General features: G+C 48.8%; 53 protein-coding genes and 2 tRNA genes (1 of these 55 only partly in view). 30 read left to right on the plus strand and 25 right to left on the minus strand.

Annotated elements, in window-relative coordinates:
* Window positions 1-110 precede the first annotated feature (110 nt).
* The 12 genes from GK091_RS05675 (at window position 111) to GK091_RS05725 (ending at window position 11374) form a co-directional block, all read left to right on the plus strand.
* Window positions 111-2102 carry an alpha-amylase family protein gene (locus GK091_RS05675; RefSeq protein WP_164035631.1) on the plus strand — a complete coding sequence of 664 codons (1992 nt, stop codon included), beginning with the start codon at window positions 111-113 and terminating at the stop codon, window positions 2100-2102.
* 215 nt (window positions 2103-2317) lie between these two features.
* Entirely contained in the window at window positions 2318-2509 is a 192-nt protein-coding gene (locus tag GK091_RS29790) for an element excision factor XisH family protein (RefSeq protein WP_262889174.1), read from the plus strand.
* Window positions 2484-2750, plus strand: a complete 267-nt coding sequence (locus GK091_RS30020) for an element excision factor XisH family protein (protein WP_394351858.1) — start codon at window positions 2484-2486, stop codon at window positions 2748-2750. The genes GK091_RS29790 and GK091_RS30020 overlap by 26 nt, the downstream gene beginning before the upstream one ends.
* The gene (locus GK091_RS05685) at window positions 2735-3082 is read left to right on the plus strand and encodes a XisI protein (RefSeq protein WP_164035632.1); all 348 of its coding nucleotides are present in this window, start codon (window positions 2735-2737) and stop codon (window positions 3080-3082) included. Before GK091_RS30020 ends, GK091_RS05685 begins: the two co-directional genes overlap by 16 nt.
* Window positions 3083-3096: 14 nt before the next feature.
* Window positions 3097-4119 carry an SPASM domain-containing protein gene (locus GK091_RS05690; RefSeq protein ID WP_164035633.1) on the plus strand — a complete coding sequence of 341 codons (1023 nt, stop codon included), beginning with the start codon at window positions 3097-3099 and terminating at the stop codon, window positions 4117-4119.
* A gap of 170 nt (window positions 4120-4289) precedes the next feature.
* Entirely contained in the window at window positions 4290-5072 is a 783-nt protein-coding gene (locus tag GK091_RS05695; protein WP_164035634.1) for a ParA family protein, read from the plus strand.
* Between the two features lie 60 nt (window positions 5073-5132).
* On the plus strand, window positions 5133-6047 hold the full coding sequence (locus tag GK091_RS05700) for a ParB/RepB/Spo0J family partition protein (protein ID WP_164035635.1): 915 nt from the start codon (window positions 5133-5135) through the stop codon (window positions 6045-6047).
* 150 nt (window positions 6048-6197) lie between these two features.
* A complete protein-coding gene (locus GK091_RS05705) occupies window positions 6198-6782 on the plus strand; it encodes a hypothetical protein (RefSeq protein ID WP_164035636.1) in 585 nt (194 codons plus the stop codon).
* A gap of 539 nt (window positions 6783-7321) precedes the next feature.
* Complete coding sequence (locus GK091_RS05710; RefSeq protein WP_164035637.1) at window positions 7322-8068, plus strand: DUF5683 domain-containing protein; 747 nt, start codon at window positions 7322-7324, stop codon at window positions 8066-8068.
* Window positions 8069-8179: 111 nt separating this feature from the next.
* Complete coding sequence (gene dapB, locus GK091_RS05715; protein WP_164035638.1) at window positions 8180-8941, plus strand: 4-hydroxy-tetrahydrodipicolinate reductase; 762 nt, start codon at window positions 8180-8182, stop codon at window positions 8939-8941.
* A 118-nt stretch (window positions 8942-9059) separates the two neighbouring features.
* Window positions 9060-10232, plus strand: a complete 1173-nt coding sequence (lepB, locus tag GK091_RS05720) for a signal peptidase I (protein WP_164035639.1) — start codon at window positions 9060-9062, stop codon at window positions 10230-10232.
* A 416-nt stretch (window positions 10233-10648) separates the two neighbouring features.
* Entirely contained in the window at window positions 10649-11374 is a 726-nt protein-coding gene (locus GK091_RS05725; RefSeq protein WP_164035640.1) for an N-acetylmuramoyl-L-alanine amidase family protein, read from the plus strand.
* A gap of 70 nt (window positions 11375-11444) precedes the next feature.
* Here GK091_RS05725 and ung read toward each other — a convergent pair whose 3' ends face one another.
* Window positions 11445-12110: a uracil-DNA glycosylase gene (gene ung / locus GK091_RS05730; RefSeq protein WP_164035641.1), complete on the minus strand. Its 666-nt coding sequence runs from the start codon at window positions 12108-12110 to the stop codon at window positions 11445-11447.
* Between the two features lie 143 nt (window positions 12111-12253).
* On the opposite strand from ung, the gene apaG reads away from it, so the two are divergent.
* The 3 genes from apaG (at window position 12254) to GK091_RS05745 (ending at window position 14955) form a co-directional block, all read left to right on the plus strand.
* Window positions 12254-12640, plus strand: coding sequence for a Co2+/Mg2+ efflux protein ApaG (gene apaG, locus GK091_RS05735; RefSeq protein ID WP_164035642.1), 387 nt, complete (start codon window positions 12254-12256; stop codon window positions 12638-12640).
* Between the two features lie 69 nt (window positions 12641-12709).
* Complete coding sequence (locus GK091_RS05740) at window positions 12710-13489, plus strand: O-methyltransferase (protein ID WP_164035643.1); 780 nt, start codon at window positions 12710-12712, stop codon at window positions 13487-13489.
* Window positions 13490-13593: 104 nt separating this feature from the next.
* Window positions 13594-14955, plus strand: coding sequence for a monooxygenase (locus GK091_RS05745; RefSeq protein ID WP_164035644.1), 1362 nt, complete (start codon window positions 13594-13596; stop codon window positions 14953-14955).
* Window positions 14956-15056: 101 nt separating this feature from the next.
* Here the strand turns inward: GK091_RS05745 and GK091_RS05750 are convergent, their stop codons facing one another.
* On the minus strand, window positions 15057-15392 hold the full coding sequence (locus tag GK091_RS05750; protein WP_164035645.1) for a hypothetical protein: 336 nt from the start codon (window positions 15390-15392) through the stop codon (window positions 15057-15059).
* A gap of 263 nt (window positions 15393-15655) precedes the next feature.
* Here GK091_RS05750 and GK091_RS05755 point away from each other — a divergent pair, with 263 nt between their 5' ends.
* Window positions 15656-17143 (plus strand): helix-turn-helix domain-containing protein, encoded by a 1488-nt coding sequence (locus tag GK091_RS05755; RefSeq protein ID WP_164035646.1) that lies wholly within the window; start codon window positions 15656-15658, stop codon window positions 17141-17143.
* A gap of 109 nt (window positions 17144-17252) precedes the next feature.
* On the opposite strand, the gene GK091_RS05760 is transcribed toward GK091_RS05755, so the two are convergent.
* The gene (locus GK091_RS05760) at window positions 17253-19535 is read right to left on the minus strand and encodes an aconitate hydratase (RefSeq protein ID WP_164035647.1); all 2283 of its coding nucleotides are present in this window, start codon (window positions 19533-19535) and stop codon (window positions 17253-17255) included.
* Window positions 19536-19831: 296 nt separating this feature from the next.
* Between GK091_RS05760 and GK091_RS05765 the strand changes: the two genes are divergently transcribed.
* Window positions 19832-20305, plus strand: a complete 474-nt coding sequence (locus GK091_RS05765) for a CHRD domain-containing protein (protein ID WP_170312627.1) — start codon at window positions 19832-19834, stop codon at window positions 20303-20305.
* A 105-nt stretch (window positions 20306-20410) separates the two neighbouring features.
* Here GK091_RS05765 and GK091_RS05770 read toward each other — a convergent pair whose 3' ends face one another.
* Window positions 20411-20896 (minus strand): GNAT family N-acetyltransferase, encoded by a 486-nt coding sequence (locus GK091_RS05770; RefSeq protein WP_164035648.1) that lies wholly within the window; start codon window positions 20894-20896, stop codon window positions 20411-20413.
* Between the two features lie 628 nt (window positions 20897-21524).
* On the opposite strand from GK091_RS05770, the gene GK091_RS05775 reads away from it, so the two are divergent.
* The 4 genes from GK091_RS05775 (at window position 21525) to GK091_RS05790 (ending at window position 28814) form a co-directional block, all read left to right on the plus strand.
* Window positions 21525-24566 (plus strand): SusC/RagA family TonB-linked outer membrane protein, encoded by a 3042-nt coding sequence (locus GK091_RS05775; protein ID WP_164035649.1) that lies wholly within the window; start codon window positions 21525-21527, stop codon window positions 24564-24566.
* 12 nt (window positions 24567-24578) lie between these two features.
* Window positions 24579-26264 (plus strand): RagB/SusD family nutrient uptake outer membrane protein, encoded by a 1686-nt coding sequence (locus GK091_RS05780; RefSeq protein WP_164035650.1) that lies wholly within the window; start codon window positions 24579-24581, stop codon window positions 26262-26264.
* A gap of 509 nt (window positions 26265-26773) precedes the next feature.
* Entirely contained in the window at window positions 26774-27604 is an 831-nt protein-coding gene (kduI, locus tag GK091_RS05785) for a 5-dehydro-4-deoxy-D-glucuronate isomerase (protein ID WP_164035651.1), read from the plus strand.
* A gap of 28 nt (window positions 27605-27632) precedes the next feature.
* Complete coding sequence (locus GK091_RS05790) at window positions 27633-28814, plus strand: glycoside hydrolase family 88 protein (protein ID WP_164035652.1); 1182 nt, start codon at window positions 27633-27635, stop codon at window positions 28812-28814.
* 114 nt (window positions 28815-28928) lie between these two features.
* Here the strand turns inward: GK091_RS05790 and GK091_RS05795 are convergent, their stop codons facing one another.
* On the minus strand, window positions 28929-29387 hold the full coding sequence (locus tag GK091_RS05795) for an OsmC family protein (RefSeq protein WP_164035653.1): 459 nt from the start codon (window positions 29385-29387) through the stop codon (window positions 28929-28931).
* Between the two features lie 76 nt (window positions 29388-29463).
* Here GK091_RS05795 and GK091_RS05800 point away from each other — a divergent pair, with 76 nt between their 5' ends.
* From GK091_RS05800 to GK091_RS05810, 3 genes are all read left to right on the plus strand, one after another.
* Window positions 29464-29817: a hypothetical protein gene (locus GK091_RS05800; RefSeq protein ID WP_164035654.1), complete on the plus strand. Its 354-nt coding sequence runs from the start codon at window positions 29464-29466 to the stop codon at window positions 29815-29817.
* Between the two features lie 437 nt (window positions 29818-30254).
* On the plus strand, window positions 30255-31391 hold the full coding sequence (hemW, locus tag GK091_RS05805; protein WP_164035655.1) for a radical SAM family heme chaperone HemW: 1137 nt from the start codon (window positions 30255-30257) through the stop codon (window positions 31389-31391).
* A gap of 93 nt (window positions 31392-31484) precedes the next feature.
* Window positions 31485-32438: a DUF2279 domain-containing protein gene (locus tag GK091_RS05810; protein ID WP_164035656.1), complete on the plus strand. Its 954-nt coding sequence runs from the start codon at window positions 31485-31487 to the stop codon at window positions 32436-32438.
* Between the two features lie 95 nt (window positions 32439-32533).
* On the opposite strand, the gene GK091_RS05815 is transcribed toward GK091_RS05810, so the two are convergent.
* On the minus strand, window positions 32534-33121 hold the full coding sequence (locus GK091_RS05815) for a hypothetical protein (RefSeq protein ID WP_164035657.1): 588 nt from the start codon (window positions 33119-33121) through the stop codon (window positions 32534-32536).
* A 1075-nt stretch (window positions 33122-34196) separates the two neighbouring features.
* Between GK091_RS05815 and GK091_RS05820 the strand changes: the two genes are divergently transcribed.
* Entirely contained in the window at window positions 34197-34604 is a 408-nt protein-coding gene (locus GK091_RS05820; RefSeq protein ID WP_164035658.1) for a DUF4332 domain-containing protein, read from the plus strand.
* An 87-nt stretch (window positions 34605-34691) separates the two neighbouring features.
* On the opposite strand, the gene cdaA is transcribed toward GK091_RS05820, so the two are convergent.
* The 7 genes from cdaA to GK091_RS05855 all read right to left on the minus strand — a co-directional run bounded on the left by cdaA (window position 34692) and on the right by GK091_RS05855 (window position 41195).
* Complete coding sequence (gene cdaA, locus GK091_RS05825) at window positions 34692-35510, minus strand: diadenylate cyclase CdaA (RefSeq protein ID WP_164035659.1); 819 nt, start codon at window positions 35508-35510, stop codon at window positions 34692-34694.
* Between the two features lie 156 nt (window positions 35511-35666).
* The gene (locus GK091_RS05830) at window positions 35667-36692 is read right to left on the minus strand and encodes a ribonuclease Z (protein WP_164035660.1); all 1026 of its coding nucleotides are present in this window, start codon (window positions 36690-36692) and stop codon (window positions 35667-35669) included.
* Complete coding sequence (locus tag GK091_RS05835) at window positions 36649-37065, minus strand: STAS domain-containing protein (RefSeq protein WP_164035661.1); 417 nt, start codon at window positions 37063-37065, stop codon at window positions 36649-36651. Before GK091_RS05835 ends, GK091_RS05830 begins: the two co-directional genes overlap by 44 nt.
* Before the next feature lie 156 nt (window positions 37066-37221).
* Window positions 37222-38160 carry a phosphoribosylaminoimidazolesuccinocarboxamide synthase gene (locus GK091_RS05840; RefSeq protein WP_164035662.1) on the minus strand — a complete coding sequence of 313 codons (939 nt, stop codon included), beginning with the start codon at window positions 38158-38160 and terminating at the stop codon, window positions 37222-37224.
* 76 nt (window positions 38161-38236) lie between these two features.
* Window positions 38237-39412 (minus strand): acetyl-CoA C-acyltransferase, encoded by a 1176-nt coding sequence (locus GK091_RS05845; protein WP_164035663.1) that lies wholly within the window; start codon window positions 39410-39412, stop codon window positions 38237-38239.
* 73 nt (window positions 39413-39485) lie between these two features.
* Window positions 39486-40181, minus strand: coding sequence for a tetratricopeptide repeat protein (locus GK091_RS05850; protein WP_164035664.1), 696 nt, complete (start codon window positions 40179-40181; stop codon window positions 39486-39488).
* 51 nt (window positions 40182-40232) lie between these two features.
* Complete coding sequence (locus tag GK091_RS05855; protein WP_164035665.1) at window positions 40233-41195, minus strand: vWA domain-containing protein; 963 nt, start codon at window positions 41193-41195, stop codon at window positions 40233-40235.
* 179 nt (window positions 41196-41374) lie between these two features.
* Here GK091_RS05855 and GK091_RS05860 point away from each other — a divergent pair.
* The 3 genes from GK091_RS05860 to GK091_RS05870 all read left to right on the plus strand — a co-directional run bounded on the left by GK091_RS05860 (window position 41375) and on the right by GK091_RS05870 (window position 42930).
* Window positions 41375-41461, plus strand: a tRNA-Ser gene (locus tag GK091_RS05860).
* A 61-nt stretch (window positions 41462-41522) separates the two neighbouring features.
* Window positions 41523-41596 (plus strand) — tRNA-Pro (locus GK091_RS05865).
* Window positions 41597-42069: 473 nt separating this feature from the next.
* Window positions 42070-42930, plus strand: a complete 861-nt coding sequence (locus GK091_RS05870; RefSeq protein ID WP_164035666.1) for a glycosyltransferase family 2 protein — start codon at window positions 42070-42072, stop codon at window positions 42928-42930.
* Window positions 42931-43105: 175 nt separating this feature from the next.
* On the opposite strand, the gene GK091_RS05875 is transcribed toward GK091_RS05870, so the two are convergent.
* From GK091_RS05875 to GK091_RS05900, 6 genes are all read right to left on the minus strand, one after another.
* The gene (locus tag GK091_RS05875; RefSeq protein ID WP_317166274.1) at window positions 43106-43576 is read right to left on the minus strand and encodes a hypothetical protein; all 471 of its coding nucleotides are present in this window, start codon (window positions 43574-43576) and stop codon (window positions 43106-43108) included.
* 303 nt (window positions 43577-43879) lie between these two features.
* The gene (locus GK091_RS05880) at window positions 43880-45082 is read right to left on the minus strand and encodes a DUF6371 domain-containing protein (protein WP_164035668.1); all 1203 of its coding nucleotides are present in this window, start codon (window positions 45080-45082) and stop codon (window positions 43880-43882) included.
* A gap of 125 nt (window positions 45083-45207) precedes the next feature.
* Window positions 45208-46416: a glycosyltransferase family 4 protein gene (locus tag GK091_RS05885; RefSeq protein ID WP_164035669.1), complete on the minus strand. Its 1209-nt coding sequence runs from the start codon at window positions 46414-46416 to the stop codon at window positions 45208-45210.
* 191 nt (window positions 46417-46607) lie between these two features.
* Complete coding sequence (locus tag GK091_RS05890) at window positions 46608-47390, minus strand: glycosyltransferase family 2 protein (protein ID WP_164035670.1); 783 nt, start codon at window positions 47388-47390, stop codon at window positions 46608-46610.
* Window positions 47387-47980 (minus strand): WcaF family extracellular polysaccharide biosynthesis acetyltransferase, encoded by a 594-nt coding sequence (locus GK091_RS05895; protein ID WP_164035671.1) that lies wholly within the window; start codon window positions 47978-47980, stop codon window positions 47387-47389. Before GK091_RS05895 ends, GK091_RS05890 begins: the two co-directional genes overlap by 4 nt.
* On the minus strand, window positions 47946-48863 hold the full coding sequence (locus tag GK091_RS05900) for a glycosyltransferase family 2 protein (RefSeq protein ID WP_164035672.1): 918 nt from the start codon (window positions 48861-48863) through the stop codon (window positions 47946-47948). Before GK091_RS05900 ends, GK091_RS05895 begins: the two co-directional genes overlap by 35 nt.
* Before the next feature lie 275 nt (window positions 48864-49138).
* Between GK091_RS05900 and GK091_RS05905 the strand changes: the two genes are divergently transcribed.
* Both GK091_RS05905 and GK091_RS05910 read left to right on the plus strand, forming a co-directional pair.
* Entirely contained in the window at window positions 49139-49903 is a 765-nt protein-coding gene (locus GK091_RS05905; protein WP_164035673.1) for a methionyl-tRNA formyltransferase, read from the plus strand.
* 92 nt (window positions 49904-49995) lie between these two features.
* Window positions 49996-50844 carry a polysaccharide deacetylase family protein gene (locus GK091_RS05910; RefSeq protein ID WP_164035674.1) on the plus strand — a complete coding sequence of 283 codons (849 nt, stop codon included), beginning with the start codon at window positions 49996-49998 and terminating at the stop codon, window positions 50842-50844.
* Window positions 50845-50925: 81 nt separating this feature from the next.
* Here GK091_RS05910 and GK091_RS05915 read toward each other — a convergent pair whose 3' ends face one another.
* The 6 genes from GK091_RS05915 to GK091_RS05940 form a co-directional block, all read right to left on the minus strand.
* Complete coding sequence (locus GK091_RS05915) at window positions 50926-52074, minus strand: glycosyltransferase (RefSeq protein ID WP_164035675.1); 1149 nt, start codon at window positions 52072-52074, stop codon at window positions 50926-50928.
* A 21-nt stretch (window positions 52075-52095) separates the two neighbouring features.
* Entirely contained in the window at window positions 52096-53262 is a 1167-nt protein-coding gene (locus GK091_RS05920) for a glycosyltransferase family 4 protein (RefSeq protein WP_164035676.1), read from the minus strand.
* Window positions 53262-54641, minus strand: a complete 1380-nt coding sequence (locus GK091_RS05925; protein ID WP_164035677.1) for a hypothetical protein — start codon at window positions 54639-54641, stop codon at window positions 53262-53264. Before GK091_RS05925 ends, GK091_RS05920 begins: the two co-directional genes overlap by 1 nt.
* 73 nt (window positions 54642-54714) lie before the next feature.
* Entirely contained in the window at window positions 54715-55608 is an 894-nt protein-coding gene (locus tag GK091_RS05930; protein ID WP_164035678.1) for a glycosyltransferase family 2 protein, read from the minus strand.
* Between the two features lie 4 nt (window positions 55609-55612).
* Window positions 55613-56716 (minus strand): glycosyltransferase family 4 protein, encoded by a 1104-nt coding sequence (locus tag GK091_RS05935; protein ID WP_164035679.1) that lies wholly within the window; start codon window positions 56714-56716, stop codon window positions 55613-55615.
* Between the two features lie 104 nt (window positions 56717-56820).
* On the minus strand, window positions 56821-57671 hold the 3' portion of the coding sequence (locus tag GK091_RS05940; protein ID WP_164035680.1) for a hypothetical protein. The gene runs 166 nt beyond the window's last position; 851 of the gene's 1017 nt are visible here — the last part of the coding sequence; the start codon falls outside the window, past its right edge; its stop codon occupies window positions 56821-56823.

Raw genomic sequence — 57671 nt, forward strand, 5'->3', positions numbered from 1 at the left:
TCCGGGGCTGTAGTTCCTGGTTCAGGGTGTTTTGTTTAAATTATCTCTATGATTTAGTAGACAATAATCACGACTGTTTGGTTTTACAAAAACCGTTTTACATTTGCTCCATGTCTATTGTGTCCAACGATCTGAAAGCCGATTGGCAGCTCAACCATCTGCTTTACACGGAAGCCTATCAATCTGGGCGTTCGTCGTTCATTCATAACCTGTTACCGCAGCTGGCGCTCCAGTTTTCGGTCTACCAGACGCTGGAAATCCTGCACAAGCGCTTAGGGAACGACGTACTTCGTCGGGCATTGGACCCGCTTGACACCATTCCGAGTCCGGTGAAAGGGCAGCCGGATGGCGAGTGGATCAAACAGAGTAACATGGTTGGGATCAATGTGCGCACGATCGGCTCTTTCTGGCAGGTTGTCAACTATGCCCTCACCCTTCCGGCCAGCCACGACAGTATCCATTTGCTTCCCATTTGGGAGCCGGGTATTGTCGGTAGTCTCTACGGCATGGTAAGCTGGCAGATCAATCCGGAATTCTTCGATGTTGAGCTGGCGCGGTATGTACCGGCACTGGACACCGTCGAAAAGCAGTTGAAAGTAGTGATGAATCTGCTTCATGCCATGGGTCGTACCGTGGGTATGGATGTAATTCCGCACACCGACCGTTTTTCGGAGATGGTGCTGGCCTGCCCGTCGCTGTTTGAGTGGGTGCAGCGCGATGGCGACAAAATTGCCGATCAGTCCAGTCTGGTGTATAAATACGTAGAGGAAGCCATCTGGCAGTACCTGAAATACGTTGGTGCGGCTGACGGATCGCCGATAACGTTCGCGAAAGATGTTTTTTTCTCAACCGATCTGGCTATTCTCACCGACGATCAGCGGTTACGTATTCTGTTTGGGCTACCGAACGACTACGGCGGGCGGTTGCAGCGCCGAATCAATCTGATCCGGCACCTGACGGCCCAGGGCCTTGAAACGCTGCCCATGACTATGGCCCCGCCTTATCGCGGCATCCACATCGACCCCACTGATTTTGTGGTGGACGACTACGATCAGACCTGGTATCAATACGCATTCGATGAGCCGCAGCCAATGTCGAGGGTATTTGGTCCGCTGGCCCGCTACAGTTTCTACGAGTCGAAGGACAATAACCAGAACTGGGAGCTTGATTTTGACCGGCCCAATTACCCGGCCTGGGCGTATATCAGTCAGAAAGTGTACGACTGCCAGCAAACGTACAACTTCGATTTTATGCGGGGTGATATGGCCCATGTACAGATGCGGCCAACCGGTGTGCCGGAGATGGTCGGCCATTATTACGATCCGCTGCGGGCTATAAAACGGTACATCCGGGGCAACGGAATACCTCACTTCGCCTTCTTCGCCGAAACGTTTCTGGCCCCGCCCGATGTCATGGGGTACGGCGATGAACTGGACCATCTGGAAGCCATCGAAGCCGAATCGACACTGGGCGATTTACAGTCGCTGGTGGTGGGGTCGCCTGAGTTTAAACGGCAGTTTGCTGCCTATGCCGACTACCTGAACACCCGTCGGTTCTCGCCTAACTTTACCGTTATGACGGCGGATAAGGATGACCCACGCTTCGATTTGTTTTATCGGACGGGTAATCTGTTTCGCTATTTCACCGCGTTGTTTCTGACCGACATGCCGAGCTACATTGGCCTGGGGTTCGAGTTACGCAATCGGCACGAAGAGCGCGGTGCGAACGAAGAGTACTCAAAACTTTACGTGTTCCAGATTGGCGATGACCGCCAGACCGACAAAGTAACGCACGGGCCATATCAATGGGGGCAAAACACCGACCAGTTTAGACGTATTCTCCGCATCAGGACTTTTGCGGAACAGATCTGGCCGGTCATTGCTGAGAAAGAGACCCGGTGGCTTATTGCGCCCGACGAACGGAACGACAACGACTTCATTGCCTGGACGCACGCAGAACCGACTGGTTATCTGTTTGCTGCATCTTATTCCGGCGTACTACCTGATTCGATCCCCGGACTGGAGCTACCCGCATCGGCTGAACTAGTTTTTGACGAAAGCGGTTGCCGAGTCTGGCGCACCGTTGAACCACTGGAGGAGTAATGGTTCGGTATCTTGCCGAACAAGTAATGAATCTATTTTCTGTCCTAAGAATCTCGCGACTCGGCAACGGAGTGCGTCATTGACTTACAAAAAGGTAGTTCGGTAGCAAGTTGAGCCTTACTTTTATGCTATGAATCGTAACATACTCGACGGCCTTAATTTTGCGTCTAAACTGACCCCAAAGCGTGTGGCTATGACTGCCTACTGATCCGAAAATGGCACGCGATTTATTTCATCAACTCGTTCGAGAAGCGCTAGAAGCAGACTCTTGGACGATTACCCACGATCCGTTCGTACTAAAGTCAGGTAGTTTGCGAATGGAGATCGATCTAGCCGCTGAGCAAGTATTCGCGGCTGAACGGGGTACAGAACGGATTGTTATTGAACCGGGGCGCCGGAGCGATTAAAAGCTTCATTGGTAAATCAAAGCTGAATGATTTCTATGAGGCAAAAGGGCAGTACGACGTGTATCGGAGAGGGTTGAAAAGAGAAGGTATTCAACAAAAACTGTACCTGACAGTTGACGTTGATGTATTTGAGTCATTTTTTCAAAAAGCATTGATAGCTGAAACGCTGGAAGAGGAGATGGTATCGTTAATCGTTTATGATATACCAACTAAACGGATAGTACAATGGATAACCCGATAGCTGCGTACCGCAATATTGTCATTGAGTTGTTAGAATCATATGCTAGGATTCCGTCCGTAAGCGCGGATAGTAATGAACTTGAAGAACAGCTTATTTTGGATACCCAGCGAGATCATTATCAGATACTGGCGATCGGTTGGGAAAATGGTCGGCGCGTCTATTATCCTGTTTTCCATGTTGATATTCGAGACAATAAAATCTGGGTGCAGGAAGACGCTACCGATTTTGATCTGGTTGGTGAGTTAGAACGACGTGGGGTGGCCAAGAGTGACATTGTATTAGCGTTTCAGTCACCTTACAAGCGGCCATATTCGGGCTATGCTGTTGCCTGAAAAACCAAAATTTCATGAATCGTAACGTACTCGACGGCCTTAATTTTGCATCTAAACTGACCCCAAAGCGTGTGGCTAATGCGCTTAAGGTGTTATACAGTTATTATGATTCACGGCAACGTGGCAAGGCCATTCAGCGGGGGTTGCCCATGTCAGTGTCGTTCGAGCCAACCACATCCTGCAATCTGCGCTGTCCCGAATGTCCCAGTGGGTTACGATCGTTTACGCGCCCGACCGGCATGCTTGGCGAAGAACTTTACAAGCGCACCATCGACGAACTTCACGAAACGCTGCTCTATCTGATCTTTTATTTTCAGGGTGAACCCTATCTGCATCCGCAGTTCCTCGACCTTGTGCGTTATGCTACGGATCGTAATATCTATACCGCCACCAGTACGAACGCTCACTACCTGACCGATGCCAACGCGCGCAAAACAGTGGAGTCAGGACTGGATCGACTCATTATTTCCATTGATGGCACGACGCAGGAAGTATACCAGCAGTATCGGGTAGGGGGGAAGCTCGAAAAGGTACTCGAAGGCACGAAGAATATCATTCGCTGGAAAAAGGAATTGAAATCAAGGACGCCCCATGTTGTGTTTCAGTTTCTGGTTGTCAAACCCAACCAGCATCAGATTGCCGAAGTGAAAAAATTGGCTCGTGAGTTGGGCGTGGATGAAGTCGGGCTGAAAACGGCTCAGATTTATGAGTATGAACATGGCTCAGACCTGATTCCGACGCTGGACCAATACAGCCGCTACGCTGCCCAATCGGACGGGACCTACGCTATCAAAAATGGTTTTGGCGACCATTGCTGGAAAATGTGGCACTCCTGCGTAATCACCTGGGACGGTCTGGTCGTGCCGTGCTGCTTCGACAAAGACGCTCACCATCGGCTTGGCGACCTCCAGCAGCAGTCCTTCACCGATCTTTGGCATGGATCGGCTTATCAGGAATTTCGTCAGACATTACTCCGTTCGCGTTCCGAAATCGAGATGTGCCGCAACTGCACCGAGGGGACAAAGGTGTGGGCCTGAGTCAATTGGTGACTGAGTGAAAGAGTGATTAATGATCAATTGAGGTAGCTTTTCTTTGCTCAATTACTCATTCGCTTGATCACCAATTGATTTTTGTGGAACATTCCGTGGAACAGTGCTTGGATTCGTGGAAACTATCCGGCATATTTGGGACTGCAACGCACAGACCCATGGGTAAAGTCATTGCTATCGCCAACCAAAAAGGTGGCGTCGGTAAAACTACGACAACAATCAATTTGGCCGCCAGCTTGGCCGCCCTCGAATTTCAAACGCTTATTGTGGATGCAGATCCGCAGGCAAACTCAACCTCCGGGCTGGGGTACAATCCAAAAGAAATCGAGAACAGCATTTACGAGTGCATGGTCGAAGGAGTTCGTCCGCAGGATGCTATTATTCAGACGGATTTCCCGAACCTGAACTTACTTCCTTCGCACATTGACCTCGTTGGTGCTGAGATCGAGATGATTAACCTCCAGAACCGGGAGGATAAGATGAAAAACGCACTCGACAGCATCCGCGACGATTACGATTTCATCATTATCGACTGCTCGCCATCGCTGGGATTGATCACCATTAACAGTCTGACTGCTGCCGATTCCGTTATTATTCCGGTTCAATGCGAGTATTTTGCGCTCGAAGGATTGGGTAAACTGCTGAATACGATCAAGATCATTCAGTCGCGGTTGAACACGCAACTGGCCATCGAAGGCATTCTGCTGACCATGTATGATCTGCGCGTTCGACTCTCGAATCAGGTAGTGGGTGAGGTAACGAGCCATTTCCAGCAGATGGTGTTCAGCACGATCATTCCGCGAAACATTCGGTTGAGTGAATCGCCCAGTTTTGGTGTTCCGGCCCTGGCGCAGGATGCTGACAGCAAAGGAGCCGTCAGTTATCTGAATCTGGCCCGCGAAATTCTGGCTAAGAATGGCCTGATGCCGCATGAAGTGTAAGGCGGGTAAGAACCCGCTGGTAGTGCAGAGAAAATGCGGGTTTCTACCCGCGCTACAGGTATGGACAACACCAAAGCACCGAATAAGAAGATGATAGGATTGGGCCGAGGCTTGGGTGCCCTGTTGCACGACAGTGAAGCAGTCAACCGGCAGTCGAAACCGTCGCCGTTTGAGTCCATCAGCACAATGACCGAAATTGCGTTGTCGCTGATTGAAACGAATCCCTTCCAGCCCCGAACCCGCTTCGACGAAGAAGCGTTGCAGGAACTTGCCGAATCGATCCGGATTCAGGGAATTATCCAGCCCATCACGGTTCGGCAGCTGGGTAAAGACCGCTACCAGTTAATCTCAGGGGAACGTCGCCTTCAGGCAACCAAACTGATCGGGATGACTCATATTCCGGCGTATGTTCGGACAGCCAATGACCAGCAGATGCTGGAAATGGCCCTGATCGAGAACATTCAGCGGGAAAATCTAAACTCCATAGAAATTGCCCTTAGCTACCAGCGTCTGATTACCGAGTGTAGCCTGAAGCAGGAAGAACTGGGCGAACGCGTTGGTAAAAACCGCACGACGGTCAACAACTACATCCGGTTGCTGAGGCTCCCTCCCGTAATTCAGGCGGCTCTGCGTGATAACAAGATTTCGATGGGTCACGCGCGGGCGATCATCAACATTGAAAATCCGGATGCACAGATTCGGCTGTTCAACAGAACCGTCGATGAAGAGTGGTCGGTTCGTAAGGTTGAAGAGGCCGTCCGGAACCTGTCCGACGATGGTGAAGACCCCATTGCTACCCGCCGGGTAACCTTGCCTAAGCAGGAAATGCGCAGTCTACAGTTCAAGCTATCGTCGTTGTTCGGAACGAAGGTGTCGATCAAAGCGGACGAGAAACACAAGGGTGAAATTAAAATCCCGTTCACCTCGCAGGAGGAACTGACTAAAATTCTTGAGGTACTGAACTCGCAGACTTAACCGTTCTAAATTACCTTGATAAGAAAAGCCCTAGATTAGCGTCTGGGGCTTTTCTTATGAAAATAGGGTCAACTTTAGCAGGCATACCGTATACTAAATACGGATTTTAGGTAACCATTAATATAGTTTCTTCGCCAGAAATTGTATTCTATGAAAAAACTATTACTGATTCTATCGATTGTTGGTGTATTGGCTGGTTGCAGTAAGAGCGAAAAAGGTGATCCAGGACCGAAGGGTGACACAGGTGCTACCGGGGCAACGGGTGCCACTGGTCCGGCAGGATCCACTGGCGCGACTGGTCCAACGGGTGCTGCTGGAGCAGCCGGACCAGCGGGGCCACAGGGACCGCAAGGTCCGGCAGGAACATCGGCAACGCCAGCCGTTTACGATTTCACGGAAGATTTATCGAAAACACCTTCATGGGATTTCCCTAAAGCATTGGGTGATTACGATGTTGTGTTAACATACATAATGAGAAATAAAGGAATTGGCTATGCACCCTTACCTTTCAGCGGATATGCCTACACCTCCGATCAGAAAGATTTTATCAAACTAAACATCAGCGTAACCCAGTATACATATTTTCTTTCGTTTAGTAATGATACTTCCGTTCCGCCTGGTGCTACATTCTGGATGAGAGCCGTTGTTCTTAAAGGAGCCAAAGGGGGCAGATTGGATTTAGCCCGTTACCAGGATTACGAGAATCTGAAGAAGGATTTTAATTTGAAGGATTGATAACAACGATGCATTCGAAAGCAAAATTGCACGATTCTTTAAGATGACACAGTAAAAGAATTAGAAGCTATGGAGTATAATCAGAACTTGTTTGGCTGTACTTCATAGACTGAATGGTGTACCTAGTTCTGTTTGGAGGTGAACCACAATTCTGGCAATCTGTGATTAAAAAGTAGACTGATAGTCACTCAAAGTAAACGAAGAAGCTCAATCATGAGGATTGAGCTTCTTCGTTTATTCCTTTGGCTTCTCCGTTGGCTATAATTGATCATGAGGAAACCGGATTTCAGCATTTGCCTTGGCAGCATGGTCCAGACAAAAGTAAGTTTGACCTTAGGGACAACAAGTAGGATCAAGGCGATTGACGTTCGAAAACGCAGATTTGGAGACAAACAACACAATGGGATTTAACTACGGCTTAACTCGCTTCAATCGGGTTTTTCAATGAATTGTCTTTACTTTTGCATGTGCGTAACTTAAATTACCTTAAAAGGGTGAATATCTGGTCGGAAACGGGTGGCTTTGATCGTTGTTTCTCTATGAAACAACATTCGGCTATACTCGTCCTGTTCCTGCTGGTTGCGCTGCCTGCCTTTGCACAGCGTCCGGCTATTGTTCCCGCGCCAACACCGGCACCGACAGACTCGACCCGGCAGCTACAGTCGGCCACGGATACGATTCCGGCCGCTGTTCAGCGTAATGGCATTCGGGTTGGTAGTTCGGTCTTGACACCCGAGGGCGACTCGGCTAGCCTCGCTACGGATACGACGGAGGTTACCGCCAGTCAGGAAGCCAAAATCCGAAAGATCATCCCCCGCAAGGCAACGATGCGTTCGCTGATTTTGCCGGGTCTGGGGCAGGCATATAATCGCCAATATTACAAGATTCCGTTCATTTACGCTGGTTTTGGCGTGATGGGTTATCTGTTTCTTAGATATCGGAATCTGGCAAATCAGGCCGAAGAAGGATATCGGTTGCTAAAATATGGCCGACCGAATGGTACGAATACTCCAGATCCGGTAACATCGGTTGTTATTGGATCGCAAATTATTACGACACAAACGGGGGCTAAATCAGGATATGATCTGTACCGGAGTTATCGAGACCTGAACATCTTGCTATCACTTGCGCTCTGGGGCGTTAACATTGTGGAGGCCAATGTGGCCGCTCACCTCAAGACCTTTGATCTGTCCGACGATATTTCCATGCGCATCGAACCCAGAGCCCTGCCTATGCCGGGTGCTGGACTTGTGCCGGGCGTTCGGATCGCTTTTACGTTTAAATAATGACACTGGACGTTGGATTTTAGATGGGAGTTTTAGATAAGCAGCATCGTTGATAAAAGCCTATCTGAGCATTATTACTATCTAGCAGCCAACGTACTGCACCTGAAAAACATGAATATTCTCCTCCTTGGCTACGGCAAAATGGGTAAGACAATCGAGACGATTGCGCTCGATCGTGGCCACCAGATTGCCGCACGCGTTGACCGTGGGGATGCCCCCGGCTATAACCATACGGACTTAGAAGCCATACCGACTGATGCCGTTGATGTGGCGATCGAATTTAGTTCGCCCGAAGCGGCTGTCGATAATATTAACTACTGTTTGACGCGCGGCTGGCCGATCGTTTGTGGTACAACGGGTTGGCTGGGCCATCGGGCTGACATTGAGCAGCTATGCCAGGAGAAGAACGGTGCATTCTTCTACGCATCGAACTATAGCATTGGCGTCAACCTGTTTTTCCGGTTGAACAAGACGCTGGCGCGGTTCATGCGGAATTATCCGTCCTATCACGTGTCGATGACGGAAATCCACCACACCGAAAAGAAAGATGCGCCCAGCGGAACCGCCATCACGTTGGCAGAGGGCGTTATGGAAAACCTGCCCGGCAAACATCGTTGGGTAAACAAAGAAGCCGCTGGCGATGAATCATTGATTGACTCGACCGACGCCGTCGAGATCGAATCCCTGCGTGAAGGAGTTGTTCCCGGAACGCATACCGTTCGATACGATTCGGATGTGGACCAGATCGAGATTACGCACACCGCCCATAGTCGGCAGGGTTTTGCACTTGGTGCCGTAGTGGCCGCGGAGTGGATTATTGGTCGCGAAGGGATATTCGGGATGGATGATTTACTCGGAAATGATGGATTCTAAGGGTTGACTAACAAACGATCGATCAAAAACCAGTATCTATTTGTAATTTCGTTCGTAATTCGTTCATAGTCCGGCGGCCCGGTACGTACTAGTATTCATACATTCTTATTCTGTTAACGTGTCAATAACCAAAACACAGGCCGAAACAAGGCCGGTTAAACCCCAAAAGTCGGCCATTCGGGAGTGGTTCGATTCCGTTCTGTTCGCTGTTGTAGCGGCTACGCTTATCCGGTGGCTGTTTATGGAGGCCTTCACGATTCCGACACCATCCATGGAAAATAGCCTGATGGTTGGCGATTTTCTATTCGTAAGCAAACTGCATTATGGTACCCGGACGCCCCGGACGCCTTTACAGGTTCCACTGACCCATCAGAAAATATGGGGAACGGATATTCCGTCCTATAGTACGGCCATCCAATTACCATCGTATCGGTTACCCGGTTTCACGCACGTTAAAAATGGCGATGTGGTCGTGTTCAACGTGCCACCGAAGTACCTCAACGACAATATCGATTACCCCGTTGATCTGAAAACGAACTACATCAAACGGTGTATTGGTATTCCGGGCGATGTATTGGAGGTTCGCCAGCGCGACGTGTTTATTAATGGCAAACCGTTTGCGAAACCACCCCGTGCCGAACAGAAATATTTTGTAAAAACAACGGAGGTGCTGGATGCCAGCTTCTTCCGGAAGTACGAAATCGTTAACGACTACCGCGACCCCAGCCAGCCAACTGAAAACTGGAAACCGCTGGAGCAATACAACGATTCGACCAAGGCAACGGCTATGGTCGGGTATATGGTCAATACGACGGAGGACGTAATTAACAAATTCAAGGATTTCGATTGGGTGAAAGGCATTGAACCGATGAGCGATAAGCCCGGCGAAATGTCACCCGGTATCTACGGAACGCCAACGTTCAAATGGAATCACGATAATTTCGGACCGATAACGATCCCGAAAAAAGGCGCTACGATTCCGATCAATGCCCAAACGATTGCTCTGTACGCTCCCGTGATCGAACTGTATGAAGGCAACGAAAAAGTGGAAGTGACGCCGGCCAGCATCAAAATTGGTGGTCAGCCGATTACGTCCTACACGTTTAAACAGGATTACTACTTTATGATGGGCGATAACCGCGACAATTCGCTCGATTCCCGGTTCTGGGGTTTTGTTCCTGAAGATCACATTGTTGGTAAAGCGGTTTTTGTCTGGATGTCACTTGACCCGAATCCGGCCAATGTCTGGAATAAAATTCGCTGGAACCGCCTATTCAGAACGATCGACTAACGGAGTAATTTGCTCTAATACCTTAAGGAAAGGCCCCGAATTCATACGTGAGTTCGGGGCCTTTCGCTAAAATACTCTCGTTTAATCAGCGGGTTGTATCCAATTAACTCAACAATAGCTTTACTTTGTCCGTAGATAGCAACCTGAAGCAAGTGCCGAAATTGACCAAATCCAGCAATCACCCTTTCTTATTTTTTCTACTGACCTTTCTTCTCTTTGTTGGGCAAAGCGTCTGTGAAGATACGCTCGCAAAGTCGAGTGTAAGCCACGCTGTAAAAACCCGCCCTGGTACTAGGAAAAAAGTAGTAGCAAAAATACATCGACGGGCTACTGCCAAAGCAGGTAACGTCCGGCGCAATGTAACTACCGCGAAGCCGTCAGAATCTACGGGAGCAAAAGCCGCGTCATCGTCGACTATGGCGCTATTCGGCCCCCGATATGCCCAGGTAGCTGTTAAGGATAATTCGTTGCGGGGAGCTGTGTATTATCTGGCATCAGGTCATGGTGGCCCCGATCCGGGGGCATTAGGGCATTTGGGAAAGCACATTTTGCCGGAAGATGAATACGCGTATGACGTAACTATCCGGCTGGCCCGCGCCTTGATCGAACACGGGGCAACGGTCTATATGATTATCCGAGACCGGAACGACGGTATTCGCGATGACAAAATTCTGAAACTGGACCACGACGAAGTTACCTATCCCAATCAGACCATTCCATTGAGTCAGGTGACCCGGCTGCGTCAGTGTACCGATGCCGTTAACAGGCTGAACCAAAAGCACAAAGGAGCTTATCAGCGGCTGGTAACTATCCATGTCGATAGCCGGAGTGAGGGGCAGACCATCGACGTATTTTTTTACCACCACGAAAACAGCGCCGTGGGAAAGCGGCTGGCCAAGAATATTCATCGGAGCTTCAGCGCGGGTTACAAACGCCACCAGCCTAATCGAAGCTATCTGGGTAATGTGTCGGACCGAAGCACCCTGTATGTGGTCCGGAACAGCCATCCGCCAACTGTCTTTATTGAGCTGGGCAACATTCGCAACGAGAAAGACCAGCGACGCTTTCTGCTGGCTGGTAACCGGCAGGTGCTGGCTAACTGGATATACGATGGTATGCGGGCTGATTATAGAGCGAGGTGAGCGTTGGGGACCGATATAGGCCGTATCTTGGAGATACGGCCTATATCGTCCCCCAATGCTCACCGGCAAACTACCAGTCGATCGTAGGTAGTCCTTTGCTTTCCAGATACGTGTTCGCCTGGCTGAAATGTTTCGTTCCAAACCAGCCGCCCCATTGTGCAGCCATTGGCGATGGGTGTTTTGCTTTCAGGATCAGGTGTTTTTTGCTGTCAATAACAGCTCCTTTCTTCTGCGCGTAAGCACCCCAGAGCATAAAGACGACATCTTTCTTTTCGTCGGAGATCAGCTTGATTACCGTATCCGTAAATGTCTCCCAGCCTTTGCCCTGGTGCGATCCCGCCTGCCCTGCCCGAACCGTAAGTGTTGAGTTCAGAAGCATCACACCCTGATTTGCCCAGCGTTCGAGATTGCCCGATTTAGGAACAGGTTTACCCAGATCGTCCTGAATTTCCTTAAAGATATTGACCAGCGACGGCGGTTTGGTAATGCCATCGGCTACGGAGAACGCAAGCCCATTGGCCTGTCCTTCGCCGTGGTAAGGGTCCTGACCAAGAATGACAACACGGGTATCATCGAAACTGCACGCATTAAATGCGTTGAACATCAGCTTACCAGGCGGATAAATGCGCTGAGTACTATATTCCTGTCGTAAAAAATTGGCTAGTTCGACAAAATAAGGTTTATCAAATTCGGGCTGTAAATGCTTTTGCCACGATTCTGCAATAGATACGTTCATGGATGGAACTGATAAGGGTAATTCGGCATTATAGGCCTAAAAACGCCGGAGACCACTCTTTGAAAATTTTTTCAAGACTGTTCTTGCGTATCAAAACTAATCAACTTAATTTTCGTTCTAAGGTTGCAAACGACACTAACTTTATGGTATCGTCAGTCACAGAAGGTGTAAAGGTAAGCGTAAAGACAGAGTACCAGTCAGACTACTCTAGTCCACTGCAGGCACACTATGTGTTTACCTACCGAATTACGATCGAAAATGCCAGCGACTATACCATCCAGTTGCTTCGTCGTCACTGGACCATTTTTGATTCCAACGGGACCATTCGCGAGGTAGAAGGCGAGGGCGTAGTGGGCTTGCAACCTGTGCTGGAGCCCGGTGAGGTCCACCAGTATGTGTCTGGATGTAACCTGCGCTCAAGTATGGGTAAAATGGCTGGAACCTACCTTGTTGAACGGATTATCGACGGTAAACAGGTTCGCGTGGCGATCCCGGAATTCACGATGATCGTGCCCTACAAATTAAATTAAGTCATACCAAGCCACGTCGATCAGACCATATCGTCGAATCGTTGCCCGGCCTATTCAGTTTCCTGTTTTTTGATTCGCGCTTATTTACGTTACCTCGCTCGCGCCCGCGACGAACATTCGCTTCACTCACCCTTTCTGTTTGCGCTTTACACGCGTGTGATTCGGACGGATAACCGGGCTGACGCTGCCTTCAAACCTATCAGATCGCTGCAGCGAACGCTTCGGAAAAACCAGCAGATAATCGCCATTACCGATTTCGGGGCGGGCTCCAAGGTAAATTCGTCCCGCCAACGTACCATTGGCGACATTGCCCGTAATTCGCAGAAACCAGCTCGTTTCGGACGGTTGTTGTTTCGACTTATTCGCCGATTCGACGCAAAACGCATTATTGATCTGGGTACGTCGCTCGGTATAACAACGGCTTATCTGGCCCAGGCAACGAATCCTCAACAGGGCCGTGTGCTGACGTTTGAAGGCTGTCCGCAGACGGCGGCTGTGGCCCGTCAGAATTTTGATGCGCTAGGCATTCGCAACGTAGATATCGTTGTTGGTAATATTGATGATACGCTGGCCGTTGAAGTAGCTAAGTCGTCTCCGGTTGACCTTGTCTTTTTTGATGCCAATCACCGCTACGAACCTACCGTTCGTTATTTTGAAACCTGCCTCACTGCGATTCACAACGATACGGTGTTTGTTCTCGATGACATACATTGGTCCGACGAGATGGAGCAGGCATGGGCATACATCAAAGCGCATCCATCAGTTACGGTAACTATCGACCTGTTTTGGGTAGGGTTGGTGTTTTTTAGGCAGGAGCAGCCCCGGCAGGATTTTGTACTTCGCTTCTAATCAGTATCTTCCTGCGGTTTTAATTTCGTGCTGTCGATAACGTACATGCGGAAAGATGCTAGACTATAGTTAACTTTCACTTTGTTTTTGCTGACTATTCCGGTATGAATCCTTCAAGCTTTGTTCGAGTAAGCGTTTGTATGGTTAGTGTTGGTTTGCTGGTACACGTTGTTTCCTGTACTAAACCCGCTACGGAAGCGAGCGATCCAGCGATTACTGCATCATTTGACCTGATTCAGCAACAGATTCTGACACCTTCCTGTGCTACGTCGGGTTGCCACGCTTCCGAAAGAGATGCTGATTTTGTGCAGCATGGGCTGGTACTGGCGGAAGGAGTAGCCTATCAGAATCTCGTTGGGGTTGATCCGAAAAATGTGCAGGCTAAAGCCGACGGGCTAAAACGGGTCAAGGCGTTTGCGTCACTGGAAAGCTTACTGTACCATAAACTTACCGTTTCAGCCAGTCACCATACGGGCAAACAATACGGCAATCCGATGCCGCTTGGTGGGCAATTGCTTCCAGTTGGTCAGGTTGAGTTTATCCGGCGATGGATTGACGCTGGCGCACCCAAAACTGGTAGCGTAGTAGACGCCACATTACTGGACGATAAGACCGTGTCTGTTGCTGCCTACGAACCATTGGCCGTACCGGCAGTCGGCACCGGTTTTCAACTGGCCATTCCAGCCTTCGATATTCAATCTAATTTCGAGCGTGAGCTGTTTACCCGCCGGTCGGTTGGCAACACGCAGGACATTTACGTGAACCGGTACGAGACGAAGATGCGGAATGGTAGTCATCATTTCGTCGCCTACAGTTTCCGCGATACTGGTTTTCTGCCCGGCATGAACGATATTCGGGATTTACGAAATGCGGATAACTCGTTGAACCTGTCTACCGCGCTGTCGATGTCGAATCACGTGTACCTGGCCGGATCGCAGGCACAGTATCAGGACTATACCTTTCCGGCAGGAGCCGCTTTGCTTATTCCGGCCGGTACCACGCTGGACCTGAATTCACACTTTGTTAATAAAACCACATCCGTGATGAAAGGCGAAGCGCAGATCAATCTGTACACCATCGACAAATCGAAGGTAACGCAGCTTATCCAGACGCTGGATTTGGGAAACACAAACCTGACCATTCCGGCCAATGGGCGGGTGACGCTGACCAGGTCGTTTACGTTCGATAAACCGCGTAAGGTGCTGACGCTGACCTCGCACATGCACAAGCTTGGTGAGAAGTTCGTCATCAAAATCAAGGGGGGCAGCCGGGATGGAGAAGTCGTTTATACGTCTACCGATTGGGAGCACCCCGACATTATTACGTACAATACGCCAATTTCGCTCCAGAAAGGAGAGGGGCTAACGTCAGAGATCACCTATAACAATACGACGAGCAAAGTAGTCCGTTTCGGCCTGACCAGTGAGGACGAAATGGGTATAATCTTCGGCTATTATTACGAGTAGCGTCGAGCTACATTGGCAGAAATGACAAACCCCGGTAATCCTGATGGTGCCGGGGTTTATTTATGGTAACGATACGCTATGACGTTAGCGATGTGATGAGCCTAATCAACGATATACTTTTTCTTGCCCGGTTTTCTGCGGGCTGGTGAAGCAAGCACAGGGTAAAGATCCCGCCCAATTTGTACGCCGATTTCGTTCAGATAATAACTATTGCTTGTATCCTGCTTCGTTCGCTGGTGCGCCGAAAAGGTGTTGTCAACCAAACAGTATGCCTCTTCGTACGTGTCCTTCTGCGTACCGGCCATGCTACTCCACTGCTTGTGTAAAGTCGAAAGAATATCGACAACAATGTCGTTGATTGTGTCCAGATCCTGGGTACCCGTGGCGGCAGATTTTAATTCTTCGTATTTCGTTCGGATGATATCCTGAGGATTCATAGCCGGGTTTGGTTGGGTTGTTACCTTCTGACTCTAGGGTTAAATAAAAGTCACGATAAGTTTTACCTTATTTTTTGCCAGTAAGCAAAAGTGACATGTACCAGTAATAATTACACATATGATGGTCTGCTATATAATTATCGGTATCTTGAGTGAGCAAGGTACATTCGCCACAGTTTTGTAGATTTACCGATTCGTTCGCTCTATAATCGTTAGCGCGTTCCACCGTACGTTTTATCCGTTCATCCATACTCACGTATCCGTTGAATCTACCCGCTGATCATATCCGACTGTTATTTGGCCTGAAAATGCGTCAAATGCGAATCGACAAGGGCATGTCGGTCAGTGAACTGGCTCAACAGTCCGGTTTGTCGGTATCGTACGTTACCGAGATCGAGAAAGGCCGGAAATATCCGAAAGCGGATAAGATTTCTGCCCTGGCCAATGCTATGCAGGTCGATTATGATTCGCTCGTCTCGCTGAAGCTGAGCAAAAAGCTCGAGCCCATATCGGATCTGCTCCGCTCCAAATTTCTCACGGAAATCCCACTCGAACTGTTCGGAATCGACCCGTCTGACCTGCTCGAACTGCTAGCCGAAGCACCCGCGAAAGTGAGTGCCATGATTCGTACGTTCATGGACATCGCGCTCAGTTACAATATGAGCGTCGAGCGGCTCTACCTGACTATGTTGCGGTCTTATCAGGAAATGCATGACAACCACTTTCCTGAGATCGAGGCCGAAGCTGAACGTTTCCTGAGCGAATTTGTCCAATCAAACCAGTCCGTAGGTGAAACGCTGCTGATAAACCTGCTCAAAACGCGCTACAACGTTCACATCGAACACTTCGATCCGCTCACGAATCCTGAACTGGTATCGTTACGATCCGTTTTCAGACCTGAACATCGGCGGTTGTATCTCAACGCGGCACTAACGGCCGAACAACGATCATTCATTCTGGCGCGGGAGGTTGGGTTTCAATACCTGAATCTGAAAAACCGACCCTATACGTATTCATGGGTAGAAGCGGATTCGTTCGAGCAGATTCTGAACAATTACAAAGCGTCCTATTTTGCCGGCGCTATTCTTATTCGACGTGATGCGCTCGTGGCCAGACTAACCGATCTGTTCGCCCGCAGCACGTGGAGCAACGATGCCTTTCTACAACTCATCGCTGACTTTGGTGCCACGCCGGAGCGGTTTTTCTACCGGCTCAGTAACGTCTTGCCCAGCCATTTCGGGATCGATCAGTTGTTCTTTTACCGCTTTAACCATACCGCCGGACAGACTACGTTCCAGCTAACCAAAGAGATGCACCTGTCGCGGCAACAAGGGGGGCCGCGTGGGATCATTGATGAGCATTTCTGTCGCCGGTGGATTGCCTGGACAATTTTGCAGGAGCTTCAGTTTCTACAACAGAACAAAGGATTCGATGGGGCGCTCTGCCGGACTCAGGTATCGGAGTATGCGGATTCGGGGCTCCAGTACCTTATTATTTCGGTAGCCCACCCGTTTCAGTCACAAACACAGCAGAACATGAGTGTTTCCATGTGCTTTGCGGTCAATGATGCGCTGAAAAGTAAGATGAAATTCATGAATACCCCGTCGGACGATATACCGTTCCGGATCGTCAATGAAGCCTGCGAACGCTGTGGTATTTTCGACTGCCGCGAACGGGTTGCCGCTCCGACTGTTTTGCAGAAGAAACGCCAATTCGCCGGGATGAAAAAAGCGATGGAGAAATTACGCTAAGCAAGCGGGCTAGTACGAGCGTCTACTAAAAAAATAAACCCGGTCAATCGCCTGTGCAAGGCAATCGACCGGGTTTATTATGGTAACCCAGAGAAGGTATTCGCGTTGGTTACGCGTTTTGCTTCATCCGGATGATGTTCAGAGCGGCACCCGCCTTGAACCACTCGATCTGACCCTGGTTATAGGTATGATTGACCAGGAACTCATCGGTAGTGCCATCGGCATGGTGAAGAACGATTTCCAGCGGACGACCTGGCGCGAATTCCGTCAGACCTTCGATGTCGATGGTATCGTCTTCCTGAATCTTGTCGTAATCGGCAGGGTTCGCGAAGGTCAAGCCCAACATACCCTGTTTTTTCAGGTTCGTTTCGTGGATTCGGGCGAATGAACGCACCAGAATGGCCCGAACGCCAAGGAAGCGAGGTTCCATGGCCGCGTGCTCACGGGATGAACCCTCACCATAGTTCTCGTCACCAACCACAATTGAGCCAATACCCGCTGCTTTGTAGGCCCGTTGTACAGCGGGTACTTCGCCATATTCGCCGGTGAGTTGATTTTTAACGGTGTTGGTCTTCTCGTTGTAGAAGTTGACCGCGCCGATCAGCATGTTGTTGGAGATATTGTCCAGGTGGCCACGGTATTTCAACCACGGACCCGCCATCGAAATATGGTCGGTCGTACACTTGCCTTTCGCTTTGATCAGCAGTTTCAAACCCATCAGGTCAGTACCTTCCCAGGGGGTGAACGGAGCCAGTAATTGCAGACGATCTGAGGTTGGGCTAACGATAACCTGCACCGACGAACCATCTTCTGCCGGAGCCTGATACCCAGCGTCGTCAACAGCATAGCCATTGATTGGCTGCTCGATTCCCTGTGGTTCATCAAGCATGACCTGCTCACCTGCTTCGTTGGTAAGCGTGTCAGTCATCGGGTTGAACGTCAGGTCACCCGCGATGGCCAGCGCCGTTACGATTTCGGGCGAGGCTACAAAAGCGTGTGTGCTGGCGTTACCATCATTCCGTTTGGCGAAGTTCCGGTTGAACGAGGTAATGATAGAGTTCTTCCGGGTAGGATCGTCCATGTGACGCGCCCATTGTCCGATGCAGGGACCGCAGGCATTGGCCAGAACGACACCACCAATTTTATCGAACGTGTTCAGAATGCCGTCGCGCTCAGCCGTGAAGCGAACCAGTTCCGAACCGGGCGTAACCGTGAATTCAGCTTTGGTTTTCAGATTCTTGGCCGTCGCCTGAGCCGCTACCGAAGCCGAACGGGTCATGTCTTCGTAGCTGGAGTTAGTACATGAGCCGATCAGACCAACGTCGAGTTTAGCAGGCCAGTTGTTTTCTTTTACCGCTTTGGCAAAGTTCGACAGGGGCCAGGCCAGATCCGGGGTAAACGGACCGTTGATGTGTGGCTCAAGCGTGTTGAGGTCAATTTCGATCAACTGGTCGTAGTACGAAGCAGGATCAGCGTAGACTTCTTCATCAGCCCGCAGGTCAGCTTTCACGGCGTTGGCTGCTTCGGCGATATCAGCCCGGCTGGTCGCTTTCAGGTAATCGGCCATTTTCTCATCATAGGCAAAAATCGAAGTGGTAGCTCCAATCTCAGCACCCATGTTACAGATCGTGCCTTTACCCGTAGCAGACAGACTTTCTGCGCCTTCGCCGAAGTATTCAACGATACAGCCCGTACCACCTTTCACGGTCAGGATACCAGCTACGCGCAGAATCACGTCTTTTGCCGATGCCCATCCGCTCAGTTTGCCGGTCAGTTTTATACCGATCAATTTCGGCATTTTCAATTCCCAGGCCAGACCCGCCATAACATCGCAGGCATCGGCACCACCGACCCCAATAGCGATCATACCTAAACCACCCGCGTTTGGCGTGTGCGAATCGGTACCGATCATCATTCCGCCTGGAAACGCGTAGTTTTCAATAACAACCTGGTGAATGATACCTGCGCCGGGTTTCCAGAAGCCAATGCCGTATTTGTTCGAAATAGACGACAGGAAGTCATATACTTCTTTGTTTTTGCTCTTGGCGATGTCCAGATCCTGTACAGCACCTACTTCGGCCTGGATAAGGTGGTCGCAGTGAACCGTTGATGGAACGGCTACCTGGGGCCGACCCGCCTGCATGAATTGCAGGAGCGCCATTTGCGCTGTTGCATCCTGCATGGCTACACGGTCGGGCGCAAAGTCCACATAGGCCTTACCTCGCTCAAACGCCTGCGTGGGTCGGGACGCCGAATCGGTTCCGGCAAAAAGGTGGCTGTACAAAATCTTTTCCGACAGGGTCAGCGGTTTGCCCACTGCCTTCCGGGCTGCTTCGACGCGCTCGCCGAGGTTAGCGTAAACGCGCTGAATCATGTCTAAATCAAAAGCCATAGCAAATAGGATAACGGGGTTACTAAAAAGTGTACTCTATAGAAAGAACCATTGAATCCACAAAATGGATTCCAGTTTGCGGGTCAAAATTAGAAGATTCTGTCTCGTTTTGGAAATTATCTGACAATGAGTCGCTAGAGTATTGATAAAGATGCAAACAGTTTGGCCATTTCGTAGGTTTGCTGGATGCAAAGCAATAAACAGATTGCTTTGCCATTCTACTTGTAAACACCGTGTACATTCTGGCCAAGCTAAGCTATCTTGCGCTGAAATCGTACGCATAGACACCTGATTTTATGATTAAAAAGAACGCTTTACTTTCTTTTGCAGCCTTACTGGCACTGGGAATGACCCTGACGTCCTGCAAGGATGAGGAAAACCCGACGACGACGCCAACCGCATCGACAACAACCCGACTGGTTGCCACCCTGAATGGGGCCAGTGAGAAACCTACGTCAACGACATCGGCAGCTACGGGTAATTTTGTTGGCGACCTGAACACGACGACGCGGGTGCTTAGCTACACGGTTACGTATACGGGTCCGTTTTCATCCTCGCTGACAGGTGGTCATTTACACCGGATTAACGCGGCCAATGGCACCGGACCCGTCGATATTCCATTTACGAGTCTTACATCCCCAATTACGGGTACAACCGCTGCACTGGCCCAAACAAAGGTCGATAGTATGTTAAACGGATTCTATTACGCGAACCTGCATACATCGCTTTATGCTAACGGTGAGATTCGCGGGGATATCAAGAAGCAGTAAATTGTTGACCGGATTGTTGTACCGGGAGACCGCTGTGGAACAAGAGTTTATGCTCTTCTCTACAGCGGTCTCTCATTGTTTTTTGGCTATGCGTTTCGTAACCAGTTACAGCTTCCGATACATGATATACGCGTTGGTTAGTCCATTTTGCTTGTGATTGAAGGCGTCCGGAACTTCACCGATTATCGTAAATCCCAGCTTTTGCCACAGGCGCACGGCCCGCTCGTTACTTTTGACGACACAATTGAACTGCATGGCTTTGTAGCCAAGTCGTTTCGCTTCGACCAGCGAAAATTCACCCATAGCCCTTCCAACGCCTTGTCCTGATGCCGTCCCCAGCGTCATGTACGAGCCATTGGCAATGTGCGCGCCAAGTCCGGGCTGGTTATCTTTGAGGATAAACGTTCCGACCACGTTGCCGTCTATACTAGCGACGTACGTGTGTTTATCGGGCCCACACCAATACGTCAGCATTTGTGCTTTCGATGATTTCGGATCGAACACGTAGGTATCTCCCGCCGAAATCACGGGCTGAATAATTGCCCAAATCTGATCATTGTCGGCAGGTACTACTTCTCTGATGTCAATCATACTCCGCTCTTTATAAATTACGTTTGGTCAAAAATCGGCAGCGGATTCAGCGGACTATTGATGAAATCATTCGTCATCGGTTTGATAAAAACGCTGCGAAAAACAAAGACCGTCGATCCAATCCGCTTTCCTGCCGTTTCCTTTTGCAATACTAGTGATTCACGCTATAAGCTCCGAGTTAGAGCCGTTCGAACCACGCCATAAGGTAGGGAAGAAGCGAGTCTTGTTAGGATTTCTTCGACTCTGATGGAGTCGGTTGACGTTACACATGTTCAGGACTACATCCATCTATTATTTTGACTATACAGCTCTTCGCCGAATAATACTTTTGTTTGATTTGTTGGTATTCTACTTGTGCCAAACTTATAGTATATTATTGATTTGTTAACAAACGAGCGGTACGCCTGATCGCTGGTGATGTACATCTATATTTGCAGCCCTATTGCTGAACAAGGTATTCATTTACAAGTCGTAGTTCAGGGCGTGATCTACAAATTTGGTTAGTCTATCTGCAAAAGTCTGTTTTTGCATTTTTCTTAGTATTTTTACTTTTTTTCTACTAGTTACGTCCTCAAGTGAATAGTGCCACCAAAAAGAATTTTGCTACTTATCACCCAATCTTACACGTATGACGCTTTTTTACGTTTCTCCTCCATTGACGAGAAAATGGAGTGTATTATGTTGCTTCCTCCTGGCAACTGGCCTGTTAAACGCTGAGGGGAAAACCCCTGCTGCAAGTACGCACTATGCTGTGAGTGAGAAGCCATCAGCGGAGATCACGATCAGCGGACGAATCACCGATGCGACGACCAACGAAGCACTCGCCGGGTGTAATGTCGTCCTGAAAGGCACGCAAAAGGGGACAACTTCCGATGCGAACGGCGATTACAGAATTGTCGTGCCCGATGGGAATGCCGTGCTAGTCTTTGGCTTTATCGGCTTTGTCTCCCAAGAGATACCGGTAGGGGGTAAAAGCACGATCAATGTCTCGTTGAAAGCGACCGCCAACGAACTCTCTCAGGTTGTCGTTATCGGTTACGGCAGTGCTTCCCAGAAGGACATGACCGGTGCGGTGAAATCCATCAAGAGCACTGATTTTAACCGGGGTATCATCAATTCGCCCGAACAGCTTTTGCAGGGTAAAGTGGCTGGTGTCAACGTAACGTCCGCCAGTGGCGAACCGGGCGGCACGCAGAATATTACCGTTCGCGGTCCGGGTGGGGTTCGTACCGGCAGTACACCCCTTTTCGTGTTGGATGGTATTGCGCTGGATAATTCCAGTACGGGTGGTGCTACCAATCCCCTGAATTTTTTGAATCCACAGGATATCGAATCGATCGATGTGCTGAAAGATGCGTCGGCGACGGCTATTTATGGTTCGCGCGGTGCTAATGGAGTAGTGTTGATCACGACGAAAAAAGGGAAGGCTGGCTCATCGACGTTTACGATTTCGTCCAGCCTGGGTATTTCAACCATAGCCCGTGCCTTGCCCGTATTTTCTGCCGATGAATACCGGACCCAGGTTCCGGCGGTAGGCGGTGTCCTGGAAGATTTCAAAGGATCGACCGACTGGCAAAAGGAAGTAATGCGGACTGCGTACACCCAGAACCACAACATATCGTTCGGCGGTGGGGCCAATAAACTAACCTACTACGGTTCGTTCGGGCTGCAAAGTCAGGAAGGGATTCTCAAAAACAGTAAACTTGACCGGTACACAGGACGGCTCAATCTATCGCAGAAGTTTCTGGATGATCGGCTTAGTCTCGACGTTAACCTGAACGCTACCTACACGCTGAACAAACGGCCACCGACCGAATCGCTAATCGGCGGAGCGATCTCGACAAACCCAACGATACCCGCTTACGATACGGATGGAACGCCGTTCAAATACCAGGCCGGCACGAACCCACTCATTACGCTGGCGCTGCAAAAGGATATCACGACCATCAACCGGACCATTGCCAACTTTTCGCCTTCGTTCAAGATTACCAAGGATCTGGTATACAAGCTGAACCTCGGCGTCGATAATTCGAGCGGGGTGCGGGATCTGGAGCAGTTGCCCAACACTGTTCCCCTGATCGATGGACGGCTCGAATCGATTTATACCACGAACCGGAACCTGCTGGTCGAGAACTATTTCACCTACACGCTGGCGAAACAGGATCATAACCTGACGGCTTTGCTGGGGCATTCATACCAGAAGATCTTTGTGCAGGAACGTCGGTCCAGCATCAACAAATTTCCGATTTCGCCGATCGATCCGATTTATAACCCCGGCTTAGGGCAGGAACTCACGCTGACAAACAACCGGCCCACCGGATTTGCTACGGAAAATGAGTTGCAGTCGTTTTTCTCCCGGGTTAGCTACAACTACAAAGAAAAATACCTGATGACCGCCACGGTACGCGCCGATGGATCGTCGAAATTTGGGGCTAACAACAAATACGGGGTTTTCCCATCGCTCTCGGTTGGCTGGCGGCTTTCGGAAGAAGCCTTCCTGAAATCGGGACCCTTCACCGACCTGAAACTTCGGGCGGGATGGGGACAAACGGGTAACCAGGAGATCCCGTCTAAAATCACCCAGGCATTGTTCACATCTCAGGTGTCGGCCACCGCGAGTTATCCATTGGCTGCTACAGGATCTTACCCCGCCGGAACGTCGTATACGCGTCTTGCCAATCCGGACATTCAGTGGGAAGTCTCGTCGCAAACCGATCTTGGTTTAGATTTCGCCCTGTTCAAAGGTGCGTTGTCGGGCTCGGTCGATTATTTCCGGAAAGTGTCCAGCAACATCCTGCTTGAGGTTATCCCATCGGACCCCGTTCAACCGGCGGGTACGTTCTGGACCAACGTGCCAAACATGGCCATTACCAACCAGGGTGTTGAAGTGGATCTGAATTACCGGTATGCGAGCTTAAGTGGCTTCCGGTTCGACGTTGGCGGAAACATTACGTTTATCCAGAATGAGGTCAAAAATTCGCCGTATACCGTCATTCCGTCGGGTAATGCGTCGGGTTCGGGCCTGACATCGGCCACCATCAATGGGTATGTCAATGGTCAACCCATCGGAACGTTCTTCCTGAAAGAATTCATCGGACTCGATGACAAGGGAATCAGCCAGTTCCGGGATGTCGACGGCGATGGTATCATCACGGATAAAGACCGGGTTGCAGTGGGAAGCGCGCTCCCGACAAAGCAGTTCAACATCCACAGTACGGTTGCCTACAAAGGATTCGATTTGACGGTTAATTTCAATGGCGTATCGGGCAACAAGATTTATGACAACACGGCCAACGCAAACTTTTATAAACTGCGCTTGTCGAAAGGACTGAATACGACGCCTGAGGCTCTCCAATACCCGAACGAATCCATCAATAACTCGGCCCCGGTGTCGAGCCGTTACCTGAAAACGGGTTCGTTTTTTCGTCTGAATAACGTGTCGCTGGGCTACAACCTCAATCCAAAAATCATTGGCATGAGCAAGTGGATCACTGGCGTTCGACTGTCGGCTACGGGGCAGAACCTGTTTGTGATCACGAAATACGACGGGTATGATCCGGAGGTAAACACCACCGACCGGAACGTCAACGGCATATCGTCGTACGGCATCGATTACCTCAGCTATCCAAAAGCCAGAACGTTTGTTTTGGGCCTGAACCTTACGTTTTAAGCAAAGAAAGTCATGAAAAAGAAATTCATTTCCATGCTGGCGCTGGTTAGCATGCTGTTCATATATGGTTGTACCAATCTGACCGAAAACGTACTCGACGAAGCCTCGGTGGCAGGTCTGTCTAGTCGGCAGGCCGCTGATGGAATCCTGGCTCCCGTCTATGCCCGGCTCCCGGATATTTTCCTGCATACCAACTATTTCAATATCCAGGAGATTTCGACCGACGAAGCCATTCTGCCGTATCGGGGTGGCACCGACTGGGGTGATAATGGGATCTATCTGGCTATGCACCAGCACACGACGACCAGCACCGATCCCAATCTGAACAACACCTGGAACCTGATTCTGCAAGGCGTATCGCGATCCATTACCGCGATCAACACGCTGCCGACGCTGAACGATGCGGTTACCAAAACCTATCTGGCCGAAGCAAGAGGTATGCGCGCTTATTATTCGATGCTGACGCTGGACTTGTTCGGGGTTGTTTTCGTGAAAGACGACGTAGGTGCTACGTCGACCATTCTCCGTGGCGATCAGGCGGTGGAATATATCAAAAGTGAACTGCTGGCGGTAGAGCCGAATCTGGAAACGACCGTTGGCCCTGGCCGATTGACAAAAGGGGCGGTTTGGGGCCTGTTGGCTCGTTTATACCTGAACGCAGCCGTTTATCGTGATCGCTACGCAGCTCAGTTCACGTTCAAGTCGGAAGACATGGACAAGGTGATCGAGTACACGGACAAGATTATTTCGTCGGGTCAGTACCAACTGTCGAGAGACTTTTTCTCAATTTTCAACTCCGATAATCATGATAACAAAGAGTTGATCTTTGCTGTCGATCAGCGGGCCGATCTGAACGGCCATAACCGGATGGCTTATTTCTCAATCTCGGGTGATCAGTTTCCGATACCGGCTTATCCACTTGCCAACGGTACCGACGGGCCGGGAATTACGCCTGATTACTACCAGAGCTGGGCCAAAGCGTATGCGCCGAAAGACCCGTCGGTTGATCCACGTTTTTATAAGCAGAATTTGACGATCTACTCTAACCCAGCCGATTCGTGCGTGGCCGAAGCCGATTTCAACATCAACCGGGGCATCCTGCGCGGTCAGCAGTACGGGTTGATCCGGAGAAATGGCGTGTTTCTGAAATGTCCGGATGGTAAATACAAAGTGGGTAAACTCTTCAGCGATACCCGAAACCGACCTACGCTGGCCGTTAACTTCACGGAGCAAATTGACTTTTCCGTTGCGGGCAGCAATTACAACACGGGCTATCGGGTTGAGAAGTACGAGTTCAGCAAGAAATCAGTCAGTGGCCGGAATTTTGGCGAAGCGGACATCGTTATTCTTCGCCTGGCTGACGTGTATCTGATGCGGGCCGAGGCTAAACTCCGAAAGAGTGGTGATGCCGCCAGTGCCTTGGCCGACGTGAATACGGTGAGAGCCGCCCGAACAGCTACAACACCGCCACCTGCCTTGTCGGCTATGACGCTGGATCTCCTGTTCCGGGAGCGTGGCTTCGAGTTATACTGGGAAGCCCAGCGCCGTACCGATATGATCCGGTTTGGCAAGTATGAAGATACGTGGACCGAGAAAAGCAATTCGAACAAGATGAAGCGGCTTTTTCCAATTCCACAAACGGCTATCGACGGCGCGTCGAACCTGCCCGGTTATTTGATCCAAAACGAGAGTTATTAACTGGTCAATCAGTTGCATCAACAAAACAAAGCCGTACGCAGGATTAGCGTACGGCTTTGTTCGTTAACGACTATAGAGTAGGGAGTTTATAATTAACTTTTTACCGGTCGATCGTTGCTGTGTACTGCCTGATCATACAGAGACAGTAAATTATTCTTAGTATAATATTTCTCAGTTTCTTCCGTGTTCTATGCCGAGCTTCCCGTCTGTTTCGCCCATGAAGAATACAACCCGGTGTTGGTCTGACGGACTAAAAAAAGTAGGGGCATAGAGGTGAATGCAAACGGTTGCGGCAGCGTTTGCATAACGACTTACCACGATTTGGCTAGCATTTCGGGCCGTCCTTCTTTGAATAGTTGACTAATTCATATACTATTCTGTAAAAAAGCCAGTAGATGAGTGCGTCAGTACCATTGTCTGACTGATTCTTTGGGTTCTATATAGAGAGTCAGAATTGGACTTATCTGCGAATCACTGCCCGGCTTTACTTATTAACCAGTCATCAATTCATGCAGGTACGCTATGCTGTTGGCCCGAACGAAACCCGTACGTTTGATACGAGTATGCTTCGGGAAAATTTCCTTGTCGAAACGCTTTTCACGCCCGACACGGTGCAACTTTGTTACAGTCATTTTGATCGGGTCATTATCGGGGGAGCTATGCCGGTTAACGCTTCGGTTGCACTGACGACTTATGATGAGTTAAAGAGTGATTATTTTCTGCAACGTCGGGAACTAGGCGTAATCAATGTGGGTGGAGCCGGAACAATTACTGTCGATGACCAGACTTACGAATTAGGTAAGCTAGATTGTCTGTACATCGGTCGGGGAAGTCAGGTAGTAACGTTTGCCAGCCAGCAGGGCGATAATCCGGCCCTTTTTTATCTGTTGTCAGCTCCGGCTCATAGGAGCTATCCAACCAAGAAAGCCGCGCAGAGTGACGTCTTCTCGGCCCCGATGGGGTCAGCGGAAGGTGCCAACGAACGGGTAATTTACCGGTATATTCATCGCGACGGGCTGCCAAGCTGCCAGCTGGTGATGGGCCTGACGATTTTGAAACCCGGTAGCGTCTGGAACACGATGCCTGCCCACGTTCACGACCGCCGAATGGAAGCCTATTTTTACTTCGACCTCGACCCGGCACACCGCATTGTTCACCTCATGGGACAGCCAACCGAAACCCGGCACCTCCTGGTGGCAAACCATCAGGCAGTGGTATCGCCCCCGTGGTCTATTCATTCGGGCTGCGGAACGACGAATTACTCGTTCATCTGGGGCATGGCGGGTGAAAATATGGACTACGCCGATATGGATATGACGGCCATTGCTGACTTACGATAATACCAATTGATTCTAAACCACCCTTTTCATGAGACAATACCTGCTTGCTTTTTTTATCTGTCTTACATGTTCTGCCTTTGCCCAGACACCAATCGATGTTGACAAGGAGTTCGCTTTTGCGGCCCAGCAGTACGAGCGGATGCTAAAAACGCATCCGGATACGACGAAGTTTCCGCAATCCACCAACCCCGACGGCAGTATCCGTGATATGAAATCGGACTGGTGGTGCAGTGGCTTTTTTGGCGGATCGCTCTGGTATATTTTCGAACGGACCAAAGCGCCAAGTTGGAAAGAAGCTGCTAACAAGTGGTCGATGGCGGTCGCTAAAGAACAATACAATACCGGCACGCACGACCTGGGCTTTATGCTCTATTGCCCGTTTGGCAATGGCTATCGGCTGACGAAAAATAATGCCTACAAACCTATTATGATCACCGGGGCCAAATCACTGGCGACACGTTTTGATCCGAAAGTGGGCCTGATAAAATCCTGGAACAAATTTCAGAGCTATACCTATCCGGTGATCATCGATAACATGATGAATCTGGAGTTTTTGTTCTGGGCCGCAAAGGAGTCGGGGAACAAGCAGTTGCGCGACATCGCGATAACGCACGCTGACAATACGCTGAAAAACCACTTCCGGCCCGATTACAGCAGCTTTCACGTTATTTGCTACAATCCCGACGGAACCGTGGCCGCGAAAAAAACGGCGCAGGGGGCTGCCGATGGTTCGGCGTGGGCGCGTGGACAGGCATGGGGACTTTATGGCTATACGGTCATGTACCGCGAAACGAAAGATAAAAAATACCTGGATCAGGCCCGCCACATCGCTGATTTTTACCTGAACCATCCCAATTTACCGGCTGACAAAATTCCGTACTGGGACTTCAACGCGCCCAACATTCCGAATGAGGAGCGTGACGCATCGGCAGGGGCAATTGCTGCCTCGGCACTTCTCGAACTGGCAACCTATGGTGGTCCATCAGCCAAAACTTACTATCAGTCGGCCGTGAACATGCTGCAAAGTCTGGCCAGTCCGGCATACAAGGCCAATCTGGGGGAGAATAACAACTTTATTTTGAAGCACAGTGTGGGTAACAAACCAGGAAAAAGCGAGATCGATACACCGTTGATTTACGCCGATTACTATTTTCTGGAAGCCCTTCTGCGCTACGATGCCTTGCGGAAAAAGCCAGCATTCAAGTCGTAGGTGGTTCGTTTACTTTCCGCTAGCGACCTGATAAATGGAATGGGTGGGATGCTGTATCTCGAAGATACGGCATCCCACCCATTCCATTTATCAGGGTAATAAATTCGCTACTAACTACGCCAGTTCAAAGGAGTAAGTAATCTCCGCCGAAGAACTGAACTGGGCTGTTGCCGAGCAGTATTTATCCATCGACAGATCGATGGCCCGTTTGACTTTGTCCGCATTCAGTTGACCTGTCAATAAATAGGTAATATGAATTTTTTTGAAAGGTGCTGGTGTCGCATCTTTCTCACGCATACCGTCGATTTTCAGCCTAAAGTCGTCAATGACCTGTTTCTGTTTTTGAAGGATCAGAATTACATCAATGGCCGTGCAGCCAGCTAACCCCATCAGCAGCATTTCCATGGGTCTTGCGCCCGCGTTATGTCCACCAATGTCCGTTGCTGCGTCGATGTGCTGGGTCACTCCTGACTTTCCAACGGCCTCAAAATGGAAGGCATCATCGACCCGAACGAGTTCAACTTGCATGGTATTAAATTCCTGAACGGCGTCAACTGGTTGTGAATCAAGCATGGTACTTTTTGCGTTTGTAGCGTATAGTTCGTATTTTCACCGCACGGGCTGCCCCGTAGCCCAAAGAACCAAAAACATGTCCGAGAAATTCACCGACGATCTTTTTGATCTAAAAAATGACAGGCGGTTGAGCGCTTATCTCTACCGGGCGGGTTTCGGCTGCTGGTTGCTGTACATTGTGTCGGGTGCCCCGTTCATGCAGTCGCTGAAAATGTACCGAACAGATTTCGGCGTTTTCTCCTTCTTTCTGATGGTTATGGGGCTGTCGGCCTCCATGATCTACGATTATTACCACCATCCGGGCGAATTTGCTCAGAAGAAAAAATGGCTGGCTTTTAGCTATCTGGTGCTTGCCGTGCTGGTTTATTTCTTCATTCTCCACAATGAGCCCCTGTCACTGGGCCACATCTTCACGCAAGGATTATTTTAATTTAGTGATGCTCAATACCGGTGGTGCCGCATTGATCGGTCGCTTATCGGTTATAGCCTAATGCCACGAAACGGTACACGGACAGGGGCGTTTCTAAAAACAAAAACGGGTACTGATCTTTTCATGTATTTTAATTTGTAATAAATCTAAACAAGCGTACCTTTGCCCGCGTAATCAACTCGCACGAATGACTGCCGAATTCAATTTTTCCGGGTCGCTTGTTTCTCTCAATGAACAAAAGCCACTACTTCAGGCGAATCCTTTTATGGGTCATGAGTGTGTGCTGAAAAAGTGTTGCAAGAAGTACAAAAAAGGAAAGCGCTGTAAAAAGTGCCCCGAAGACTAGGTTCTTTTTTTGCCAGCGAACAGCCTTCCAGGTTTTCCATCTACGTGTCGGATCGGGAACCCATTGCCCCGCTTCGTTGTCATTACGATAGATGCATCTCTATCTTCATATTCCCTTCTGTAAGCAAGCCTGCCACTACTGCGACTTTCATTTTAGCACTAATTTAAGCCAGAAGTCTATTCTGGTTGATGCCATCTGCGCCGAAATCACTCTCCAGAAGGATTTTCTTCCCGATAAGATGCTGGAGACAATTTACTTTGGTGGGGGCACACCTTCGTTGCTCACCGAATCAGAACTGGCGCAGATCGTTGAGACAGTTCATACTCAGTTTACCGTTGCGCCAACGGCTGAAATTACGCTCGAAGCCAATCCCGACGATTTGAACGCGGAGAAACTTAATCTGCTACGCCGATACGTCAATCGTTTGAGCATTGGTATTCAGACGTTTGATGAGACAACACTCCGTTGGATGAATCGGGCGCACACCGCTGTTGAAGCCGAATCCTGCGTTCGGCTGGCGCGTGAGGCTGGGTTTGACAACATGAGCGTCGATCTGATTTACGGGATACCCGATCAGGCTGTTTCCGCTGGAAGTATGACGCTTTGGCAAACTGATCTGCAGAAGATGCTTGCCCTCGATGTGCCTCATCTGTCAGCTTACGCACTGACCATTGAACCCGATACAGCATTCGGTCGCTGGAAGCAGAAAGGGAAATTGCCAATGGTTGACGAAGATCTGGCGGCAGATCAGTTTGAGCAGCTGATAAAGGCACTCACAGGCGCGGGCTACGAACACTACGAAATCTCGAACTTTGCGAAGCCCGGTCAGTACGCCCGGCACAATACGGCTTATTGGCAACGGAAACCCTATTTAGGCATTGGTCCGAGTGCGCATTCCTATACGGGTTTCAGCCGGCAGTATAACATCGCCAATAATACGCGGTACGTATCTGCAATTCAACAGGGTAGGGTGCCTGCTACGATTGAACGGCTGACCGTAGCCGATCAGGTCAATGAGTATTTGCTAACGGGTCTCCGAACAAAATGGGGATGCTCACTCAGCGAATTGACTGCATTACTGGGTACTGATTTTACACAGACGCAAGCCCGCGATCTTGACGACATGTACACGTCTGGCTGGCTTACTCGCGATGCAGATACGCTACGCTTAACCGACGCGGGGAAACTCTTCGCGGATCGAGTTGCTTCGTCTTTGTTTGTTGACTAAACACAAACCGATAAAATCGGTAGAATGCCTGCTTTATGACGACCACCTTTCTCCGAGTTCGCTGAACAATCGGTTTTTTGGTATTTTTGGGGTATGAGCGATTGGATTCGGGGAGCGGTTTTGGTTGGTTTGGTTACGATTATCCTCGGACAGGCCGTGCAGGCTCAGCCTATGCCGCCGGGATCGACTAGTCCTTCTCCATCCGATCAGCAGGGTATTCGCGAAGGCCGATTCATTGGCGTTCTGATCGGAACCGCTGCTTTTTACACCGTTACGCTGTTGATGCTTCGCAAGCAGTGGTACAAGAAAAAAGTGCCATTTCACTCTTTCAACGATAACCGCGAGTGGCTACAGATGGACAAAGTAGGCCATGCGGCTACCGCTTATTCGATGAGTCGGGGTGGTTACGAACTAATGCGCTGGAGTGGTGTCGATGAGCGAGCCAGTATCTTGACGGGCGGTTTGGTGGCCTTGCTGTTTCAGACAACGCTTGAAGTATTCGACGGCCACGCTGAAGGCTGGGGCTTCTCCAAAGGCGATATGATTGCCAACGTGGCCGGAACGGCACTGTTCGTTGGACAACAATACGGATCGGGCCAGCAAGTAGTTAGTCTAAAGTACGGGTTCCGCAAAACAATTTTCCCGCCTTATCGCCCGAATGTGCTTGGCCGCACGACCGGGGTGCAGATGCTAAAAGACTATAATGGTCAGCAATATTGGTTGTCGGTAAATCTGGCATCTGTGCTCCCGGTGGGTCCGTCGTTTCCGCGCTGGCTGAATCTGGACGTTGGCTACAGCGGGAGTGGCATGATTGGCGGTCATGAGAATCCACCCATGTTCGACAAAGAGGGGAAAGCGATTAAGTTCGAGCGATACCGACAGTTTTTCATCTCGCCCGACGCGGACCTATCGCGGATCAGCACGTTTAGTCCGTCCTTACAGCGATTCATTGGAACCGCTCAGTTTTTCAAAATACCCGCCCCCTCTCTGGAGTTTAACCGAATGAAGAGCCTTCGGTTTCACCCACTTCTCCTGCCGAAAGAATGAGTTGGATAAGTCGGAAAAAAATGGGGTAAACCGCTAAGTGAGCCCGTTTTCGATACGCTCACCTGGCTGTTTACCCCAATTAGTCAGTAAGAAAACTACCGGCGACCGCCACCGATGTCAAAACCAACTTTAACGCCTAAGTACGCGTTTTCGCTGGTGATCGTAGCGTTTGCCAATTTGTTCTCTGTGGTTGGTGCTGCGTTGTATTCAACGGCTGCTACAAAATGTCCCGCTTTGATACCGCCCCGGATCATACCACCGAATTTGGTGTCGCTAACAAACGTGACGTCCTGGTTCGTTTGACCATTGTTGATCACAACCGTACCCGCCGAACCGATGCTGTATAGTCCAACGCCTACGCCAAGAAACGGACGGATGCCGCCTTTACCAAACAGATAATTTCCTGTCAGTAAGTACGAGCTGAAAGCACCTACGTCGCCGGTTGATGTGTTGCCATTGTATACAACACCACGTGCTACGACGGCTGCCTCAAGGCGCAAGCCAAGATCGAAGTTGTCGCTAAGACCATATTTAGGCTCTACGGCAAACAGAACACCTCCTGATACACCTGAAGTCAGAGGCTTCGCGTAACCAATCGAGACATTGACTTTGAATGGTTTGTACTCCTGAGCAGATGCTGAGAACCCAACGAGAACGAACAGAGCGAATAAAATGCGTTTCATAACAAAAAGTAAATAGTGAATGGTGAATAAATGATTAGCTGTATAATTAAATACACGCAACTAACTGGTAAACGCAGTATACTGTTTGGCTCAAATTGAACAAAATTTTACTGCATTGTTAACTAGGCTATCATTTCACGGGTAAACTGTCCGGCTTATTTATCTAAACACGTCGTGTATACTTCTGATACTAAATGGGTTAATTCATCTCACCCGGTACGATCATGATACCTCTCTAACGATTCTAACCGAGCACAATTAATTGACTACGACGACTGACTACCTGCGTCATTTGTGCGAAGTCAATACAGATCATCACACTAGAAATTGCGCTTCGAGTTCACGCTCATCAGAAAAGGTAATTTTCCACAACGGCGTGTATTGTTTGTGATGCTACACTCATCTGTTCATCTAATAAAGCCAGAACCAGCGCCGTCATCACTTTAGATCACCGGTCACTGGCCCAGCTGATTGGGTTGATTGCTTCCAGATCACCATTCGCTCACTTTAATCTGCACAATCGATGGACTAACTTTTTTGGCTACCTTTACGACCGTATTCGAGTATGCGTCCAGCAGGGGAGCATCCTAGTGACTCGCCCCTCCGGGTCGCAAAACCGGATCGAAAATTGCTACAAATTATGTACTCATCCGATTGATTCATGTGAAGACTTAATCTGCATTAGCTTTGTTCAGTACAATTTGGTTCTACAATATCCGTCATTAATACGACAGTTTGTCATTTTAGTGGCTGTCAGGTTCTATATTTACAACGTTGAACTACCGGTTTGGTTAGATAATACAAGAAGGCGAGAGCTGAATCAGACAATTTGACATATGAGTTTTGAGGAGTACCTTGTTCAGAAAAAAATAGATAGCAATCAATTTCTAGCCAGTGAACCAGCGCGATACGCTGAATGGAAGCATGTGTTTAACCAGATGCATCCAGAAAGCTTTACCGTTCAGAAGAAATTTATGTTAAACGATACTCGGAAAAAGTATCTTGCTAGTTAATAATGTGTAGGCAATCTGATGGTCATTTTGCCCTTTATTATTACCCTACCTCTTTATTTGTTATGAGTATTACGCTAGGAGAACTTCGTGGAACGACAGACGCAATGGTTTATGCCTTGAAAGGCCAGGGCCTGGGTGACAGCGATGCTTTACTGGAAGCTACTAAAACTCCGCAGGATCGTAAAGCATTGGCAACAACCACGGGCATCGATCAGGCTTTATTACTTAGTCTGGCCAATCGGGCCGATCTCGCCAGAATTAAGGGCATTGGCCGGGTTTACAGTGACTTGATGGAAGAAGCCGGTGTTGATACCGTAGTCGAACTAGCCCAGCGGTCGGCTGTCAATCTGCACGCTAAGTTGATTGAAATAAATAGTAAAAGGCAGTTTACCCAGCGGCCACCCTCCGTAGAGCAAGTGACTGATTTTGTGGAACAGGCCAAAGGGCTGCCCAGGATGCTGGACTACTAATGGCAAAAAAAGAGTCTGATACGAATCAGACTCCGTAGTGTGCTGGGCAAGAACAATGGGTTCATGTGTTGTTCTTGCCCAGTGTCTTTATACCTGTGGCTCTCTACTACCGGGTTCCCGCAAATAGCTACTTAGTTTTTCTTCGAGTTCAGACAGCGTCAGGTTTGTTAACAACTCGCCATTGAGGGCAAGGGTAAGCCTACCGCTCTCTTCCGATACGGCAATGATGGCCGCGTCAGTAGCCTCGCTCATACCCAATGCAGCCCGGTGCCGGAAGCCAAGTGCCGAGGGTAGTTCATCGTCATCAGATACGGGTAAGATACAACGGGCTGATTGTATTCGGCCATCGCTAATAATAACCGCGCCGTCGTGCAACGGGCTATACTGGCTAAAAATTGCTAGCAGCAGGGGCTTTGACACTTCAGCATCGATTGACTCACCCGACTTGACAAACTTTTCGAGATCGTCATTTTTGCGAATAGCGATCAGACCTCCCGAAAATTCAGCGCTTAATACTTTGCAGGCATCCAGAATAGGGCGGAGGGACGTAGTCGGTTCCGGTACTCCCGGCTGCCGCAGAAGCCAACGCCGAAGCCATCGGCTGTTGGCCACGTTGGTTGATTTACCAATGAGCAACAGAAAACGTCGAATTTCCTGCTGAAATATAATGATCAGCGCCAAGGCACCCACACTGATGAAGTACTCCAGAATAGTTGTCAGCAGGTTCAGACCGAACGCTTTGACGAGTAAATAGGCGAGGTAGACCAGCAGATAGCCTACAAATACCCGGCTCGCAACGCTACCACGAACAAGGTTATAAATTTGGTAAATGAGCAGGGCAACCAGTAAAATGTCGAGCAGGTCGAGCCAGCCGACATCCAGAAAGCCTAAGTGGAAGGCCAGCATGTGTGAACAGATAATGGTTTGGGTTTAACAATAAACAGATTACGGTGTATAGTTTACTCAATAAAGTCAAAACAATTCCGACTGTTTAGCGAGAATGCTTTATATCAGCGTCGACAACGTATCAGTCGTTGTTCATGGGGGGAACTACTCGTAGTGTCATTGAGGAGACGGACTATGCCAATCCTCGATTACGATTGTTTGACCTTCTAACGCTATGTACGTCTCTGGAAAAATGGGTCTGGCTTCTTCCGTAAACAAGTCGTATTGCTTGTACCGCGACGAGAAATGACCAATCAATAAGCGCCCAACTTCGGCTTTGGCCGCCATCATAGCTGCCTGTTTAGCCGTAGAGTGATACACTTCGGCTGCACGCTGCGCATTATCCTCCAGAAACGTAGCCTCGTGATACAGCAAATCGACGTTCTTCAACTGAGGGATCAGTGCTTCGACATAGCGGGTGTCGGAGCAAAATGCGTAGGAGCGGGCAGGTAACCCTGGTTCCGTTACGTCGTCTGCCGCGTGAAGAATCGCTCCTTCATCGTTAAGAATATCGTGCCCTTCTTTCAGCAGCTTTAGGTACTGCACCGGAATGTCATCGGGCAGCCGCTCGCGAAGTAGCTTTCTGGGATGGGGTTTTTCCCGAAACAAATACCCCGAACAGTCGATCCGGTGCTGAAGTGGAATCGATTCGACAGTCAACTGCGGGTGATCGAGCAACAGTGTTGCTGTTTCGGGATCAACGGGTTGGAAATGAAGTCGATAACCAAGCCGCGAATCAGACACCCGGAATATGGTTGTCAGCACTTCGTCCAGACCTCGAGGCCCAAACAGAAACAGATCTTCGGTTCTGCCGGACAGATTCATTGTCGAGAGTAAGGGCGGTAAGCCAAAGTAATGATCGCCGTGGAGATGGGAAATGAAAATGTACCGAAGCTTGCCGGATTTTATTTTCTGCTCGATTAGTCGAAGCTGCGTTCCTTCGCCACAGTCGATCAGCATGTAGTCGTTACCAACCGTAAGTAGCTGAGCGGTTGGATGATAGCGCAGCGATGGCGCAGCAGAACCCGCTCCCAACACCGTGAGGGAAAAGAGCGGATTCGCGGATTTATGATTTGGCTCGTGGCCTGAAGTGTTACTGTTAATCGGCATCCCGGCTGATGCTTCCCCCTGCGTCGTACTCATCGTCATTCTCACTGCGAAAATCGTTCTCCAATTCGTTCATGAACACGGCATCAACGGCTTCTTCTACCGTAGGCAGAATCGTCAGATCACTGATCGTGGCCGCGTCCAGAAACGCTATCAATTCATCATTCTTTGTAACTAACACCAATAGACCGAGTTCGTTGGAACATTGCCGGTTTATTTTCCGAATGGTGCTGATACCTGCCTGATCTACTGATTGAAGAGGTGTTACGTCGACAATGATATTGCTGTATCCCGATCGGAACAACGTGCGGCTTAAGGTTTCAAAATCGGTGGCAATGTCGTCACTAAACTCGCTGTCTGCCAATCGAATAAGGGCATATTGTTCGTTTTTTTCAATGGTGTAATTCATGAAAAGGACTGGTTTCGGGTTTCCGGATTTTTTATGGGGAAAGAATAAATAGTACGTGTTCGTTGGTCGGTGGCTTACTTCACTCAGACACCCTGAAGCAGATCACACCGCCTAACGTATAGCTGAGTTATCAACTTACCAGATTAAATTGGAAACTCAAGCGAAAAATGATTTACCAGCCAACTCAATGCGCGTTAGCGGATCGAGTGTTAGATCGGCGGGTTGAAACTGTTGTCCGGTAACTGTCTCGAACAGCTCAATGTAGCGGGCCGATATTTGACCAACCCATTCGTCGGACATTGCCGGTACAACCTGTCCCGTTTTCCCCTGGAAACCATTGGCAATCAACCACTCCCGCACAAATTCTTTGGAAAGCTGTCTTTGTGGCTGATTGGCTTCCAGACTCGCCTTATAGGTGTCGGTGTAGAAATACCGGGATGAATCGGGTGTGTGCACTTCATCGATGAGATACACTTTCCCGTCGAGGTTCCCGAATTCGTATTTCGTGTCGACCAGAATCAGGCCGCGCTCTGCCGCCATAGCCGTACCGCGCTCGAATAGGGCCAGGGCGTACTGCTCCAGTTGACCGTAATCGGCTTCGCTAACGATACCTTGGCTTAGAATCTCTTTCCGGCTAATGTCTTCGTCGTGTCCTTCGTGAGCTTTGGTCGACGGGGTGATGATTGGTTCCGGAAGGCGATCATTTTCCCGAAGACCATCGGGCAGAGCAACGCCACACAGCGTTCGGTGGCCATCGCGATACTGCCGCCATGCATGACCGGCCAGATACCCACGGACCACCATTTCAACCGCGTAGGGTTCGCATTTCAGCCCCACACTCACATTGGGGTCGGGCGTGTCGAGGAGCCAGTTTGGAACGATGTCGGCTGTGGCCCGCAGGAAATAAGCGGCTGTCTGATTCAACACCTGACCTTTGTATGGGATAGGCCGCGGTAATACCACATCAAAGGCCGAAATCCGGTCTGATGCGATCATGACTAATTTGTCGGGGAATGAATAGACATCCCGCACTTTACCGCGGTAAAAACCCGTCTGGCCGGGGAATTGAAAATTGGTCTCCTGAATTGCGTTCATCTACGTTAATTTATAGTTTGTGGGTCGGTAGTGTGTTTTAACAGCCCTGACAGGCCAACCTACAGGCCGAAAACCATTACAATTTTTCAAGCACGATAGCGGAAGCGCCACCCCCTCCATTACAGATGCCGGCGACTCCATAACGGCCATTGTTTTGCTGGAGCACGTTGGTCAGGGTCGTCACGATCCGCGCACCCGAAGCGCCCAGCGGATGACCTAACGAAACGGCCCCGCCAAACACATTTAATTTTTCCTGAGGCACCTGCAAAATTTCGCTGAATGCCAACGGAACAACCGCAAAGGCTTCGTTCACTTCGAAGTAGTCGACATCCGTGGTTTTCAATCCGGCGCGTTCAAGAGCCAGCGGAACAGCTTTCGTCGGCGCCGTTGTAAACCATTGAGGTTCCTGCTCCGCATCGGCATAGGCCAGAATACGTGCCAGCGGCTTTAAGCCTAGCTCATCGGCTTTCCGGCGGCTCATGATCACCAATGCCGAAGCGCCATCACTGATTGGTGATGAACTGGCCGCTGTCACGGTCCCATTGGTGCTGAAAGCCGGTTTCAGCGTTGGAATCTTGTCGAAGTTGACATTGGTATATTCCTCATCTTCCTGGACAACTATCGTGCTTTTACGGCTAACCACCTCGATCGGGACAATTTCGGCATCGAACCGTTTCTGCTGCGTACTCGCGTCAGATCTGCGATATGACTGCACCGTAAAGGCGTCCTGCGATTCGCGGCTAATGGCGTACTTATCCGCGGTCTGATCGGCAAATACACCCATGGCACATTGGTCGTAGGCATCAACCAGGCCATCGCGGGCCAAGCCGTCCACCAGTTCAGCGTTCCCGTATTTATAGCCAAAACGTGCCTTGGGGACGTAGTAAGGTGTATTTGACATACTTTCCATCCCGCCGGCGATGACTATTTCGGCCTGACCCAGCTGAATGGCCTGAGCCGCCAGCATAATGGCTTTCGTGCCTGATGCACAAACCTTATTGATGGTTGTGCATGGAACAGTAGCGGGTAACCCGGCTTTTACAGCCGCTTGTTTAGCTGGTGCCTGGCCCAGGTTTGCCGAAACGACATTACCCATATATACTTCCTGCACCTGATCAGCAGAAATGCCCGCCCGCGTCAGCGCCCCTCGAATAGCGGCCGCCCCCAGGTCTGTTGCCGATAGGGTAGACAAAACACCGCCGAATGAGCCAATTGGTGTGCGAACCGCAGCGATAATTACGACTTCGTTCATAGTTTTTGTTGTTGATCAATGCTGGCGAACGCGTAATCGATCCGCTTGCTAGTTGACTGTCGATCTATAGTAGTTACCAGCGACTTTCATTCGTTTTTGTTTTTCCTGTCGGCTGTCTGGCCGAACGGGTCAACGCATAGGGAAGGTCATCTTCCTGCATCGCATCGAGCAGTTGAAGCGCCTGTTCTTCGCTGAGGTTCAGGCGTTGGAAGCGATGCAATAATTCATCCTGCCGGGCCGACCGTTCGACTTGCTGCCCACCCGAAGGACGGGGCTTATTTTCGTTATCGCGGTTTTGAGCGGATGCTTTCTGGCGCAGATTCGGCCCAGGAATTTTCCCGGAAAACCGTTTCTTTATTAACTCAAAATCGTACCGGGCAGGTTCGTTGTTTGGGTCTTCAAGTAAAGCCTGTTCGAAGAAAATCAGTGCAGAGGTACTATCCTGTTGCAGACAAGCTATGACACCCAATTGAGTAGCGGCTACCGTTCGTAAATCGGGTCGATCGGAATGAAGCAGCGCTTCGTATTGAGAACGTGCCTTGCCGTATCGTTTCAGGTGAAAATACGTATGACCAAGATTCAGGCGCACGCCCGGATCGATGCTGGTGGTGATTCGGCTCAAGTTGGCGTAAAGATGCATTGCACGCGTATAATCGCCCGCATTATAGGCCGCTTCGGACTCTTTCCGAACCTCATTGTTTCGAGAAATCTGGTTTAGCGACTGGGGCACGTCCCACCAAAGCCAGGCTGCTATAAATAAATAGATCATACGCTAGTAACGCATCCGTGGTCAAAAATAAGGCGAAACTTTGAGATGCGTTCATAGTCTGAATGTTCTTACTGTTACAATAAGGTCAAAGGCCAGTAGGACAAGCGCGGCCACTAGAAAATAAACGTACTTGTTCGTCGATATGGTCACGCTGTTTTGATCAAGCCGAATGCCCTGTTGAGCCATTAACGTACTTGCTATGTCGCGGATATATCGACCATCGGCATCGGCTTCAACGTATTGTCCACGGCTGTCCCGAGCCAGTTCCTGAAGAAAACCTCTATTCAAATGGCTTCGTACAATTTGCTGAGAGTTGTCACGAATAAAACCACGGCCATCGCGAATGGACGAACCGGCTTCGGTGCCAATGCCCACGGTCATGAGAAATAAACCAGCTGTTTTCAGGCTAGCGAGTTCAGTACGGTCGCAGGTGCCGAAATTTTCTCCGTCACTAAAGAGGACAAGTGCTTTCGGGTTAAAACGGGTGGATGAATCGGTTCGGAATTTCTGTGAAGCCAGGTCAAGAGCTACGCATAGGTCAGTACCACCCGCAGCGGCTTTACTCGTACGGATGTCACGGACAAACCGTTTGATCGCATCGTGATCAGCAGTCAGAGGTGATAGCACAAATGATTCGTTCGCTGTCAGAATCAAACCGAAGCGATCTAGGGGGAGCAGGTCGCAAAGTTGCTGTATGTCATATTTCACCCGCTCGAGTCGGGAAGGTACGGCATCGGTTGCATCCATTGAACGAGATATGTCGACCAGTAGATAAACGTCCCGTCCGGTCGTTGTCATCGTTTGCTCTACTTCACCAAAGGAGGGTCCCAGCAAAGCGATCAGTAATAACGTCAAATAGCTACTTCGTAAAAAAAACTTTGGAATAACGCCCCATGCCGATGTATTTAACTGCTTCGCCAGCCTGAACGTACGGAAAATGTACAGGCCATACAGAGCCAAAAACAACCCGACTAAAAAAAAATCTGTACTTGAAAATGAGTAAAGCCAATTCATGAAAATGGGTAATCAATCTGACAATGAACACGTTTCGTTTACTATCGTTTCGATTGTCAGTGCAAGGAAGGGACGAAAATAGCGATTCTAAAAAGATTTTTTCAATTAACTCTTGCGGCAACGAATGAATCCCCTTATCTTTGTGTCCCAATCATCCAGGAAATGGAGGAAAGGGCTACGGAGAGATGCCTGAGTGGCCGAAAGGAACAGTTTGCTAAACTGTCGTACTGGTAACGGTACCGAGGGTTCGAATCCCTCTCTCTCCGCAGGAGCAACCTATAACAGAGCTTCGTTTTAGTAGAAGATCAAGTAATAGAGCTCGTTTTTCGGGGTGTAGCGTAGCCCGGTATCGCGCCTGCTTTGGGAGCAGGAGGTCGTAGGTTCGAATCCTGCCACCCCGACACTAAAACCGCCCTCTTCACGTGAAGAGGGCGGTTTTTCTTTTTAGCCTTTCCTCGCGGACCGTCTTTTTGCAGCACAGTACGACTAACATCTGTCGTCAGCAATGAATTCTTTGGTTCATTGCTTATTGGGTCGCTGCCCAAATTCTGTTTTTGACTGTTCAGAAATATAGTAAGCTTATAGACATGTAACTATTGCTAGCTTCTATACGCGTTACGTGTTCCTCACGCGCTACGTATCTTCCAAGACATCAACTACATAGTGCGGCAACTTGCGTTTGTGGCTACGCTAATTTGTTACTCACCTAGAGGAATGATGCCTATAGACTATGATATAATAAAATTTCACTGCGAAAATCATAAATAGAGTGACATGCTGTCGATTATATAGTCAAAATAGCGCTAAGTAGTAACGACTGAATCGATCGTTAATTTTTGACCTTATCTGAAGTGGCTCAACCACTTTGTAGACAATGAGCATCTTTTCAAATCCCAGCTGGATTGCCCCATATGCCTATCCATTTACTAGTATTGATCAGGTACCTCAAGCAGTTTTTGATGAGATAAATGGTCGCCTGGATAAAGTTATTAGTACAAAACCACTGGTGTCTATTTTGATTGCTGCTTATAATGAAGAGATTAATATTCTTCGTATGATCAGCACGCTGTCAGCGCTAGATACCAGAATCCCTTTCGAAATCATCGTTGTCAATAACAATTCAGGCGATAGAACGCAGGAAACAATTGACAAACTACATATCAAGCGTTTTTTTCAACCAGTACAGGGTTGTGGACCGGCCCGTCAGTTGGGTCAGGAAATGGCTTTAGGCACCTATATTTTGCTAGCTGATGCCGATTGCCTGTATCCACCAAATTGGTTGGATGAAATGATGGGGCAGTTACGCCGTCCTGGCGTTGTTTGTGTTTATGGGCGATACTCGTTCATCGGCTCTTCCGCGATCCCAAGATGGCAGCTGTTCCTGCACGAAACGCTAAAGGATATGATAGCTGAGATTCGACACATTAAACGCCCTTACCTAAACGCCTATGGAATCAGCATGGGTTACATACGGGAAGTAGCTTTAAAAGCCGGTGGGTACATTGATCACAATACCCGGGGTGATGACGGTCGATTGTGTTTTGATATGATGCCTTACGGCCGAGTAATACAAATGAAAACTCGCTCCGCTCGCGTATGGACAGGTCCCCGTACATTATTACAAGACGGTACAATCTGGAATAGCTTGAAAATACGTATCGGAAAAGAAGTCAAACAGGCATTGTCTTACCTCACGCCACACCCACCTCACAATACCAAAACATCGGCTAATTAACCTTGTTATTAACTTCGTCCGCTTAAGAACCTGTATGGTCCGTTTGACAATACAGGTCGAATAACCATAATGCCAACAAGTCTCATATCTTCCCGGTTGACGGAAAACTAGTAAACCCGCTTACTCGTCGGGTTTTGTTCGAGTAGGCGATACAAATCAACTGATTTAATTGCCCTCAAACCTCATTATCTGTCGAAAACAATTTTATCGTTTCCCACGAAAAAGGGAACCAGGTACCACTATTGGCATCGAATACCTCGGTCGCAGATTGACAGGGGAACAGCTTGTAGTCGAACTTAGGGTAATCGTTGACCAGATAACCAGGATAATAGTACGCTTTCCGTTGCTGGCGGGCGTAATTGATCTTCATGAGCATTAAAAACTTGCCCAAACTTTGTTTACGATAGGCAGGGTCGTAAAAATTCATGATGCCTGCAATGCTTTGCGAACCGTTGTCGAAAATGCCTGCTGCAATCAATTTGTTTTCATCTCTAACCTCAACGACATACGTGTCAAACACGGTGTAAACGGGACCATCCAGTAAGCAGGACTCGACCGAATCAGGGGCATCGAAATTTATGGCACTTCTGTAAGTTGCGTAAAGATTTACTATCTCTTCCGTAAGAGTAAAGGGCTTGACTTCCACCGAAAATTTCTCGTTAATTCGAAGAAGCCTCAACTGATCAGTACCATATTGAACACTCGCCAGAGCTAAACGTAGCCAGTGTACGGAGTATAATGTGTCGTCAAATAACACGTAACGGCACGTGAAAATGTTCTGCTGCATCCGAAAATAACCCATACTCAGGCATAAATCCAACTTATTCCCCGTCATCGTTTAGTGCGTCTTACAACTGAAATTATTGGCAATTCTCAAGTTAGCATGAAGGATCAAAGACCAGTCGGGTTTAGCTGATTTTTCGATTCGTCGCTGGTAGTTGTTGGTAGGTTAGGCATCCCATTGGGTTGGATACCCAGTCCACTGTTCAAGCAAGAAATCAGCTAGATCTAAGCCAGCGGCTCGTTCATCGGCCGTTGCGTTGTCTTCCAGATAGGTTGACACGGTTATGTGAAATCCTTCGGCCAGTAACTCACCCGCTACCCTGTTCCAACGATCGAAGGCGCTTCCATCTTTTGAGAGATCTGGAAATAATTCTATTTTCCGCCCTCTTAACGGGGCAAGCCGTTCGGCATTTAAATAGGATAGTGCACCAACTGCCAGCCAGATAAAATCCGGAAAGTATGGGGTGCTGATAACCGCAGTTTTAGGTGCTTCGACAATAGCTACCGGCTGGTCGGGCGGAGCAGTTACTAACTGAGGTAAACCGAACAGACAGGGTGATTTTTGAACGTCGTTACGCTCATCAAGGTAGGCTGTCAGCCAGTCTGGATAAGGCTGTTTCTGTTCATCACAACGGCGAGCATAAGCCGAATGTACCCACGTCGTTCGCGTTCGTTTTTCACCATTTTTCACCACATATTTGACGGTGTGGAACGTGTCATCGAATAGTTTGATCTGTCCCCCACGGATGCGCTGCTGCTCATCGATGTACCAGAACACACACGCTCCCGGCCAACGGCCCGAGGTACCAATATTGAAGCGTTTCAGCAGATTATCCGCAACACTGGCACCAAAATGCTGGTGCAGTAATCGGGAAAACTGGTTTCTCGGGTAATATCCCAGCGATTGTTGAAACACCTCATCCGGTATGGTATAAAGTTGATTTTGCGACGCTACAGCTGGCGCAGGCCGGGTGACGGGTTGGTCAAACAGGAAAGCGGCAACCCGTTCTGCCTGTTCGAGTGTGGCTCCTTCCTGTTGGATAAGATGCGCGATAATTGTCTGCTTCGGTGCTCCGCTGTGCTTCTGTTTCGCTGCCAGCCGGAACCACGTTTTGGGAATGGGTCCAATGCTGCTACGTGCTCTTACGTCAGTGTAGTACGAGCGACCGGACAATCCTTTCTCGTAAGGATTGAGGTGGTATCCACAATTACTTTCCCGGTCGCATCGACCATAGATTTCGGGCAGTGGTTCACCGGTTTGGGTATCGATATAGCGGCTTAACGTTTTACGGTGTTTGGGACCACAGTTTGGGCAGTCAATCTTGATTGCTTTTTTAGGCAGTTGATAGCGGAACGTTGTAGCAGACATGAGCGTAAAAATAAGCATTTGTCTTAAGCTACCTTCCCGCTATTTTATATAGATTAGTATTCTCAACAAGGAAGCCCGGCAGACGCAGTGTCTGCCGGGCTTCCTTGTTGAGAATAGTTTGTATGTTAAAGATAATCGATGATACGTCGGCCAATGATGCCACTTTGCAGTTCCCGGCGTAGAACAGCCTTTCGACGACGCGGGTGCGTCGCAATGTACATAGCCCGCATTTTCAACGTAAAACTAGCAATCATATACAGCCCGAACAATACGCCAAGAATCAACAGTGATTCTGTATTCGTGATGTTACGGTGTAGCAGAAAGAACAGGAGCGTGTTTACAAATGAGGCTCCACAAAGTACTGCGGTTGCCTGCGCGTGCGACAGACCATTGTCCAGCAGAATGTGGTGCATGTGGTTTCGATCGGCAGAAAACGGTGACCGACGGGCCAGAATACGCACCAGAAATACCCGTAACGTATCGAAGATCGGAACGATCAGAATAACAATGGCAATAATCGGTGCGTTAAAAAAGGCAGTTGGTTCAAAACGATAGGACGCGTTCAGGCTTACGAAACGTACGGCAAAAAAAGCCAGCATGAAACCAATAATCAATGAGCCGGTATTACCCATGAAAATTTTACTAGTCTTCGAGAAATTGAACCGTAAAAAGCCAAGCAGCGACCCCGTCAGCGTAAAGGCCAGACAAGCCATCGTGAAGTGGTTCGTTAATAGGAACCATGTGCCAAATGTGCCGCTGGCAATCGTGGCAATACCACCGGCCAGGCCGTCAATACCGTCGATCAGATTGATCGCGTTGGTGAGAGCAATAAAAATAAAGCACGTTAGCAGGATGCTGATAATTTCTTCGATGTGGTGGAAGCCCATGATTCCGTATAAGTAGTCAACCTTCAGATCACCGAAAAAAATCAGGATCATCGCGGCCAAAACCTGGAAAAGAATCTTTTTATTTGGGTCAATACCGACCAAATCATCTTTGATACCGATGAAAAATAGAATGGTCATACCCGCTACGGAGAGATCGGTTCTATAAACATCAGTCTGATCGATGCTAGGCCACAGAAAATAAGCAATCAGAATGGCAGCAAAAATAGCAATGCCGCCAAAGGTAGGAGTGGGCGTGGAGTGCGATCGGCGTTCACCAGGTTTCTCCATAAGCGATTTCAACTCGGAGATTTTGATAATGACCGGAATCGAGATCACTGCGACGAAGCAGGCCACTAAAAACGCCAGAATACACTGGTACAGGCCCAGCTTGAACAGGTCGTCATTTAGTTTATTTTGTAAATAGGCAATCAATAAATCGAGATTCATAAGGCTCTTAAATTAGGTGATGTGATCACCGATTGGACTTTTTGCCAGTGCAACTTTCCAGACGAAGCCCATTCAATTATAAATGCGTGGATAAACGGGTCTGCACAAAAAATAGGCAGGAGATTCCAGATTCAATGTAAAAATCAATTCTTTACACAAGAAGTCAAGTATAATTTGATTGAACGGTTTTACTATCCCTTGGTGACTTTGCTGTTCAGCGCTGGTGGTTTCGTGATATACTGACTGAGTTTGCGTAACGGTTTTAGCCAAAGTGTAAAAAAATAGGGTGTTAATCCGTTCAATTCCCAGGCTACCCGGTCTTCTTTATTCGCCCGAATCCGGTTCTTTAAACTGCTGTTGCTAATACCGCCGGCCCGCATGACAATGGTGACTTCATCCATGTAGGTAAGCTTAGCTTTGTTCTTATGGATGAACCGAAGCATCAATTCGTAATCGGCGGCACTTTTCATATCGAGTCTGAAAACGCCATATTGCTCATACAGCCAGCGTTTCGCAAAGAACGAAAGGTGGCCCGGCATCCAGCCCCATAAAAAAGCATTCTCAGTATACCAGCCAGATCGCCAGTAACGCGTAAGCTTCTGCGTGTCAGAACGGTCCACGTAAATCATATCACCATATACCGCGTCGCTATCCGTTCGTTCGAAGGTAGCAACCATGTTCTCAATGACCCGGTTGTGCCGGTAAAAATCGTCGGCATTGAGTAGGCCAATTACCTCACCGGTAGCCATTTGAATGCCTTTGTTCATGGCATCATATAAGCCCTTGTCGGGTTCTGAAACGAATTGAGCAATTTTTGTACCATACGAGCGGACAATATCGACTGTGCCATCCGTCGACTTCCCGTCCACAATGATGTACTCAATGTCACTATAAGTCTGATTCAGAATTGACTCGATGCAATCCCGGACGTGCTCAGCTCCATTGAACACAACCGTAATAATAGATACTCTCACGACGCAATATCTCGTTTTCGGACCCAAACGGCCGGGTTTCCCTGATAAATTCCATACGCATCCAGCGAACGAGTTGCCACCGAATTGACCGATAAAACGGAATGAGAATGGCACCGGACGCCTGGACAGACAATTGCTTTAGCACCAATCCAGACACCATCGTCGATCGTTATTGGCCGGGTCGTAAGATCGAACGTCGATTGACGGTAGTTATGGTTTCCGGTCAGGATCATGGCTCCCTGCGAAAGGCAGGTATGATCGCCGATAACAACTTCACTCAAATTATCGATCCACACCTGTTCACCAATCCAGACGTAATTGCCCACCCGAAGTAACCAGGGGTATTTAATATTGACACCGGGTTTGATAACGACGCCCGTTCCTAGTTTTGCGCCAAATAGTGTCAGGACAATGCGCTTAAAGGCAATCGGTAGGGGTAGATACGTATTGACGGTGACTGAATTGACCAGAAACCATACAATGATTTTCCAGCGCGGCCCTGGCTTGTACCAGCTGATGTCATAAATCGATAGATCCGTACGGCCGACCGTCTGCTCAGGGTCGGTTGGTTGGGCTAAGATCTTTGCCATAGTGCGTTCGGAAAAATTGAATAATTGACTCTTTGTCGCGCCCTGCATGAAAATAAACTTCAAACATTTTAGCGTCTACCAGAAAACGGTACCAAAGGCCCTGCAAAAAGTGCCAGATCAAGCCTTTCTTTCCATCCAGAAAACCGAACCGAAAAAAATACCGATAAAAAAAATACAAAAATGGCCTGGTGAACAAAGGTAAGGAGGCATATTGTATTTTTAGGTAACGGGTACGTTGTTCCTGCGATCCAAACAACTTGGGTTCTACACGTTGTGTTTTGTCGAAATTGTACTTAATGTTCAATAAATCAATGACTTCACGAATGGCGTAGTTATTATGCTTCTGCGTCCACCAGGTTAAATTATTCAGGTTATGATCGACCAAATCGTGCTGAAATTGGATGGATTTACCCTGCGAGAGCTTGATATGTTCATCCATCCAGGTTTCTTCACAAATGCCCTGTTGACGTCGCCAAAGCCTTAAGAGCCAGATTGGGTAATAATCGCCATGTCGTATCCATTTGTCAAAAAACAAGACCCGCCGTTTAACATAAATGCCTGACACGTCCTCAGAAAGCGTTGTCAGCCGTTGATTGATTTCTTCGGCCAGCTCGGGCAGAACGTACTCATCGGCATCCATACGCATGAGCCAACCCGTCTCGAACGGTGTATGGTCAATGCCATAATTAAACTGTAACGCATAGTTGACCCATGGATTTTGAACGACTGTGGCACCAAGAGAACGTGCAATTTCTACAGTGTTATCCGTTGAAAATGAGTCGACTATGAATATTTTGTCGGTGAAGGGATGCAAACTCTGCAGACACCGGGCAATATGTTTTTCTTCGTTATGCGTTAGAATAATGACTGATACGTCGGCCATACCTAGGTAGTGCGTCTCCTAAAATAATGTCGAACGCACCTTCAGATGCTTCACTCAAATTAGTTTAGGAGTGCTTTTGATACTGATTCGTACTGCAATACTATCACTTTTTTTAGACAGGAAAAAGCTGCTCAGGCTGTTCACTGACAGTCCTGTATTGTTTTTATGCTATTTTTTGAAAATACGGCGCTTCGTAATACTCATTGAGCTAAAGGCGTGGGGCCTTTGATTAGATTGTGTAGCTTTGTTGTCGAAACCATTGTTACTAGACGACTATGCGCCTTGTCATTCTGACGCAGGACGATCCGTTCTACCTCGCCCGAAATATTGATTACTTACTGAAAAAATTGCCCCCTTATGCTGAGGTCGTTGCGACCGTAGTGTTCGACGTATCGCCTTTCGGTAAGCGGGAGAGTTTTAAGGACAAGATTAAAAAGACTTACGACATATTTGGGCTTCCTTTTTTTGTCCGTTACGGCTTTAAGTACGTAACCTCTAAATTAGATAGTCGAAATAACGTCAGAAAAGTACTGGCTGATCGGGGGATTCCACTGATTCAGGTAGAAGGAGCAATCAACAAGGACGAAAATCTGGAGAAAATTCGGGCCTATAAACCTGACTTATTGGTCTCCATTGCTGGTAATCAGATTTTCAAGCGTAAACTGCTGGATGTTGCCACTTATGGTTGTATCAATCTTCATACGGCCCTTTTACCCAAATATCGTGGTCTAATGCCTTCGTTCTGGGTTCTGAAAAACGGTGAAACACACACGGGTGTGTCTGTTTTCTTCGTCGATGAGGGAATCGATAGCGGGCCAATTCTTGTGCAGAATAAGCTTGAAATTGGCGGCATGAGCCAGGCCGAACTGATTGATGTCACGAAGAAAATGGGTATGGATGCCATTCTGGAAGCCATTGAAAAAATCCATTCGGGCAAGTACGAACTCATCGAGAATGATGCCTCCCAAATGACGTATTTCACGTTTCCAACCAGTGATGACGTCAAAGCGTTTCGGGCAGCTGGAAAACGTTTTTACTAGTTCCAGCCCTTGGATACCTGACCCATTCAGTTGATTTAATAATCCGGCTGTTGATCAGCTACAGGACTGATCATGAACGGTTAGTTAATTTTATGAATATTCTGACATTCGATATTGAAGAGTGGTTTCATATTCTTGATAATGCGTCGACACGGACCGAGGCTGAATGGAGCCGGTACGAGCCACGGATTTATGAGAACATGGATCGGATCTTCCAACTTTTAGAGGATACGAATACTCGGGCGACCTTCTTCTGCCTGGGTTGGGTAGCCGATAAACACCCCGATATTATTCGCCGGATCGATGCCGCAGGCTACGAAATTGCTACGCATTCGTACGCGCACCAGCTTGCCTACGAGCAAACCCCCGCTGAGTTTCAGGCTGATCTGGAGCGATCCATCAAACACTTGCAGGATATAACGGGAAAGAAAGTTCGGTCCTACAGGGCTCCCGGTTTTTCGATAAAAGAGTTTAATCGCTGGGTATTCCCAATTTTGGTGGAGCAGGGTATCGAGATCGATTGTTCGGTTTTCTCGGCTCGTCGGGCACACGGTGGCGATGCATCCTTAGGCATGTTTGAACCGGGTTATCTTGACGTGAATGGGACACTGCTTAAGGAATTTCCTATCAATACAAGCGCCGTTCTGGGACAAGACCTGATATTTTCGGGTGGCGGCTATTTTCGACTTCTTCCGTATCGGGCCATCCGGGGATTAATGCACAGGTCGCCCTATGTGATGACCTATTTTCACCCGCGCGACTTTGACGCGGAGCAGCCAATGATACCAGGTTTGAGCCGCGCGCGGAAATTCAAATCGTACTATGGCCTGAAAGACTGTCTACCCAAATTGAAGCAACTATTGCTGGAGTTCCCATTCGTCGATTTATCAGAAGCTGAACAACAGGTAGACTGGACAAAAGCGGTCTGTAGAAAACTGTAGCCTAACCAGAAAGGAGACTAGTTTTGGGGGAAGGCTGACTGGTTAGGAATCATTTACTTCTCTATGATTGGTATGCCTGACTCACTTCAAAATCTTTTTGTATTCGTTCAGGAGTTTCTGCGTAACGACTTCAATGTCATATTCTTTCTTTAACAGGGCCGTTGCATTTCTGCTTATTTGCTGACGTAATTCGTCATCGCCAAGAATTTTTTCAAGCCCCTGCCGTACGCTATCCGGGGTTTGCTGATCGATAATTTCTGCGGCCTGACTCTGACGAATAACTTCGCCAAAACCAACCCGATCTGAAACAAGCGTGGGCGTACCAGCCGCCATTGCTTCCAGAACAGCTATGGAAAAGCCTTCTGAATAGGAGGGAAGGACAAATAGATCAGCGTCGGCAAGGGCCGCTTTTTTGTCGTCACCCGTTATCATACCCACTAATTTTATTGAGTCTTCGAGTTGGTGAGTTTCGATAAACTGACGGATCGTACTCTCATAGCCATCATCGGACCCGGCCAAAATCAGTACGGTAGCGGGGTTGGTACGGATATACTCACGAAATGCAGGTAGTAATATATCCAGCCCCTTTTTGACATTGAGCCTGCTCATGAAAAGCACGATCTTTCGATCAGATGAAAGGCCGATTTTCCTTCTAAATGTTCCTTTTGGCGGTAACGCAGCAAAGTCACTCAACCGAATGCCATTGGGAATGATGGCTGTTTTTGTTGAATGCGAGCCCAGGTAGTGATTGACATCCTGTTGTTCGCCAGCACTCAAGACCTGAATTAAAGCAGCCCGGCGCAAATAAGCCTTTTGCGCCATTGTGTCAATGAGTTCTTTCTTCCAGCGGTTGTGTGCGTAGACCCAATGATCGAGAACACCATGCGGTGTTATTACTTTCGCCACCGTCCGATCAACAAAAAAAGGGGCTAGTGTACCGAAGTGCCATAAACCGTGGCAATGAACGATATCAAACCGGCGAATATTTTTTGTCAGATATTGATATAACTCAATCGAAAATTCACGAAAAAATCGGCTGATGACCGGTGTTCGCTGACACAGAATTAATTCTACGCCGTTTGGAATAGGGTAGGGCTTTTCACCGGCTGATATAGGACTAAGGATAGTTACCTGATGGCCTTGTTGCAGTGCGGCTGCGGCATGGTCAAAAATCACTTTAGGAGGGCCGCCTATTTCCCAGGAATAAGCGCAGATATGAAGAATTCGCATAAGAGTGTGCGAAGTTACTAATTACGAGGTGACTTTTATAAATCCCCGGAGCATGTCCTGCGCAACGGCATTGGGAGAATAGGTGGCAATCAATTGCTTGGCGGCTTGACTCATTTGGTGCGTATCTACGGTACCATCCATAAACTGAGCCATCCGTCGGACTAACTGATCAGGCTGGTTTGGATCAAAGACAAAACCGTTCTGGCCATCGTGTACCAGGTCGGGTACGCAGCCACACCGATCGGACACAAGCACCGGTAGCCCGCAAGCCATCGCTTCGTTTACCACCAGCCCCCAGGGTTCCGATCGGCTTGGTAAAACCAAAATGTTGCTCAGTGCCAATATTTCAGGAACTTCGTACCAGGGCCGACCCGGCAGCAAGGACACTGATCCGGCTAATCCCAGCTCATTTACCTGATTGACCAGCTTCGTCCGTTCGGTGCCGTCGCCGAGAATAAGTAATCCCCAGTTTTTTCCGTTAGACGATGTCTTAATTGCTTTGGCAAAGGCGTCCAGAAGTAGCGGCAAATTTTTAAACTCAATCAGTCGTCCGACAAAGACAAAATTGTTGGGTTTTAGCGTCAGGGCCTGCTGCCGTTCTGTTCGGGTAGGTAGCGCCTGTTCGTAGACCGACTGAATCGTGTCGTTATCGACCGCGTTGCGACGTAGCAGAATTTTAGCGGGATCAGCGCCAATCGAAATCAGGTAGTTCGCCGACTGGTTTCCAAAGCAAAAAAAACCATCGCATCGATCGAACAGCCACTTCTTAAACTGTTCTTTTCGGCTGCCCCGCTGCTGATCCGCTACCGTGCTTTCGTTCTGCATGATGACACGAACACCATTGGCTTTGGCCCACAGCAGAATCATGACCTGAGCTGGATCGTAATAGCCCGTGAGGTTGATGACATCCGGTCGAAACGCTCTTACGCGCTGAAGCAGCACGCGCGTTCGGTCGAAGAGGCTAACATTTTCGATGTAGCGATCAAAGAGTAGCTCGTAATCGTACGCGTACGTTGGCGCAGTGCTATCCGTCACTGATTCCATACCAGTCCGGGAACGTTCGCTACGGGCAATTTGTAGCACCTTTACCGTCACGTCCGGTTGATTGTCTACCAACCGTTGTAGTGCCTGAAAAACACTGGATTTGTAGTGAGCCCAGAGAATATTATGGACAATAAGAATACGCATCAGGCGGGCTGAGCGTTTGGAATGACAACATACTCGTCCGTTTCCTTGATCGGTTTGGGATCAGACAGATAAGCAGGGAATAAATGCTCAATGCCGATAAACCGAATCATGAGCGCCAGCGGAAACCAGAAGGAGATTTCATTTGGACGACCATTGGTGAACAGCGTGACCAGGATCAGCATGTAGAAATAGGCCAGAAATGTACTCATGGGGTTCGGATTGGTACGCATGATTTTCTGGACATGATAGAAAGCTTTGGCGTTTACCCCCGCAAAAAGAACAAATCCCAGTAATCCTGTATTCGTGAGCGATTCCAGAATAGGAATATCGAGGTATAAAAATTTATAGCCGAATCCCAGAATTAACATATACAGGTGACCAACCAGTACATTGGTAAGGAACGTAGCACTAACGGAACGGTTGGCTGCCGAGGCATCCAGGGTTGCTTTATAGGCTGCTCCTTTCACTTTCAGACCCAATAGGGCGTAAATGTTCTCTAGATTTCGTTCCGCAAAGGCCAGGACGTAGCTATACAAAATACCGTAGGTGTCGCTAAATCGCTGAAAGAAGATGATTACCCCAACGATGCCTAAAATAATCGTGATAATGGGTACTGGCTTAAAAATTCCCCGCACAGCCATTTTAATCTGAGTAGGTCGAACATTGTAAATCATGAAGAAAACCAGCGCAACGAGCAGAGCCAGAACACTCGATCGGGTCTGAGTCAGCACAAGAATAGCAACGCTCAGGAGCCCAGAGAACAAGCAGACCAAACGAAAAATGATTCCGGTCTGTGGGCGCAATGCCCAGATGGCACAGGCTACGGCGCCCATAAACGCGTTACGTGCAAAGGCATGAGGATTGCCGGACCCTTCGTCGTTATCACCCAGGGTAATGGTTGCCCGTTGCCCAATCGCCCAGGTCGGATTCGTCATCAACGAATAAATAAGACCCAGATTGGAGACGAGTGTGAACAGAATAACAACTGGTACGAACACACGCAAGATGTCGTTCGGAATGTTGATAAGCAGGAAAAGGAATATAAAAATGTAAGCGTAATAGATCATGTCTTTGGTATAATCCTTAAAACCTGGATCGCCCAAATAAACATACATGTAGAAAATACTAAGGAATAGGAATCCTATACCCATCCAGAACATAGACATATTAGGACGGTACAAACGCCGAAAGAGCGTAAATGGAACCATCAGCACCAGTCCTCCGGCCAGGGCAGCCGCGGTGAATGTCGTGCTGCCAGGCGCAAGTTTCAGGGTTTCCCGAAAGAAGAAAATAAGAGGAGATCCATCGATCAGAATGCATATACCCAACACCATTCGCATGTAGTCGAGCGTCTGCAAAAAACGAATGAAACGATCCATAGCTAGTCTGTTTTTACGCTTTTTAATCAATAGAAAGAAAGCGTTAATGAAATTCTTATCGGATGTCTGATGGCTATTTCTGAATAGCCCGACGTAGTTGTAGCCGATGCCGAACGTAGCCAAACTGGCCCTGGAACGCAAACGTAGCCAGTTTACGCAATCGGCAATAACGACGCCAAAATGCTTCCCCAAACGCACTGCGTAGCTGAGGCTGATATTTTTCTTTTACTGATTGATGCTCACTCGTGCCTACGGTCTGAATCGTTGACGACTTGGCATTGGGCTGAACGCGAAAACCGCCCCAAAAGCCATCGACGTGCCGAAATTGAACGCCTTCCTGAACCCCCAATCGGGAAACGATCTCGTAATCGATCACAAAGCGCAGACTTTCGTCCAAAAGGCCAAACTGTTCCAGGCGTTCCCGCTTAATGAACAGCGACTGGTTAAACACCTGCATCCCTTCATAAATTTGGCACTCGACACAAAACTTAGGAGCACGAAGTTCCTCAAGAATAACGTCTTTTTCGTCGGTGATGTACATGTCTCCGAAAAAAACGTCCGTATTGGGTGCCTTACGCCATGCGTTGGCTACGCAGGAGAACGCATCGGGCGCAAATACGTCGTCGGAATTCTGAAAAGCTACGTAATCGCCGGTAGCCATCCGAAAGCCTTTGTTGATGGCATCCGTTTGACCCCGATCTTTCTCACTGACCCAGCCAGCCAGAAAAGGCTCGTACTTTTTAATGATTTCCAGACTACCGTCCGTTGAACCACCGTCGATAATAAAGTACTCTAGATTCGGATATTGTTGATTCAGCACACTCAGAATCGTCCGTTCCAGATACTCAACCTGATTGTACGAAGGCGTTACCACCGTCAGCTTGGGGTAAGCCTTCCCATCGGGTGTTACTATTGGCTCATAGGGTTTGGTAACGAACGAGTAGAGTGAATTGTCTGAGTTGAGCATGCGTTTATACTAGTGACTGATAGACCTCCAGCGTCTGCTGAGCGGTTTGGTCGCACGAAAAATGGGTCAGTCGTTCTGTCCCTTTCTGCCGTAAATCCTTGCGCAATGCACTGTCTGTTAGTACTCGTTCTACCGCATTCGCCATCGATTCATCCTCTTCCGGATCAAAATAAACGGCGGCTTCTCTGGCAACTTCGGGTAATGAGCTTCTGTCGCTCAAAATGGCAGGACAGCCAGCACTAAATGCCTCAAGCACAGGGATGCCAAAGCCTTCGTTAAGCGATGGGAAGACAAATGCCTGTGCGTTCTGGTATAAGCTAAAAAGGCTATCGTCGGTGATGGGTCGAAAATGTACCCGGTCGGCCAATTGAGCCGCCTGGAAGGAAGCCTGTTCACTGGCGGTGAACGTTCCACCACCCGCACAGACGATGTGCAGGTCAGGATGACGATTCAGTACGGGCCGGATCGCGCTAAAAAATTTGTCGAAATTTTTATAGAGCCCGCGTTTACCGACGTAGAGCAGATAAGGAAAATCGATTGAGGTCTTGACCTGATTCAGTGAACTGGTCTGAAAATTAGTGCCCAACGGTATGACGCTAATTTTATCCGGATCAACGGGGAAAAATCGTACTATTTCCTGTTTAGAGAACTCTGATATCGAAATAATTCGATTGGCCCGCTGCATTAATTCCTTCTTGGCTTCATACAACCCTTCACCCAGATCCGGATACTGTTTACCATATCGTTCGCTGGTGGCGTCATAAAACGTTAAGACGAAAGGCTTCTTGCCAATCGAATTCAGGAAATAGCGGTGGTAATACGTCGGGTGAAAAATATCGAACCGGCCGGCCTTCACGCGCTGTAAACTATACAGACGATTCAGGAGGGAGGCCGCTCGATTTACATTACGTACATGGGCCAGTTGCCGATAACGAAAATGATTACTAAATGATGCCTTGTTCAGGTACTCGTTATTGGATAAGAGCAGCGACAATTCAAAATCTATATCAGAACGATTGGAAAACGAACTCATCAAGTCAAAGAAATACCTGGACACGCCCCCATAGGCTAGACCCGTAAAGCATTGATGATCGAATAAAACGTTCATGAACAAGAATAAGATAGTTTGTATTTTTTCTAGAAAATACGCCTGCAAAAATACAACTTATAGCGGTAAAACCAAGATTATGTGTGCTCTACTCTATGAAGGATTCAGCGTAGAACGGGTAAGGGCACGCTGTCGACAAACTGCGTAACGATCCGCATCGCTTCTACCGTTGTGTGTCGCCAGCCTCTCAAAACGACAGGCTCAGGTTGCTGGCCATAAGCTGGTCTGATCGTCATTAATACCGGATTATTGTGCGCAGAAACGGATTTGCTGTAATCCGCTACCAACATTGCGGCATCAGGTCGATTGCTTAGGTTCAGCCGATTCTGGTGGGGGAAGAACCCCTCATCGGCGTTATAAAGCCCCTTTGCGTTAACAAACAGCAAGGGTTCATCGCTATCGCTTACCGCCCATGAGCCAGCCTTTTTTTGTAACTGCCGCTCCGGTAGATTCCACAACGCTACGTTCCAGGCTGTATCTCTAACCAAGACTACGTCCTGGAAAAAAACCGGTACATGCATTAACCATAACTGATCTGTGCATAACCCGTTGCAGAAATTGACAAAGGCCCGCTCTTCAACCCGGTCGCGCCACCAGGCTAGTAGCCTGTTCGTTTCATCTGAGCGTCGAAACGCCAGAAAGTCAGCACTGTAAAGACCGATATTCTGAAAGAACTTCTCATCCGGCCAATCACTGCCAGGCTTAGCCGTTTTAGCCGGAGAACGGGTAATGTGCGGTGTAAGCAGGAGGGTAGCCGTACTAAGACGATTCCAGATGGGCGTTAAGGTGCTCAAGAACTGAACGTTCGGGTCTGCGTAGACCACGATGTTCTCATCCGTGAACCGACGAAACGCTTCCTGAACAAAAGCGGGTTTGCAGGCTGCCGCAAACTCAGTTGGCGTGTACTGGGCTGATAGCTTGGCTAGTTGTTCCGGTGAGAGTAGTTCACTTACCG

This window comes from Spirosoma agri (assembly GCF_010747415.1).
GTDB lineage: Bacteria > Bacteroidota > Bacteroidia > Cytophagales > Spirosomataceae > Spirosoma > Spirosoma agri.

Coding starts and splice junctions, on each gene's coding strand:
- GK091_RS05675 (WP_164035631.1), top strand. CDS start 111: ATGTCTATTGTGTCCAACGATCTGAAAGCCGATTGGCAGCTCAACCAT.
- GK091_RS29790 (WP_262889174.1), top strand. CDS start 2,318: ATGGCACGCGATTTATTTCATCAACTCGTTCGAGAAGCGCTAGAAGCA.
- GK091_RS05685 (WP_164035632.1), top strand. CDS start 2,735: ATGGATAACCCGATAGCTGCGTACCGCAATATTGTCATTGAGTTGTTA.
- GK091_RS05690 (WP_164035633.1), top strand. CDS start 3,097: ATGAATCGTAACGTACTCGACGGCCTTAATTTTGCATCTAAACTGACC.
- GK091_RS05695 (WP_164035634.1), top strand. CDS start 4,290: ATGGGTAAAGTCATTGCTATCGCCAACCAAAAAGGTGGCGTCGGTAAA.
- GK091_RS05700 (WP_164035635.1), top strand. CDS start 5,133: ATGGACAACACCAAAGCACCGAATAAGAAGATGATAGGATTGGGCCGA.
- GK091_RS05705 (WP_164035636.1), top strand. CDS start 6,198: ATGAAAAAACTATTACTGATTCTATCGATTGTTGGTGTATTGGCTGGT.
- GK091_RS05710 (WP_164035637.1), top strand. CDS start 7,322: ATGAAACAACATTCGGCTATACTCGTCCTGTTCCTGCTGGTTGCGCTG.
- dapB (WP_164035638.1), top strand. CDS start 8,180: ATGAATATTCTCCTCCTTGGCTACGGCAAAATGGGTAAGACAATCGAG.
- GK091_RS05725 (WP_164035640.1), top strand. CDS start 10,649: ATGGCGCTATTCGGCCCCCGATATGCCCAGGTAGCTGTTAAGGATAAT.
- ung (WP_164035641.1), bottom strand. CDS start 12,110: ATGAACGTATCTATTGCAGAATCGTGGCAAAAGCATTTACAGCCCGAA.
- apaG (WP_164035642.1), top strand. CDS start 12,254: ATGGTATCGTCAGTCACAGAAGGTGTAAAGGTAAGCGTAAAGACAGAG.
- GK091_RS05745 (WP_164035644.1), top strand. CDS start 13,594: ATGAATCCTTCAAGCTTTGTTCGAGTAAGCGTTTGTATGGTTAGTGTT.
- GK091_RS05750 (WP_164035645.1), bottom strand. CDS start 15,392: ATGAATCCTCAGGATATCATCCGAACGAAATACGAAGAATTAAAATCT.
- GK091_RS05760 (WP_164035647.1), bottom strand. CDS start 19,535: ATGGCTTTTGATTTAGACATGATTCAGCGCGTTTACGCTAACCTCGGC.
- GK091_RS05765 (WP_170312627.1), top strand. CDS start 19,832: ATGATTAAAAAGAACGCTTTACTTTCTTTTGCAGCCTTACTGGCACTG.
- GK091_RS05770 (WP_164035648.1), bottom strand. CDS start 20,896: ATGATTGACATCAGAGAAGTAGTACCTGCCGACAATGATCAGATTTGG.
- GK091_RS05775 (WP_164035649.1), top strand. CDS start 21,525: ATGACGCTTTTTTACGTTTCTCCTCCATTGACGAGAAAATGGAGTGTA.
- GK091_RS05780 (WP_164035650.1), top strand. CDS start 24,579: ATGAAAAAGAAATTCATTTCCATGCTGGCGCTGGTTAGCATGCTGTTC.
- kduI (WP_164035651.1), top strand. CDS start 26,774: ATGCAGGTACGCTATGCTGTTGGCCCGAACGAAACCCGTACGTTTGAT.
- GK091_RS05790 (WP_164035652.1), top strand. CDS start 27,633: ATGAGACAATACCTGCTTGCTTTTTTTATCTGTCTTACATGTTCTGCC.
- GK091_RS05795 (WP_164035653.1), bottom strand. CDS start 29,387: ATGCTTGATTCACAACCAGTTGACGCCGTTCAGGAATTTAATACCATG.
- GK091_RS05800 (WP_164035654.1), top strand. CDS start 29,464: ATGTCCGAGAAATTCACCGACGATCTTTTTGATCTAAAAAATGACAGG.
- hemW (WP_164035655.1), top strand. CDS start 30,255: ATGCATCTCTATCTTCATATTCCCTTCTGTAAGCAAGCCTGCCACTAC.
- GK091_RS05810 (WP_164035656.1), top strand. CDS start 31,485: ATGAGCGATTGGATTCGGGGAGCGGTTTTGGTTGGTTTGGTTACGATT.
- GK091_RS05815 (WP_164035657.1), bottom strand. CDS start 33,121: ATGAAACGCATTTTATTCGCTCTGTTCGTTCTCGTTGGGTTCTCAGCA.
- GK091_RS05820 (WP_164035658.1), top strand. CDS start 34,197: ATGAGTATTACGCTAGGAGAACTTCGTGGAACGACAGACGCAATGGTT.
- cdaA (WP_164035659.1), bottom strand. CDS start 35,510: ATGCTGGCCTTCCACTTAGGCTTTCTGGATGTCGGCTGGCTCGACCTG.
- GK091_RS05830 (WP_164035660.1), bottom strand. CDS start 36,692: ATGAGTACGACGCAGGGGGAAGCATCAGCCGGGATGCCGATTAACAGT.
- GK091_RS05835 (WP_164035661.1), bottom strand. CDS start 37,065: ATGAATTACACCATTGAAAAAAACGAACAATATGCCCTTATTCGATTG.
- GK091_RS05840 (WP_164035662.1), bottom strand. CDS start 38,160: ATGAACGCAATTCAGGAGACCAATTTTCAATTCCCCGGCCAGACGGGT.
- GK091_RS05845 (WP_164035663.1), bottom strand. CDS start 39,412: ATGAACGAAGTCGTAATTATCGCTGCGGTTCGCACACCAATTGGCTCA.
- GK091_RS05850 (WP_164035664.1), bottom strand. CDS start 40,181: ATGATCTATTTATTTATAGCAGCCTGGCTTTGGTGGGACGTGCCCCAG.
- GK091_RS05855 (WP_164035665.1), bottom strand. CDS start 41,195: ATGAATTGGCTTTACTCATTTTCAAGTACAGATTTTTTTTTAGTCGGG.
- GK091_RS05870 (WP_164035666.1), top strand. CDS start 42,070: ATGAGCATCTTTTCAAATCCCAGCTGGATTGCCCCATATGCCTATCCA.
- GK091_RS05880 (WP_164035668.1), bottom strand. CDS start 45,082: ATGTCTGCTACAACGTTCCGCTATCAACTGCCTAAAAAAGCAATCAAG.
- GK091_RS05885 (WP_164035669.1), bottom strand. CDS start 46,416: ATGAATCTCGATTTATTGATTGCCTATTTACAAAATAAACTAAATGAC.
- GK091_RS05895 (WP_164035671.1), bottom strand. CDS start 47,980: ATGGCAAAGATCTTAGCCCAACCAACCGACCCTGAGCAGACGGTCGGC.
- GK091_RS05900 (WP_164035672.1), bottom strand. CDS start 48,863: ATGGCCGACGTATCAGTCATTATTCTAACGCATAACGAAGAAAAACAT.
- GK091_RS05905 (WP_164035673.1), top strand. CDS start 49,139: ATGCGCCTTGTCATTCTGACGCAGGACGATCCGTTCTACCTCGCCCGA.
- GK091_RS05910 (WP_164035674.1), top strand. CDS start 49,996: ATGAATATTCTGACATTCGATATTGAAGAGTGGTTTCATATTCTTGAT.
- GK091_RS05915 (WP_164035675.1), bottom strand. CDS start 52,074: ATGCGAATTCTTCATATCTGCGCTTATTCCTGGGAAATAGGCGGCCCT.
- GK091_RS05920 (WP_164035676.1), bottom strand. CDS start 53,262: ATGCGTATTCTTATTGTCCATAATATTCTCTGGGCTCACTACAAATCC.
- GK091_RS05925 (WP_164035677.1), bottom strand. CDS start 54,641: ATGGATCGTTTCATTCGTTTTTTGCAGACGCTCGACTACATGCGAATG.
- GK091_RS05930 (WP_164035678.1), bottom strand. CDS start 55,608: ATGCTCAACTCAGACAATTCACTCTACTCGTTCGTTACCAAACCCTAT.
- GK091_RS05935 (WP_164035679.1), bottom strand. CDS start 56,716: ATGAACGTTTTATTCGATCATCAATGCTTTACGGGTCTAGCCTATGGG.